Source organism: Parviterribacter multiflagellatus, assembly GCF_056863265.1.
Genome location: NZ_JBXPIZ010000002.1, coordinates 333062 through 388290, shown reverse-complemented (window position 1 = coordinate 388290; position 55229 = coordinate 333062). Strand labels below are relative to the sequence as shown.

Here is a 55229-nt window from a genome sequence, read left to right as displayed (position 1 = left end):
GTCGCCCGCGCGCAGACCGAGGCCGGCGGCGGGCCGCACGCGCTCAAGCGCCTCAGCGTCCAGTTCCGCGGCATGGGCCTGCCCGAGCAGGAGATCACCGTCACCTCCACCGTCCGCGACGTCCACGACGGCGTGGCGACGGTCGACACGGTGGCCGAGCAAGGCGGCAACCAGATCATCCGCAACGCCGTCGCCGAGCTGGACGTCACGTGACCTCCCTTGCACGTGTAGGTTGCCGCGCGCGATGACCAACCCGCTGACCCGCTTCGAGCACCGCGTCGAGCGCACGATCGCGCGCGCCTTCGCCGCGGTCGCCGCCAACCCGATCCGCTACGCGCTCGCGACCGTGCTCGGCGGCCTGCTGCTGGGCGGCTCGATCTTCTCGTTCGTCGAGGCCGACACGACGATCCTCGACGGCATCTGGTGGGCGTTCGTCTCGATGACGACCGTCGGCTACGGCGACATCGCCCCCAAGTCGGCGGGCATCCGCGTGCTCGCGGCGTTCGTCATCGCCAGCGGCATCGCGGCCACCGCGATCCTCACCGCCGCGCTCGCGGGCCGCATCGCCGAGGCCCGTCTGGCGTCGGCCGGCCTGACGCTCGACCTCGACAACGAGTTCGACGACCTGGCCGCGCGGATCTCCTCGCTGAAGGAGCGCTACCAGCACGACGAGCGCTACGACGACATGCTCGTCGAGCGCGCGACGATCGTGGCCGCAGCCTGGCGCGGCGGCGACACGGCCGGCATGGAGCCCGCCCTGCGCGAGCTGTGCGCCTGCCTGGACGACCACCCCGAGCTCCTGGAGCGCCGTCGTGGCTAGGCACAGCAGCCGCACCGTCAAGCTCAGCGTCGTCCCGCTGCTGGCCGCGTCGTTCCTGGCCGGCTGCGGCGACGAGGAGGAGCAGGCGTACTGCGTCGACGAGGACGACCAGGTCGTCGAGAACCGCTACTGCGACGACGACACCCACACGGCGGCAGGCGGCGCGTTCTTCTGGTACTTCACCGGCGCCGGCACGAAGTACGGCGTGGGCCAGAAGGTCACGGGCGGCACGAAGATCGCGTCGACGGACCGGGCCGCGCTCGCCCAGCGGGGCGGCTTCGGCTCGTCGTCCAGCGGCGAGGGCGTCGGGCGCTCGTTCACCCGCTCGGGCGGTGGCTGAGTGGATCGCCACACCATCGAGCCGCGCCCCGGGTGGGAGCGCACGATCGAGGAGCAGGGCCTGGTCTACTGGCGGACCGACATGCCCGACGGCAGCCAGATCTCGTACTGGGACGAGCGCCACCACTACTCGGTGACCGGCGCCGAGGTCTATGAGATGGAGGCCGCCGCGCGCGTGCTCATGGAGCAGCTCGTCGAGGCCGGCGACCACGTCATCGAGCACCACCTCTTCGACAAGCTCGGCATCCCGGCCTGGGCGGTCCCGAAGATCAAGGAGACGTGGGAGTCCGAGCCGCCGATGCTCTACGGCCGGTTCGACTTCGCGTACGGCGCCGACGGCCACCTCAAGCTGCTCGAGTACAACGCGGACACCCCGACGTGCCTGCTGGAGACTGCGATCCAGTGGCACTGGATGCGCGACGTCTACGGCGAGGGCGGCGACCAGTGGAACCGCGTCCACGAGGCGCTGGTCGAGCGCTGGGAGGAGCTGCGCGAGGCGTTCCGGCTGCCGGACGGCCACGTGCACTTCCTGCACACGTCGTCCGAGCGCTCGGGCGAGGACTTCATGACGCTCGGCTACCTCGTGGAGACCGCCCGCCAGGCCGGCCTGAAGGCGACGATCCTGCCGATCGAGCAGCTCGGCCTGCTGGAGGACGAGGGGTTCGTCGACCTCGACGGGGAGCTCGTGCGCACCGCGTTCAAGCTCTACCCGTGGGAGTGGATGGCGAGCGAGCGCTTCTTCGGCGAGACGGTCGCGCGGATGGGCGACCAGCGCGGCCAGACGCAGTGGATCGAGCCGATCTGGAAGATGCTGTGGTCGAACAAGGGGATCCTGCCGATCCTCTGGGAGCTGTTCCCCGACCACCCGAACCTCCTGCCGACCTGGTTCGAGGACGAGGTCCCGGACGGCGTGCGGGACTACGTCCGCAAGCCGCTGCTGGCGCGTGAGGGCGCGAACACGCAGGTCGTCCTCGCGGGCAGGCTCGCGGCGCAGGGGCCGGATCAGGAGTACGGCGGCGAGGGCTTCGTCGTCCAGCAGTACGTGGATCTCGGCGAGTACGACGGGGCCCGTCCCGTGCTCGGCGTGTGGACGGTGGACATGGAGCCCGTCGGGCTCGGCATCCGCGAATCGGACGGGCTCATCACGGACAACCTCTCGCGGTTCGTGCCGCACGTGCTGGTCGGTTAGGAGAACGCAGAACACATGTTGGAGCTCGTCGCGCAGGTGCTGGCCTACTCCGGGGTGGGGCTCGCCATCCTCCTGGTCGGCTTCATGGTCATGGACTTCCTCACGCCCGGGCGGCTGGGGCACCTCGTCATGGAGGGCAACCCGAACGCCGGGCTGCTCGCCTCGACGACGCTCGTGGCGCTCGGCCTCGTGATGTGGTTCGCGATCTACTTCACGGGCGCGGGGTGGAGCGGCCTGGACGACGCCGCGGTGTTCGGCGCGGTCGGCGTCGCGACGCAGGCGGCGGGCTTCGGGATCGTCGAGATGCTGACCCCCGGAAGCATCCGCCACGGGGTGCTGGAGCAGCGGCTGACGCCCGGCGCGTTCGTGCTCGCCGGTGCGCAGATCGCGATCGCGCTGGTGGTCTGCGCCTCGCTCACCTGAGCGCTCCTAGACTCGGGAGGGTGCCGACGCCGCGCCAGGAGCTGATCCTCCGCAAGGTCGTCGAGGGCTACCTCGACTCCGGCCAGCCGGTCGGGTCGAAGACCCTCGCGGCCGACCCGGAGCTGGGCTGCGGGCCGTCGACGATCCGCAACGAGCTGGCGCTCCTGGAGGAGACCGGGCTGCTCGCGCACCCGCACACCTCCGCCGGCCGCATCCCGACCGACGCGGGCTACCGCTTCTTCGTCGACCGGCTGCTCACGGCACCCCGGCCGGCGACCACACCGGCCACGCGCCCGAAGCTCGAGCTGGACCTCGTCCGGCGCGAGGTCGACGAGGCGATGCGCGCGACGACCGAGGCGCTGAGCCAGGTCACGAACCTGCTCGCGGTCGTCACCGCGCCGCCGATCGAGACCGCGGAGATCCGCCACATCGAGGTGCTCACGCTCCAGCCGCAGGTGCTGATGGTCGTGATCATCACGTCGACCGGCGGCGTCTCGAAGCGGATCTTCACGTTCGAGCGCGCGGTCGACCCCGGCCTGACGGCGTGGGCGAGCGCGTACCTCAACGAGCGGCTCACCGGGATGGGCCTGGGCGCGCGGATGCTCGCGTCCAAGCTCAACGACCCGAGCCTGGGCCAGAGCGAGCGCGGGTTCCTGGCCCAGCTGCTCCCCGCGTTCACCGAGCTGGCCGCGACCGCCGAGGACACGCTCTACCTCGACGGCACGAGCCGGCTGCTCAGCGAGCACCGGGTCACCGACCTGCAGCAGATCAACGAGCTGATGAACGCGCTGGAGCGGCGCGTGGAGCTCCTCGCCGTCCTGCGGCAGGCGCTCGGCGCCCGCGACGTCCTCGTCCGCATCGGCGGCGAGCACGACCAGCCCGAGCTGCGCTCGTTCTCCCTCGTGGCCTCCTCCTACGGGCTGCCACAGCGCAAGCTCGGCACCGTCTCGCTCATGGGCCCCGTGCGCATGGACTACGGCGAGGCGATCATCGCCGTCCGCGAGGCAGCGCACCAGCTGTCGCGCTACATCGAGACCGTCTACGACGAAGGCTGACCCCCACTTTGCCGACTGACGCGTACGAGCTGCTCGGGGTGCCCCGAGACGCCGACGACACGCAGATCAAGAAGGCCTTCCGCCGCCTCGCGCGGGAGCTGCACCCCGACGTCAACAAGGAGCCGGACGCCGAGTCGCGCTTCAAGGAGGTCGCGGAGGCGTACGAGATCCTCTCCGACAAGGAGCGGCGCGCCACCTACGACCGCTACGGCTACGACGGCCTGAAGGGCGGCGGCTACCAGCCGACCGACTTCGGCGCGTTCGGCGGCCTGGGCGACATCCTCGACGCGTTCTTCGGCGGCGGCGGCGCCGGCGGCGGAGGCGGGTTCTTCGGCGGCGGCGGGCGCGGGCCCGCGCAGGGCGGCGACGTCGGCGCGCAGGTCGAGATCACCCTCAACGACGTGCGGGTCGGCACGCAGGCCGAGGTCCGCTACGAGGCCGTCCAGCGCTGCGAGACCTGCCACGGCAACGGCGCGGAGCCGGGCACGCCGATCCGCACGTGCGAGCGCTGCGGCGGCCAGGGCCGGCTGCAGGGCGTCACGCGCACGCCGTTCGGCCAGGTCGTCCGCACCGTCGAGTGCGACGTCTGCCACGGCGACGGCAAGATCCCCGAGCAGCCGTGCCACACGTGCGGCGGCCGCGGGCGGACGATCGGCGAGACGACGCTCTCGATCGACATCCCCGCGGGCATCGAGGACGGCCAGCGCGTGCGGCTCGGCGGCCGCGGACATGCCGGCGAGGCGGGCGCCCCGAACGGCGACCTCTACGTGCAGGTGCGCGTCCGGCCCGACGCGCGGTTCGTGCGCGACGGGGCGGATCTCGTGACCGTGCTCGACGTGCCGGCGCCGCTGGCGGCGCTCGGCGCGACGTTCCCGGTCGAGACGCTCGAGGGAACGGAGGAGCTGGAGGTCCCGGCCGGCACGCAGCCGGGCGAGATCCTCGCGGTGAAGGGCGCCGGCCTGCCGACGTTGCGCCGCCCGCGCCCGGGCGACCTGCGCGTCGTGGTCAACGTCGTGATCCCGCGCAAGCTCGACAAGGAGCAGAAGGAGCTGCTGCGCCAGCTCGCGGACTCGCTCACAGGCGAGCACCTCGACACCGGCGACGAGTCGATGATCGGGAAGCTCAAGCGGCTGCTGAAGACGTGATCCGGCTCGCGCTGCGCGTCCGCCGGGAGGACGCCGAGATCGCGCTCGCCGAGCTGCTCCCGCTCGCGCCGTCCGGGGTGGAGGAGGTCGACCTGGGGGACCGCGTCGAATACGCGATCTACGGCCCGCCCGGCGAGCTGCCCGAGCTGCCCGACCTGGAGGCCGCCGCGGGCGACGCGCTCGTCGAGGTCGTCACCACCGAGGTCGCCGACGACTGGCAGGACCGCTGGAAGCAGTTCCACCAGCCGGTCGAGCTGCCCGGCCTTCGCGTGCGCCCGCCGTGGGAGTCGGCCGCGCCTGACGCGACCGACCGGGCCGGCGCGGGCGGAACCCTTGAGATCGTCATCGACCCCGGCCAGGCGTTCGGCACCGGCGGCCACCACACGACGCGCCTGTGCCTGGAGCTCCTGCTCGACCTCGAGCCGCAAGGCGCGTTCATGGACCTCGGCTGCGGCTCCGGCGTCCTCGCGATCGCGGCGGCGAAGCTGGGCTGGGGCCCGGTCGCCGGCGTCGACTTCGACCCGCTCGCCGTCGAGGCGACCGCCGACAACGCGCGCGTCAACGGGGTCGAGGTGGCGGTGGACCGGGTCGACGTCAAGCTCCAGGCGGCACCGAGCGCGCCGACCGTCGCCGCCAACCTGCTCCGCCCGCTCCTGCTCGCGCTCGAGTTCGAGCCCGGCACGGTCCCGCAGACGCTGATCGCGTCCGGCCTGCTCACCACCGAGGCCGACGAGATCGCCCAGCACTTCGCCGACCGGTACGGCCTGCAGGAGCGCCGGCGGGTCGAGGGCGGCGAGTGGTCTGCCCTGTTGCTGACCGGGGTAGGGTCGTAGGCCATGGCCTGGAACGTCGTCATCGCAGGGGGCGGGTTCGGAGGCTTCTACGCCGCCCGCACGCTGGAGAAGGTCCTGCCGCCGCAGGCGGCCCGCATCACGCTCGTCAACGACGTGAACTTCATGCTCTACGCGCCGCTCTTGCCGGGCGCGGCGGGCGGGACGCTGGAGCCGCGGCACGTCACGGTCCCGCTGCGCGAGGCGTTGGAGCACACTGACCTGCGCCTCGGGCAGGTCTGCGGCGCGAACCCCGACGAGCGCTGCCTGAAGGTCGTCACGCTGGAGGGCCACGAGGAGCGCATCCAGTACGACCACCTCATCGTGGCCTTGGGCTCGGTCTCGCGCACGCTCCCGATCCCCGGCCTGGCCGAGCACGCGATCGGCTTCAAGTCGCTCTCGGAGGCGATCGCGCTGCGCAACTCGCTCGTCCGGACGCTGGAGATGGCCGAGACGATCGAGGATCCCAAGCTGCGCGAGCAGTACCTCACGTACGTCTTCGTGGGCGGCGGGTACGCGGGCGTCGAGGGCCTCGCCGAGCTGCAGGACTTCGCCGCCGACGCGATCGAGGAGTACCCGCGCTGCCGCACCGTCGGCATGCGGTTCGTGCTGATCGAGGCGGCCGAGCGGATCATGCGCGAGACCGCGCCGGACCTCGCCGAGTACTGCATGCGCGAGCTGCGCGGACGCGGCATCGAGATCCGCACGCGCACGCAGGTCAAGGAGGTCACCGACACCGACGTCCTGATCTCGACCGGCGAGCGCATCCCGACCCGCACCGTGGTGTGGACCGCGGGCGTCAAGCCCCACCCGGTGGTCGAGCACCTGGGGCTGCCGCTGGAGAAGGGCCGGATCAAGACCGACCAGTACCTCCAGGTCGAGGGCTTCGGGAACGTCTGGGCGCTGGGCGACGCCGCCGCGGTGCCCGATCCCGCCAAGAACTACAAGGAGCCCTGCCCGCCGACCGCGCAGCACTCGATCCGCCAGGGCCGCCTGGTGGCGCGCAACGTCGCCGCGGCGATGGGCTCGGGCGGGCGGAAGAAGCCGTTCACCTACAAGACCAAGGGCGCGTTCGTCGACCTCGGCCGCCGCCAGGCCGTCGCGTCGACGATGGGCATCAAGTGGCGCGGCACGGCGGCGTGGGTGCTCGCACGCACGTACCACCTGGCGATGATGCCGGGCGTCGGGCGCCGCGCGCGGCTGCTCGTGGACTGGAACATCGGCCTGCTCTTCGGCCGCGACATCGCCGAGCTCGGCCAGCTCGGCCACCCGCCGGCGCTCCCGGGGGCCCGCGGCGGCGGCACGCACGGGCATCTGGAGGGGCAGTCGCAGGGCGGCACGGGCGTGCAGGACGGGGCGGCCGCCACGGTCCCGACGCAGCCGACGCCGGCCGCCGAGTAGCCGGCTCGAACCCGCCCCGGGGTCCGTCCCGGGGCGGCGTAGACTGGAACCAGTGACTTTGGCCGACAAGGTGAAGGCGGACCTGACCGACGCCATGCGCGCCGGCGACAAGGACCGCGTCGGCCGCCTCCGTCTCGTGCTCTCCGAGCTGCAGAAGGCAGCCAAGGAGGGCTCGGGCGACGAGCTGGCCGTCCTGCGGCGCGAGCGCAAGCGCCGCCTGGATGCGGCTGCCCAGTTCACGGAGGCCGGCCGCGACGAGCTGGCCGCCAACGAGCAGGCCGAGGCCGAGCTGATCGGCGCGTACCTCCCGGCGGAGCTGTCGGAGGACGACCTGGCGGCGCTGGTCGCCGATGCGGTCGCCGAGACCGGCGCGAGCTCCCCGAAGGACATGGGCGCCGTGATGAAGGCGACGATGGCGAAGGTCGACGGGCGCGCGGACGGCAAGCGCGTGTCGGCGCTGGTGAAGGCGAAGCTGACGGGTTGATGCGGCGGCAGATCGAGCTCTCCAACGAGGTCGCGGCCGAGCTGGCCGGCGCGGAGGACACGGTCCTGCGCGAGATCGAGCAGCACGTGCAGTGCGAGGTCTTCCTGCGCGGCAACGTCGTCACGCTCGACGGCGACGAGCAGGCGGTCGAGGCTGCGGCCGAGGTGATCAACGAGATCGCCGAGCTGGTCGACGGTGGTCACCAGATCTCGCCGGGCACGATCAGCGCGGTGACCGGCGCGCTCGACAAGGGCACGTCGGCCGCGGAGGTGCTGGAGGACGTCGTCTGGCGCCACCGCTCCACGAAGGTCGCCCCCAAGAGCGTCAACCAGAAGCGCTACGTCGACTCGATCCGCCGCAACACGATCACGTTCGGCATCGGCCCGGCCGGCACCGGCAAGACGTGGCTGGCGGTGGCGAGCGCGGCGGCCGCGCTGTCGCGCCGCGAGGTCAACCGCATCATCCTCACGCGCCCGGCCGTCGAGGCGGGGGAGCGGCTGGGCTTCCTGCCCGGCGACCTCATGGCGAAGGTCGACCCGTACCTGCGGCCGCTGTTCGACGCGCTGCAGGACATGCTCGACCCGGACAAGGTCCAGGGCCACCTCGAGCGCGGGACGATCGAGGTCGCGCCGCTGGCCTTCATGCGCGGCCGGACGCTGAACGACTCGTTCATCATCCTCGACGAGGCGCAGAACACCTCGCCCGAGCAGATGAAGATGTTCCTCACGCGCCTGGGGTTCAACTCCAAGATGGTCATCACCGGCGACGTGACGCAGGTGGACCTGCCGCGCGACCAGAAGTCGGGGCTCGTCGTCGTCAAGGACATCCTCCGCGACGTCGAGGGCATCGGCTTCACCACCTTCGGCCGCGAGGACGTCGTCCGTCACCGCCTGGTGCAGCGGATCGTCGACGCCTACGCGGACGCCGAGCAGCAGGGCGCCACCGAGCTGCGCCCGGCAGATCGCAAGCGGGCGTGAGCCTCGAGGTCGAGGTGATCGGCACGGCGGCCATCCCGGCGGTCGAGGTCGAGCGCCTGGCCGCGCTGGCGGCCGCGAGCGCGGGCATCGAGCACGGGCACGTGGCGATCGAGTTCGTCGACGCCGAGCGCATCCAGGACCTCAACCGCGAGCACCGCGGCAAGGACAAGCCGACCGACGTGCTCTCGTTCCCCATCGACGAGCTCGACGACATCGGCGTCCCGGACGAGGCCGAGCGGGAGCTGGGGGACGTGGTCATCAACCCGGAGCACACGGTCGACCTGCGCGAGGCGGTCGTCCACGGCGTGCTGCACCTGACGGGGATGGACCACGAGACCGACGACGGCGAGATGCTCGCCCTGCAGCGGGAGATCCTGACGTGGTGAACACGCGCTCTGGCTTCGTCGCCCTGGCCGGCCGCCCGAACGTGGGCAAGTCGACCCTGACCAACGCCCTCGTCGGCCGCAAGGTCGCGATCGTCTCCGACAAGCCGCAGACGACGCGGCGGGCGATCCGCGGCGTGGCGACGGGGGAGAACACGCAGCTCGTCCTCGTCGACCTGCCGGGCGTCCAGCGCCCCCGCGACGCGCTGACCGCGCGGATGCAGGCGCGGGTCGAGCGCGAGGTCGCCGAGGACGACGCCGTGCTCTTCGTGCTCAACGGCGAGGAGGGCGTCGGACCGGGCGACCGCTGGATCGCGGGCGTGCTGGAGAAGCTCTCCGTGCCCGTGGTGATCGCGGTCAACAAGATGGACCGGCTGGACCGCGCGCGCACGATCGAGGTGCTGAGCGAGGCCGCGGAGCTGGGCGTGGGGGACGAGATCTTCCCGATCAGCGCGCGGACGGCGAAGGGCGTCGGGCCGCTGCTCGAGCACCTGCGCGGGCTGCTGCCCGAGGGGCCGTACTTCTATCCCGAGGAGTCGCCGACCGACCAGACGCAGGAGGTCCTGCTGGCGGAGCTGATCCGCGAGCAGATCCTGCGCCGCACCTTCCAGGAGGTGCCGCACTCGGTGGAGGTCGTCGTCGAGGACATCGAGGAGCGCGACGAGGACACGATCGTCCGCGCCCGCGCGTGGACCGAGACGGACTCGCAGAAGGGCATCCTCATCGGGAAGGGCGGCGCGATGATCCGCACCATCGGCACCGCCGCGCGGCACGCGCTCCAGCAGGAGCTGGGGACGAAGGTCCACCTGGACCTGCGGGTCGACGTGCGCCGCAAGTGGCGGGCCGACGAGCGCATGCTCGACCGCCTCGGCATCGATTGACAGTCCGTCACCCCTTCCATCCGGCACACCGATGTGCTGGACTGCCGCGCCGTGCGCTCTCTTCTCTCGCGCCGGCCGTCGCCGGCGCTCATCGTCTCGATCATCGCCCTCGTCGTCGCAACCAGCGGCGTGACGTTCGCCGCCACCGTGGGCGCCGACAAGGTCCTCTACGCCTGCGTCAACCAGAACGACCTCGCCGGCGATGGCATCTCGACGCTGGCCGTGTCCGAAGCCGGCGTGCCCGTCGTCGATGCCCCCGAGAAGTGCGGCGTGGCGACGCAGAACGACTTCCCGGACGCGATCCCGCTCAACGCGCCCGGACCGCAGGGCGCCGTCGGCGAGAAGGGCGAGAAGGGCGACGCGGGTGCCGCCGGTGCTCCCGGTGCCACGGGCGCGCAGGGGCCCTCGGGCCAGACGTCGCCCGCGCCGCAGCAGCTCGTGCCGCCGGCCGTGGCCACGAAGCTCGGGTCGTCGGTGACCGACGCCACCAAGGAGATCGAGGAGAGCCAGCGGAAGCTCAAGGACTCGATCGAGAAGGTCAAGGAGGCGCAGAAGGAGCAGCAGCGACAGACGCTGCTCACCAAGCAGTTCCTCCAGCAGATGTCGGCGATCCGCGCGATGATCGACAACGCGGTCCGCGTCCAGCAGGCGCTGGTCGACACGATGTCGGCGGTCCTGCCGGAGGTCGCGCTGTCGTCGGCGCGCGCGAAGCTCAAGGAGGCCCAGGAGGCGCAGCGCAAGCTCGAGCGCCTCGCCGAGCTGCTCGCCGACGCGAAGACCGCGAAGGCCCAGCAGGCGACGATCTCGAAGTTGATGGAGGAGATCTCCGCGTTCATGACGTCGCTCAACGGCTCGCAGCGTGACGTCGCGAAGGTGATGACGGCGAAGTAACCCGCCTATCTGATTGATATCGAAATGATATCATCGGGCGCATGAGCGAGCGCCCCCTGTACGTCCGCCTCCCCGAGTCCGAGGCCGACCTGATCGACCGCGCCGCCTCGGAGGGCGGCGTCAGCAAGCGCCAGGTGGTGAGCCGCCTCGTCCGCGAGGGGCTCGCCCCGGGCCGCGACCTCACCGTCGGGCGGCTGGAGCTGCGCGCGGCGGACACCGAGGTCCTCACCGTCGATCAGGCGGCCGTCCTGTTGCAGACCGACGTCGAGGTCGTGGCAGAGATGGCGCAGTCCGGCGAGCTTCCGGCACGGAAGGTCGGGGGCGAATGGCGGTTCGCGCGCGCCGCGATCTTGAGCTGGCTCGGACACACGTCCACCTAGCTGAAAACCGGAGCGTCGCCGCCGAGTACTCCAACTGCAAGGCGAACGCGACTCAAGGAGAGTCGCCCGGCCCCTCCGGGGGAGCCGGGAACGCCAAGGATGACCAGCGCTCGCCCACCCGGTTCGGGTGGACCGACGATCCTCGAAGGCAGAGAAAAGCCTCCGAGCGAGGGACATCTGGACCGGGCCGGGTCGGGGGACGCCGGCCCGGTCTCGTTAAGCGGCGGTGGGCGTCGCCTCGTCGCCGAACAGCCGCGCGAGCTGCGTGCGGGAGCGCACGCCGAGCTTGCGGTAGATCGCCGACAGGTGGTGCTCGATCGTCTTCGGGGAGAGGAAGAGCGAGCCGGCGACCTCGCGGTTCGTCAGCCCCTGGGCCACGAGCTGCGCGACGCGCCACTCCTGCGCCGTCAGCGCCTCCGACGGCGACTTCGCGCGGTCGGCTGCGGAGGTCTGGCGCGCGCCGGCGAGCCGCAGCTCCTCCCGCGCCCGCGCCTCCCACGGCGCCGCGCCGAGCCGGTCGAACGTGCCGAGCGCGGCCTGGAGCAGCTCGCGTGCCTCGTCGGCGCGCCCCGCGCGGCGGCGGCGCGCGCCCAGCAGCAGCTCCGTCCGCGCGCGCTCGTGCACCAGCGGCACCCGCTCGAGCAGCGCGAACGCGCGCGCGAAGTGCTCCTCGAACTCATCGTCTCCGGCCAGCGTCCCGAGCGTCCGCGCCGCGGCGATCTGCGGGAACCAACGCCCGAGCGCCTCGCCCTCGCGCTGCATCCGCTCCGCCTCGGCCCGCGCCTCGTCGAGCCGCCCCGCGCCGATCAGCGCCTCGCCGATGTCGCCGTCGACGAGCACGATGTTCGTCTCGACCCACTTCACCTCGTGGCGGATCTTCGGCACCTTCAGCAGCTGCTCGCACGCGACGTCCCACTCGCCGCGCAGCATCGCGACGCGGCCGAGCATCCAGTACGCCCACAGCTTCAGCGTGTGCGCCTCCGTGCGCTCGGACAGCTCCGCGACGACGCGGGCGCGCGCCTCGCCGGCGTCCAGCTCCCCGCTGTCGATGTCGAGCAGCGCCTTGACGAGCTGCGCGTAGGCGACGAGGAGGAACTCGTTGCCGGTCTCGTCGACCAGCCGCATCGACTCGGCGATGTCCGCGCGCGCGGCCTGCCAGCGGCCGGTGCGGTGGTTGAGCTCGGCCCGCAGCGCCAGCGGGTAGATCAGCCGCACGGCGGCGCCGGCCGCGCGGGCCTCCGCGACGTGGTCGTCGACGCGCTCGCGCGTGCGCTCGTACTGCTCGATGAACAGCAGCCCGTGCGTCGCGCCGAGCATGATCTCCATCGGCTGGTTGCGCGCGCTCGGGTCGATCACCGGCGAGTCGAACATCCGCACGTTCTCGTCGTCGATCGTCCCCAGCGCCGAGCACGCCATCGTGTAGACGACGTCGGCCAGCTCGCGCACGCGCGGGTCGCGGTCCCCGACGATCTCCTGGGCGCGCTTGGCGAACGCGAACATCCGCTCGTTGTCGCCGTGGTACATGTGCGCGGGCGTCGCTACGAGGAGCGTCTCGGCGGCGCGGCCCGGCTCGCTGTCCGCCAGCCGCTCGGCCTCGTCCTCGAGGATCTTCATCCCGCCGTGGATGTCGCCCATCCGCAGCGTCAGCAGCCCGCGGAGCTTGCGCGCGTCGTTGAGCCGCGACGACGACAGCGCGCCCTTCTCGGCCGCCTCGAGCAGCGTCACCGCCTGGTCGAGGTTGCCGGCCTGGTGCGCGCACGAGGCGCCGTCGAGCATCAGCTCGGCCGCGGTGGCCGGGAACGGGGTCAGCTCGGCCGCGCGCGCGTACGTGAGCGCCGCCTCGTGGAAGCCGCCGCGCCGGCACGCGTCGTCCGCCGCGTCGGCCAGCGCCGCCGCGACGCTCGGGTCCTGCCCCGTCGCCGCCTGCGCCTGGTGCCACGCGCGCTGGCGCACGTCGGCCGCGACGTCCCCCAGCGCTGCGTGGGCCGCGCGTCGCTCGGCCAGCGTCTGGGCGTGGTAGGCGGCGGAGCGGATGAGCGGGTGGCGGAACACGAGCCGCGTGCCGCGCACGGTGACGACGCCCGCGGACTCGGCGGGCGCGAGGTCGCTCTCGCTCAGCTCGAGCTGCTGCAGCGCGGCGAACAGCTGGTCGAGCGCGCCGCCGTCCAGCGCCGCCGCGACGCCCAGCGCGCGCCGGGCCCGCTCGGGCAGGTCCGCCAGCCGTCGGGAGAACAGCTCCTCGACCTTGTCGCCGGTGGGGAGCGGCGTGCTGATCGGCCGGACGCCGCTGCGTTCCTCCTCGGTCAGGACGGGTGGGAGCTCGAGCAGCGCCAGCGGGTTGCCGCCCGTCGCCTCGGCCAGCGCGTCGGCGACCGACGGGGCGACCTGGCCGGCCAGCAGCGAGCGCGCGCCGCCGGCGTCGAGCCCGCTCAGCGTCACGAGCTCCAGCCCCGCGACGTCCACCAGCGGCACGCCGTCGGCGCTGCGCACGGTCAGCAGCACGCCGACGCCCTCGGCCTCCAGCCGGCGCGCGGCGAACAGCAGCGCCTCGCGCGTGGCGGGATCGAGCCAGTGCGCGTCGTCCACGGCGACGAGCAGCGGCTGCTCCTCCGCCGCGGCGGCCAGCAGCGCGAGCAGCGCGACGGGTACCGCGAACCGGTCGTGCGGCGTGGGGGGCCCGAGCGCCAGCGCGGACCGCAGCGCGGCGGCCTGCTGCTCGGGCAGCCGCTCGGCGAGGTCGAGCAGCGGCCGCACGATCGCCAGCAGCCCCGCGTACGGGATCTCGGCCTCGGATTCGAACCCGCGGCCGCGCAGGACGCGGAAGCCCTCCGCCTCGCCGATGAGCGTCCTGAGCAGGGCCGTCTTGCCGATGCCGGCCTCGCCCGTGAGCACGACCGCGAAGCTCCGCGCCTTCCGGGCTTCGGCCAGGCGGGCACGCAGCATCTCGAGCTCAGCATCGCGTCCGTGCAGCACGTCGCCGATGCTATGCGACCCGGCGGCGCTCCGGGAGGAAATCCGGGCCGTCGCGGCGCTGCGCATACCATCCAGGCCCGTGGAGATCCGCTACGACGAGCACGGATACGTCCCGGTCGTCATCCAGGACTGGAACACCGGCGAGGTGTTGACCCTCGCGTACGCCAACGAGGAGGCGGTCGCGCGCACGCGTGAGACCGGGGAGCTGCACCTCTGGAGCCGGTCCCGGAACGAGCTGTGGCGCAAGGGCGCGACGAGCGGCAACACGCAGAGGGTCCACGCGCTGCGGCTCGACTGCGACGGCGACGCGCTGCTGGCGCTGGTCGAGCCGGCCGGGCCCGCCTGCCACACGGGCGCGCGGACGTGCTTCCACAACGGCGACACCTCCACGCGCGCGCCCCACGAGGTGCTGCCCGGCCTGGAGCGGACCCTGCGCCAGCGGCAGGCGGAGCGCCCTGAGGGCTCGTACACCGTCGAGCTGCTCGACGACCCCAAGCTGATCGGGGAGAAGGTCGAGGAGGAGGCCGAGGAGGTCGCCCGCGCCGCGCGCGAGGAGACCGACGACCGCGTCGACAACGAGGCCGCCGACGTCCTCTACCACCTGCTCGTCCTGCTGCGCTCCCGCGGCCGGTCGCTCACCGACGCCGCGAGGGTGCTCGATGCCCGCAGTCGCTGACGCGCCGCCCTTCGAGGTCGCGCCCGGGATCGACGAGGTCCGGGAGCTCGCCAAGACCTACAACGTCGTCCCGCTGCGCACGACGTTCATCGACGACGTCGAGACGCCCGTCTCCGCGTTCCTCAAGCTCCGTGGTCGCAACCCCGAGACCCCGGCCTTCCTGCTGGAGTCGGCCGAGCGCGGCCAGGTCGTCGGCCGCTACAGCTTCATCGGCGTCCGCCCCAGCAAGGTGATCCGCTGGAAGCTCGGCGACCCCGGCGACCCGTACGCGATCGCCGCCGAGGAGGTCGGCCGCCACCGCCAGGCGCCGCTGGAGGACCTGCCGCCGTTCAGCGGGGGCGCGGTCGGGCTGTTCGGCTACGACCTCGTGCGGACGGTCGAGACCACGCTGGGGGAGCCGAACCCGGATCCGGTCGGCCTGCCCGACATGGCGCTGATGCTCTCCGACGTGCTGGTCGTGTTCGACCACCTCAAGCACACGGTGACGATCCTCGTGAACGTCTACGCCGAGTCGCCCGACGAGGTGGACGCCGCCTACGAGGACGCGCTCGCGACGATGCGCAAGGCGCGCGCGCTGCTCGCCGGGCCGGTCCCGAGCTTCGGCGTCCGCGACAAGGGCGAGCGCCCCAAGTTCACCTCGAACCTCACGCGCGAGCAGTTCGAGGCGAACGTGAGCCGCATCGTCGAGTACGTCCACGCGGGCGACGCCTTCCAGGTCGTCCCGTCGCAGCGCTGGAGCGCGGAGCTGACGCTCGACCCGTTCAGCGTCTACCGCGGCCTGCGCGTGGTCAACCCGAGCCCGTACATGTACTTCCTGGACTTCCAGGACTTCCAGATCGCGGGCGCGTCGCCGGAGCCGCTGCTCACCGTCACCGGCCGCCGCGCCTCCACGCGCCCCATCGCAGGCACGCGCCCGCGCGGCGCCAACGCGGCGGAGGACGCGGTCATCGCCGAGGAGCTGCTGGCCGACGAGAAGGAGCGCGCCGAGCACGTCATGCTCGTCGATCTCGGCCGCAACGACCTCGGCCGGGTCTGCGAGTACGGCTCCGTGCAGGTCGACGACTTCATGGCCGTCGAGACCTACAGCCACGTGATGCACATCGTGTCCAGCGCGTCCGGCCGGCTGCGCGACGGCGTGGGCCCGCTCGACGCGCTGCGCTCGATCCTCCCGGCGGGCACGCTCTCCGGCGCGCCCAAGGTCCGCGCGATGGAGATCATCGACGAGCTGGAGCCGGTCAAGCGCGGCGGATACGGCGGCGCGATCGGCTACCTGGGCTACGGCGGCGACCTCGACACCTGCATCCACATCCGCACGGTCGTGATGAAGGACGGCAAGGCGCACGTCCAGGCCGGCGGCGGGACGGTCGCCGACGCCAAGCCCGAGTACGAGTTCGAGGAGTCCCAGAACAAGGCGCGCGCGGTGCTCCAGGCGTTCGAGCTCGCCGCGAGCCAGCCGGAGTGGCCATGAGCGGAGACGAGAAGCCCGTGCGCGTCCTGATGGTCGACAACTACGACTCGTTCACCTACAACCTCGTCCAGTACCTGGGCGAGCTTGGGGCCGAGCTGGAGGTCGTGCGCAACGACGTCGCGTCGGTCGACGAGCTGCTGGAGAAGCAGCCCGACCGCGTGGTCGTCTCGCCCGGCCCGTGCACGCCGAACGAGGCCGGCATCAGCGTCGAGGCGATGCGCCGGTTCCCCGAGGCGGGCATCCCGACGCTCGGCGTCTGCCTCGGCCACCAGTCGCTCGCGCAGGCGTTCGGCGGCACCGTCATCCGCCACCGGCCGATCCACGGCAAGACGACGACGATCGAGCACGACGGCGAGGCGATCTACGCGGGCCTCCCGCAGCCGATGGTCGTCGGCCGCTACCACTCGCTGGTGGTCGCCGAGGAGGGCCTGCCCGACTGCTTCACCACCACGTCGACCGGTGGAGGCGTGATCATGGGCATCCGCCACAAGGAGCTGCCCGTCGAGGGCGTCCAGTTCCACCCGGAGTCCGTCCTCACGCCGCACGGCCAGACCCTCTTGCAGAACTTCCTCGCCTAGATGCCGAACCCCGTCCTGACCAAGGCGATCGACCGCCTGGCCCAGCGCGCGGACCTGACGCTCGACGAGACGAGCGCGGTCCTCGCGGAGATCATGCGCGGCGAGGCGACCGACGTCGAGATCGCCGGCTTCCTGATCGCGCTGCGCACCAAGGGGGAGACCCCGGACGAGCTCGCGGGCCTGGCCGCCACGATGCGCGCGATGGCCACGCCGGTCAGCGTCGGCCGCGACGACCTCCTCGACACCGCGGGCACCGGCGGGGGGCGGCGGACGTTCAACGTCTCCACCACCGCGGCGCTGATCGCGGCGGGCGCGGGGTGCGCGGTGGCCAAGCACGGCAACCGCTCCGCCACCGGCCTGAGCGGCTCCGCCGACGTGCTGGAGGCGCTCGGGGCGCAGCTGGAGAACACGCCCGCGCAGGTCGCCACCTGCATCCGCGAGGCGGGCTTCGGCTTCATGTTCGCGCCCGCGCACCACAGCGCCACGCGCTACGTCGTGCCCGTCCGGCGCGACCTCGCCGTGCGGACGATCTTCAACTTCCTGGGGCCGCTCACCAACCCGGCGGGCGCCACGCGGCAGCTCATCGGCGTGTCCGATCAGGGGATGCTGGAGACGATGGCGCTCGCGCTCTCCCGCCTTGGCGTCACGCGCGCGTTGGTAGTGTCCAGCGAGGATGGGCTTGACGAGCTGTCGACGTCGGCGCCGACGCGGGTCGTGGAAGTGAACGGCGAGGAGATCGAGCGCTACTCGGTCACCCCGGCCGGCTGCGGCCTGGCGGAGGCGCCCCCGGAGGCGATCCCCGGCGGCGACCCGGCCGAGAACGCCCGCATCGCGCGGGCCATCCTCGCGGGGGAGCAGGGCCCCGCGCGCGACATCGCCGTGCTGAACGCCGGTGCCGCGATCTACGCCGGCGGCAGGGCCGACTCGGTCGCCGACGGCGTCCGGGCGGCCCAGGAGTCGATCGACTCCGGCGCCGCGCACCGCACCCTCGAGCGCTACCTGGAGCTCAGCCGCACCTGATGAACACCCTCGAGCAGATCGTCGACGCGACCCGCCACGACCTGCGCAGCCGCCGCAAGACCGTCCCGCTGAAGGAGCTCGAGCAGCGCCTCGCCTCGCGCGGGCACGACCGCCCGTTCTCGGAAGCGCTCACCCGGCCCGGCGTGTCGGTCATCGCCGAGCACAAGCGGCGCTCCCCGTCGGTCGGCGACATCCGCCCCGGCAGCAGCGTCACCGAGATCGTCCAGGCCTACGAGCGCGGCGGCGCGACCGCGCTGAGCGTCCTCACCGAGCCCGGCTTCTTCGGCGGCTCGCTGGACGACCTCGTCGAGGCTCGCTCCGCCTGCGCCCTGCCGATCCTGCGCAAGGACTTCATCGTCGACCAGTACCAGGTGTACGAGTCGGCGGCGATCGGCGCGGACGCGATCCTGCTCATCGTCGCCGCGCTGGCGCCGAAGGAGCTGGCGGCGCTGCACGCCGAGGCGCTCGGGCTCGACCTCGACGTCCTGGTCGAGGTGCACTCGGCCGAGGAGCTGGACACCGCGCTCGAGACGATCGATCCTGACGTGATCGGGATCAACAACCGCAACCTGGAGACGTTCGAGGTCGACACGGAGACGACGTTCGAGCTGCTGGCCGACGTGCCGGCGGGCAAGACGGTCGTGTCCGAGTCCGGGTTCCACTCCCGCGAGCAGCTCGACGAGCTGGAGCGGCGCGGCGTGGACGCGGTCCTGATCGGCGAGTCGCTCATGCGCGCCCCGGATCCCGAGGCGGCCGCGCGGGCGCTCACGGGCACCGAGTTCGACGACGGGGTCTAGCTTGCGGACCGCGGTGATCGCCCTCGTCTCGGCGCTGCTGGGCGGTGCGGTGGCGGCGGGCGGTGTCGTGCTGCTCGACGACGACGAGGGCGGCGGGACGCGGACGGTCGTGCAGCAGGCGCCGATCGGGGCCGGCGACGCGGGGGAGCGCGACGGCGACGGCGGCCTGACCGCGGCCGAGATCTACGACCGCGACGCGCCCGGCGTCGTGTTCATCACCGCCACCGTCGTGCAGCAGACCAGCTCGCCGTTCGACGTCTTCCCGGAGGAGCAGCAGGGCGAGTCGACCGGCACCGGCTTCGTCATCGACGAGGACGGCTCGATCCTCACGAACAACCACGTCGTCGAGAACGCGACGAAGCTCACCGTGCGGTTCCAGAACGGGCGCACGGTCGCCGCGAAGCTCACCGGCAACGACCCGTCGACCGACCTCGCGCTGCTGAAGGTCAACCCGCGCGGCCTGGACCTGCGCGTGCTGGAGCTGGGCACGTCGAAGGACGTCAAGGTGGGGGACCCGACGGTCGCGATCGGCAACCCGTTCGGGCTCGACCTCACGCTCACGACCGGCGTCATCTCGGCCAAGCAACGGCGGATCGACGCGCCCAACGGCTTCACGATCGACGACGTGCTGCAGACCGACGCCGCGATCAACCCGGGCAACTCGGGCGGGCCGCTGATCGACGCGTCCGGCCGCGTGATCGGGATCAACTCGCAGATCAAGACCGGCGCGCAGGGCGGCGGCAGCGTCGGCCTCGGGTTCGCCGTCCCGATCGACACCGCCAAGCGCCTGCTGCCCGAGCTGCGGAAGGGCGGCGAGCTGCAGCGCGCGTACATCGGCGTCTCCACCGTCACGGTCACGCCCGACCTCAACCTGCGCGCGGACAAGGGCGCGGCGGTCGCCGAGGTCGTGCCCGGCGGGCCCGGCGCGGCGGCCGGGCTGCAGCCCGGCGACGTCATCACGAAGATCGACGGCAAGGCGGTCGAGGGCAACGAGGACGTCGGCTCGGCGGTCGACGCCAAGAAGCCCGGCGACACGCTCCGCGTCGAGGTCGACCGGGACGGCGAGACGGCCACGGTCGAGGTCCGCCTCCAGCAGCGTCCGGCGACCACGGGCTCGTAGGGTGGAGGGCGTGAGAATCAAGTTCTGCGGCATCACGCGCCTGGAGGACGCCGAGCTGTGCGTCGAGCACGGCGCCTGGGCGCTGGGGATGATCTTCGTGCCCTCCTCGCCGCGGAAGGCGCAGCAGACCGAGGCCGCGCGCATCGCCGCGACCTACCGCCGGAAGGTGGAGCTCGTCGGCGTCTTCGTGAACGCCAAGCTCGACCACATCGCCCACACGGCGGACAACGTCGGCCTGACGATGATCCAGCTGCACGGCGACGAGGGCCCGTCCTTCGCGTCGGAGGTCGCGCGCCGCACCGGCGCGAAGGTCATCAAGGCCGCGCGCGTCAAGACGCGCGCCGACGTCGTCGCGCTCGAGCCGTTCCACACCGACTTCCACCTGTTCGACGGGCAGGGCGGCACGACGTTCGAGTGGCGCCTCACGCAGCTGCGCCGCACGCAGACGCCGCTCATCACCGCCGGCGGACTCACGCACGAGAACGTCGCCGACGCGATTCGCGCCACCGACCCGTACGCGGTCGACGTCGCGACGGGCACCGAGTCCGAGCCCGGCATCAAGGACCCGGAGAAGGTGCGCCTGTTCGCGGAGGCGGCGGGCGTCAAGGTGGGCACGTGACGAAGGTCGAGTCGGGGGTCGAGCACCGCTTCGGCCCGTACGGGGGCCAGTACGTCCCCGAGACGCTCATGCCCGCGCTGGCGGAGCTGGAAGAGGCGTGGGTCGCCGCGCGCGAGTCCACCTCGTTCAACAACGAGCTCGAGCGGCTGCTGCGCGACTACGTCGGCCGGCCGTCGCCGCTCTACCTCGCCGAGCGGCTGAGCGAGGCCGCGGGCCGCGAGGTGTGGCTCAAGCGCGAGGACCTCAACCACACCGGCGCGCACAAGATCAACAACGCGCTCGGCCAGGGCCTGCTCGCCAAGCGGATGGGCAAGCGGCGGATCATCGCCGAGACGGGCGCGGGCTCCCACGGCGTCGCGACCGCCACCGCCTGCGCGCTGCTCGACCTCGACTGCCACATCTACATGGGCTCGGTCGACATCGAGCGCCAGCAGCCCAACGTCCAGCGGATGAAGCTCCTCGGCGCCGAGGTGATCGCGGTCGAGTCGGGCGCGCGGACGCTGAAGGAGGCCGTGTCCGAGGCGATCCGCGACTGGGTCACGAACGTCGGGACGACGCACTACATCCTCGGCACCGCGGCCGGGCCGGCGCCGTTCCCCGCGCTCGTGCGCGACCTGCAGCGGCGCATCGGCGACGAGGCGCGCGCGCAGCTCTTGGAGCGGCGCGACCGGCTGCCCGACCGCGTGCTCGCGTGCGTCGGCGGCGGCTCCAACGCGATCGGCATCTTCGCGGCGTTCACGAACGACCCCGACGTGCAGCTCGTCGGCGTCGAGGCCGCGGGGGAGGGGCTGGACAGCGGCCGTCACGGCGCGCCGCTGACGCAGGGCGGCCCGCCCGGCGTCCTGCACGGCACGCTGAGCGCGCTGCTCCAGGACGAGGACGGCCAGATCCTCGAGGCGCACTCGATCTCGGCCGGGCTCGACTACCCCGGCTCGGGCCCCGAGCACGCGTGGCTGCGCGACAGCGGCCGCGCCACGTACGTGGCGGTGACCGACGACGAGGCCGTCGAGGCGTTCCGCCGCGTGACGCGGCTGGAGGGCATCATCCCGGCGCTCGAGACGTCGCACGCGCTCGCGTACGTGCTCGACGCGCCGTCGGACTCGACGCTCGACGTCGTGTGCCTGAGCGGCCGCGGCGACAAGGACCTCACGCAGGTCCTCGCGCGGCTCGGCATCGCCTGACGCGGGCTTGACGGACCGCGGCGCTCCGGAGAGGATCGCCGCGGTGCCAGAACGGCTGGAGGACCTCGACCCGCTCGACCGGCAGATCGTCGAGCGGCTGATGGCGGACGGCCGCATGTCGTTCCGCGCGCTGGGCGACGGCATCGGGCTGAGCCCGACCGCGACCGCCGACCGCGTGCGCGCGCTGGTCGACCGGGGCGTCATCCGCGGCTTCAGCGCCGTGCTCGCCGACGGCGTCGACGGGCGCTCGCTGGAGGCGGTGGTGGACCTGCGCCTGCGCTCCAACGCCGACCGGGATCGGTTCGAGACGCAGGTCCGCGCGCTGCCCGCGATCGCCGACGCCGTCCACCTGACCGGCCCGTTCGACTACCAGCTGACGCTCGCGTGCGCGGGCGCGCACGAGATCGACGCGACGATCGCGGCGCTGAAGGACCACGGCGGGGTCACGGAGACGCGCACCCGCGTGATCCTCCGCCACGTCTAGCGGCGCACGCTGATCCGCTTCGTCCGGACGGCCGAGGCGTTGCCGGCTGCGTCCGTGGCGCGCACCTCCAGCACCAGCGCACCTGAGCGGGGGAGCGGGAGGCGCACCGTCGCGACGCCCGCCTTCGTCGTCGCCGTGCGCGTGACCAGGACCTTCCGCACGGCCTTCCGCCCGCGCCGTGCGGGCGTGACGCGCACGAGCGCGACCGTGACCTTCGCCTGCTCGCCCACCTTGACGTTCACCGTCGCGCGCCCGCCCTTGCGCGGCCGGCGCGGGCCGACGGTGAGGGACGCGATCCGCGGGGCCGTGCGGTCGCGCGTGTCCGGGCCGCTGCCACCACCCGCGCGGCCCGCTCCTCCCGCGTCGCCCGGGCCCACGCCGCTCGCGCCACCATCGGCGCCACCGCCACCGCCACCGCCACCACCCGAGGGCGGCGCGGCCGCCACGACCGCCGTCGGCAGGCTCTCGGTGCCCGCGACCCCGAACGCGTTGGTCGCCTCTTCCCGCGCCCGCACGGTGTGGCCCACGTCCTCCGGCCCGAGCAGGTAGGCCACGCCGTCCGCACCCGGGATCGGGGCGCAGCCGCCGCCATCCGGCCCGCACCGCTGCCAGCCGGCCTCGCGCACCAGCGCGGGGCCGAGGATCGACGCGGTGGTGCGGGTGAGCGTCTGGCCGGCCTGCGCCACGCCGCTCACGGCGGGTCGAGACGGCGTGTACGTCACGCTCCCGCCGTCGACGGCCGCGGCCTCGTTGCAGCCGTGCTGCAGGACGTACGCCGGGCCGGCGCGGAGCTGCACGCCGATCGTCGCGCCCTCGTCGCCCGCGAACGCGCCGCCGCCCGCGCCGACCTCCAGGTGGCGCAGGACGATCCGGCCGTCGCGGTGGAGCGTCGCCGCGAAGCGCACCGGCGTGTTGAGCGCGACCTTCCGGGCCGTCGTCCACCGCACGGTGACCGCGTCCGCGCCGGCGCTGACGGTGATGCCCTGGCCGGGCTGCCCGGTCGTCGCAAGGTCGTCCCAGAACGGTGCCACGACGGGGCCGGTCGGCAGCCGCCCGCCAGGCAGGCAGGCGTTCATGGGCTCCGCGTGCGACGCGGAGCTCGGCCCGCTCCCGAGCGCGAGGTAGCCCTCCGTCGACACCACCATCTCGTCGTGCTCCGTGCCGTCGATCGGGAACGCGAACGGCAGCTCCACCTTCCAGGCCTCCGAGTTGTCGTTGGCCGAGCCGGGCAGCGGCACCGCCACCTCGCCCGGCTCCGTCGGCGCGGGCGACCCCGTCGCGACGTCATAGCCGGTGACCGGCGCGGGCAGCACGACCGGCGCGGTCTGGTACGCGGGGACGGTCGACGGCGCGGCCGCCCCCGCGGTCGTGACCGTGACGCGGGCCATCAGGCGCTTGCCGGCGTCCTGGACGGTCGGCACGTACGTCGCGCCGGTCGCACCGGGGATGACGCCGCAGCCCTGGTCGTCCATGCAGCGGTACCACGTGCGCGAGAGGACCGTGACGGGCGTCGTCCACGCGCCGTCGTCCACGGTCACCGGGGCGCCGACCTCGAACGTCCCCGTGATCTGCGCGGGCGCGGTCGCCCAGGCGCGATCGGCGCTCAGCGTGACCGTGACGTCGTCGCACGTGGCGTCCGCGGCGGTCACGCCGACCACGATCGTGTGCCCCTCGGTCGACGCGTACGTGAACGGGGGCGGGTCGCCGGACTGCGTGCCCGGGCGCCCGCGCAGCGACGAGACCGGGCTCCCCGGGTCGAACGGGTCGTAGGCGCCCGTCCAGAGCGAGCAGCCCGGGCCGCTGACGTCCGCGGTCAGGCACGCGGAGTCGAGGATCACGTGCCGGACGTAGACCTCCTCGAAGCGCCGCGCGCCCGCGGTGGTGGTCGTCGGCGGGTTCGGGCCGACGCACGTCCAGCCGCCGCCGTTGGCCAGCCGGGACGCGGACGTGGGGCTCTGGACGTCGATCTGCGTGTGCAGCACACCGGCGTCGACGGCGTGCGCGGGCGGGGCCGCGACGAGGAGGGCGGCGGTGCAGATGAGGAGCGGGAGGAGGCGGGGGAGGCGCATGTCGCGGGCGATCCTCCTCATCTGCGCAAGGGCCGTGACGCGTGTGCCGGGCGATCCACGGCGGATGCCGGGCAATCCACGGCGCGGCGACCCGCTAGCTTCCGGGTCATGCCTCCGGCCGAGCAGATCACGGGCGCTCAGCGCATCGCCGACGCGTTCGCGCACGCGCCCGGGCGCGCGGCGCTCATGCCGTACCTGATGGGCGGCTTCCCCGACCTGGAGACGTCGAGGGCGATCGGCCACGCGTACGCCGACGGCGGCGCGGACCTGATCGAGCTCGGCGTCCCGTTCTCCGACCCGCTCGCGGATGGGCCCGTCATCCACGCGGCCGCGACGAAGGCGCTCGCCGCGGGCACGACGTTCGACGGCGTGCTGGACGTCTGCCGCTCGCTCTCCGAGCGCGTGCCGGTGATCGTCATGTGCTACGCGAACCTCGTCGTCGTGCGCACCCCTGAGCGGTTCGTCGAGGCGATCGCCGACGCGGGCGCCAGCGGCCTGATCGTGCCCGACATCCCACTGGAGGAGAACGAGGAGCTGCGCGCGGTCTGCGAGGCACGAGGCATCGCGTTCGTCCCGCTCGTCGCGCCGACCTCGCCCGAGGAGCGGCTGCGCGCGATCGGCGAGCAGGCGCGCGGGTTCCTCTACACCGTCTCCGTCACCGGCACGACGGGGGAGCGCGCGGCGAGCGACTTCGGCCCGCTGGTGCAGCGCGCCAAGGCGCACACCGACGCGCCCGTCGCGATCGGCTTCGGCATCTCCACGCCCGAGCAGGCCGTCGCGGCGGCGGACGCCGGCGCGGACGGCGTCATCGTCGGCAGCCGGCTCGTCCGCGCGGCGGCCGAGCACGACGACCCCGCGGGCGCCGTGCGGGACATCGTGAAGTCGATGTCCGACGCGCTCCGCTAATCTCGGGCGCGCTCATGGCACTGACTCTTTGGACCACTCTCGCCGCCGTCGTCTGGATCGTCCTCTGGGCGCTCGGGTGGAAGGGCTTCGACGCCGCGCTGCTCGGCGGCTTCATCGTCCTCATCGGGGCGACGATCCAGATCCTCGGCAAGTACAAGCCGGGCCGCCCCACCTCGTCGTAGGACGGCCCGACCCTCGCTGCCCGGCGTTCTCTAGTAGAAGAACGTCCGGGCCAGCTCGAGGTACTTCGTGTCGATGGTCTTGACGCCGTCGACGTCCGCGAGGTCGACCGAGGTCATCTCCGTGCCGTGCAGCGCGGCCATGCGGCCGTACTCGCCGTCGATGACCATCTGCGCCGCCTGGATGCCGTAGCGGGTCGCCAGCACGCGGTCGTAGGCGGTCGGCGTGCCGCCGCGCTGGATGTGGCCAAGCGTCGTCACGCGGACGTCGTAGCCCGTCCGCTGCTCGAGCTCCTGCCCGAGCGCCGCGCCGATGCCGCCGAGCCGCTCGTAGCCGTACTCGTCGCGCACGTCGGACGCGCGGATCGTCTTCGTCTCGCCCGAGGCGAACGCGAGCTTCGCGCCCTCGGACACGACGATGATCGAGAAGTGCTTGCCGCGCGCGTGGCGCCGCGCGATCGCCTCGCACATCTCCTCGACGGTGAGCTCGAGCTCGGGGATCACGATCCCGTCCGCGCCGCCGGCGAGGCCCGCGAACGTCGCGATCCAGCCGACGTTGCGGCCCATGACCTCGACGACCATGATCCGGTCGTGCGACTGCGCGGTGGTGCGCAGGCGGTCGATGCAGTCCGTCGCGGTCTGCACCGCGGTGTCGAAGCCGAAGGTGTAGTCCGTCCCGACGACGTCGTTGTCGATCGTCTTGGGGACGCCGACGACCGGGATGCCGAGCTCCTCGTGGATGCGCTTGGTGATCCACATCGTGTGCTCGCCGCCGATGGCGATGACCGCGTCCAGCGGGTCGCTCTCCTGGGCGGCCTTCACCCGGTCGACGCCCTCGGGCTCCATCCACGGGTCGAACGAGGAGGTGGACAGGATGGTCCCGCCCTCCTGGAGGATGCCGATGACCGCCTGCTGGTCGAGCTCGACCCGCATCGAGGGCTCGGCGAGGCCCTGGTACCCACGCCTCAGACCGATCGGCTCGTGGCCGTGCTCGATGAGACGTCGTGTGGCCGCCCGGATGACGGCGTTGAGGCCGGGGCAGTCGCCCCCGGCAGTGAGGATGCCGACTCGCAAGAGGCGAAGATTAGACTCGGTCGTTCATGTCCCGCAGGATCGCCTTCAGCTTCTTCACGATCATCCTGGTTGCCGGGACCCTCCTCGCGTGCGGGGAGGACGACGGCGTCAAGGAGAGCGAGATCCTCGGGACCTCGCTGACTGTCTACTCCAGCCTTCCTCTCCAGGGGCCGCTAGCGCCGGTCGCGCAGGACATCGTGCGCGCCGAGAAGCTCGCCCTCAAGGACGCCGGCGGCCGCGCCGGCGCGTACGACATCGGCTTCGTCTCGCTCGACTCGTCCGACCCGGAGACCGGGCGGTGGAGCCCGAGCCAGGTCGCGGCCAACGCCCGCAAGGCGGTCCAGGACCGCCAGGCCATCGCCTACCTCGGCGAGATGGACTCCGGCGCGAGCGCGGTCTCGCTTCCGATCCTCAACGAGGGCGGCATCCTGCAGGTCAGCCCGCGCGACACGTTCGCCGGGCTCACCGAGGCCGGCGGCCGCGGCGAGCCCGAGAAGTACTACCCCTCCGGCCGCGAGACCTTCGCGCGCGTCGTCCCCGCCGACGACCAGCAGGCGGCCGACCTGGTCGCCGCGATGCAGAGCGAGGGGGTCGAGCGCCTCATCCTCGCCGACGACCGCGAGCTGTCGGGCGTCTCGATCGGCGACCGCGTCGCCCGCGCGGCGCGCGACGCCGGCATCGAGGTCGTCGACCGCAAGCGGCTGGATCCGGGCGACGACGTGCCCGAGGACCTGGGGGAGGAGATCCGCGACGAGCGCGCGGACGCCTTCTTCTACGGCGGCACGTTCAGCGACTTCGCGGTCGGCGTCCTGCAGGAGGTCCACGACGGCGCGCCCGCGATGCGCCTCTACGGCTCCGACGACCTCGCGATCGCGCCGGAGCTCCCCGCGCGCGCCGGCGAGGCCGCGAACCGGCTGATGGTCACGGGCGTCGATCCGGCGCCCAGCGCCGACGAGCAGTTCGAGCGCCGGTTCCGGGAGGAGTACGGCGAGAAGCCGGAGCGTCAGGCGATCCTCGGTTACCGTGCGATGAAGCTCGTGCTAAGCGCGATCGAACGTGCCGGGGAGAACGCGAAGAGCCGCCGGCAGGTCATAGACCTGACGCTGCGGCTCGCAGGAGAGCCCCGCGCCCGCTTCACCAAGTACCGCATCTCCGGAGACAGGCTGGTCAGGGTCCGCGACGCGCTGTAAGCTGGCGCCGCTTCTGGTCTTAGGACCTGACCTATAGGAGGAGGACCTTTGCGGTTCCCGAAGTTCATCACGCTGTTGTTCGTCCTCGTCATCGCCGCTTTCGGCGTCGCGGCCTGCGGTGACGACGATGAGGACGCCGGCGGCGGCGGCGGATCGGCCGAGACCACCGGGGGCGGTGGCGAGGGCGGTACCGTCAACATCTACTCGAGCCTCCCGCTGCAGGGCGCCCAGCGCCTGCAGACGACGGCGCTCGTGAAGGGCATCGAGCTTGCCCTCAAGCAGGCCAACAACAAGGCCGGCAACATCACCGTCAAGTACCAGTCGCTTGACGACTCCACGGCCCAGGCCGGCAACTGGACGCCGGAGGCCACGTCGGCCAACGCGCGCAAGGTCGCGCAGGACGACAAGGCCGTCGGCTACATCGGGGAGTTCAACTCCGGTGCGTCCGCGATCTCGATGCCGATCCTCAACGAGGCCGGCGTCCCGCAGATCTCTCCCGCCAACACCGCCGTCGGCCTGACGACCGACGAGCCGGGCGCGGAGCCGGGCGAGCCGGACAAGTACTACCCGGCCGGGACGCGCCACTACGCCCGCATCGTGCCCAAGGACACGATCCAGGGTGCGGCGCTGGCCACGATCATGAAGGAGGACGGCTGCACCAACCTGGCCATCGCGAACGACAAGGAGGTGTACGGCGCCGGTCTGGGCCGGAACATCGAGTCGTCGGCGAAGGCTCAGGGGATCAAGCTCGCGTTCAACGAGGGCATCGATCCGAAGGCCTCGAACTTCCGCTCCCTCGCCGGGCGCGCGAAGTCGGCCGGTGTGGACTGCTTCGCCTTCTCGGGCACCACGCCGAACGGCGCGGTGCAGATCATGAAGGACTTCTCGGCTGCCGTGCCGGACGCCAAGCTGTACGGCCCGGACGGCGTCTCGAACGCCGAGTTCTTCGATCCCAAGGAGGGCGGCGTGCCGGCCTCCGTGGCGAGCAAGGTGAAGATCACGGTCGCCACGCTGGATCCGGAGAGCTACCCGCCTGAGGGCCAGGAGTTCTTCGAGACGTACAAGTCCGAGTACAACGTCGACGCGGTCGACGTGTACGCCATCTACGGCTACGAGGCGGCGCGTCTGCTGCTCGACGCGATCCAGCGGGCCGGCTCGACGAACCGCGAGGACATCCTCAAGGCGGTCTTCGAGACGAAGGACCGCGAGTCGGTCCTCGGCACGTACTCGATCGACGAGAACGGCGACACGACGATCACCGACTACGGCGCGTACACCATCGAGGACGGTGCGCTGAAGTTCGACAAGACGGTGAAGGCCGCCGGCTGAGCCGGGGCTGAGACGACCGGACGGAGTGGGGGCGCCACCGCCCCCGCTCCGCTCCGGCGTTCCCTTGGACAACTGAGTTCATGGAAGCTGCAAGCCTTCCCGCCGCACGCTCGTCGCGAAGTGGCGTCGCGCGTGCCCTCTTCGACCGCTTCGGCCTGATCGCGGTCCTTCTCATCCTCCCGGTCGCGTTCGCCATCGACGACCTGAAGACCGAGGGTGATCTGTCCCGGCTTGGCAACAATGTCGTCGACGGCCTCTCCAACGGCGCCATCTGGGCGCTGGTGGCCATCGGCTACACCCTCGTCTACGGCATCATCGAGCTGATCAACTTCGCCCACGGCGAGGTCTTCATGATCGGCTCGTTCGTCACCGCCGGCTTCTTCGGCACGCTCGGCCTGACCGCCGCCACCGGCATCCCGGGGCTGATCGTCGGCCTGGCCGTGACGCTGCTCGTCGCGATGCTCGTGCCGGGGATCATGAACGTGATGATCGAGAAGGTGGCCTACCGGCCGTTGCGGAGCGCTCCGAAGCTCGCGCCGCTCATCACGGCCGTCGGCTTCTCGTTCATCCTGCAGAACGTCGGCCTGCTGTGGCGCGGCGGCTCCCCGCAGAGCATCGGCGAGGACCTGATCAACTCGCAGCACGGGCTGATCCACCTCGGGGACATCACGATCACCAACGGCGACGTGCTCGCCGTCGGCGTGACGATCCCGCTCGTGATCCTGATGAGCGCGTTCATCTCGCAGAGCCGTCTCGGCAAGGCGATGCGCGCCACCGCGCAGGACCCCGAGGCCGCCCGCCTGATGGGCGTCAACGTCGACACGACGATCTCGGCGACGTTCATGCTCGGCGGGATGCTCGCCGGCGCGGCCGGTCTGATCTACGCCCTCTACCAGACGACCATCTGGTACTTCCAGGGCTTCCAGGCGGGCCTGATCGCGTTCACCGCCGCCGTCATGGGCGGCATCGGCAACATCAAGGGCGCCGTGCTCGGCGGCTTCATCATCGGCTTGATCCAGCAGATGATCGAGGGCCGCGACGACCTCGGGCCGTTCCAGATGGGCCCGTCGTGGTCGCCGGTGTACGTGTTCGCGTACCTGATCCTGATCATGGTCTTCAAGCCGTCGGGCCTGCTCGGCGAGCAGACGAGGGAGGCCGGATGAGCGCCACCGTCGCCGCGCCCGCCGCCGACAAGCCGCGCACGCGGTTCAAGGCGCCGGAGCTCACGCCGCGGCAGAACCTCCTGGTCGCCGTCGTGGTGATCGGCATCGCGATCGTGCTGCCGCTCTTCCTCGACACCGGCGGCCGGTTCATGGACAACCTGGTGCTCGCGGCGGCGTACGTCGTGATGGCGCTGGGCCTGAACATCATCGTCGGCTTCGCCGGCCTGCTCGACCTGGGCTACGTGGCGTTCTTCGCCATCGGCGCCTACGTCATGGGCTACTTCGGCTCGGGCTTCTGGGACAACGCCGGCGGGGGAGAGGGCGTTCACTTCCTCGTCTCCGAACCGGCGTCGAACCTGCCGGGCATCCACCTCAACTTCATCGTCGTGCTCGTCCTCGCCGTGGTGGCGACGACGATCGCGGGGATGATCATCGGCCTGCCGACGCTGCGTCTGCGGGGCGACTACATCGCGATCGTGACGCTCGCGTTCGGCGAGATCATCGGCCGCATCGCGATCAACGGCGACGAGATCAAGCTCTTCGGCGGGACGCTCACCGCGGGCCGCCAGGGCATCACGCCGATCGACAAGGTGGACCTGCCGCTGCTCGAGCGCTTCACGGCGCTCAACCTGCGGCCCTGGTACTACCTCGCGCTCGCGCTGGTCGTGCTCGTCCTGTTCGTCAACTTCCGCCTGCGCGACTCCCGCCTGGGGCGCGCGTGGGTGGCGCTGCGCGAGGACGAGGTCGCGGCCGCGTCGATGGGCGTGCCGCTCGTCAAGACGAAGCTGCTCGCCTACGGCACGGGCGCCGCGTTCGGCGGCATGTCCGGCGCCTTCCTGGCGTCGTACCTGAACACGGTCAACGCGGACCAGTTCCAGTTCGCCTTCTCGATCTTCATCCTCGCGATGGTGATCCTGGGCGGCCTGGGCTCGATCTGGGGCGTCGTGCTCGGGGCCGTCGTGCTCTCGGCGATCAACAACTACCTGATCCCCGAGGTGTTCAACAACGTCCCCAGCAAGATCGGCCTGGACTTCGACCTGACCGAGCTGAACTACGGCATCTTCGGGTTCCTGCTGGTGATCATGATGGTGCTCAGGCCCGAGGGCCTGCTTCCCGAGCGACGGCGCAAGCTGGAGCTCGAGGAGGGCGTCGGCGCCGAGGACTCGATCGAGGCGAAGCTCTGATGGCCGAGACGACGAAGATCCTCGAGGCGGCGAGCGTCACGAAGCAGTTCGGCGGCCTGACGGCCGTCAACGACGTCTCGTTCTCGATCCCGCAGAAGTCGATCGTGTCGATCATCGGCCCGAACGGCGCGGGGAAGACGACGTTCTTCAACATGCTCACCGGGCTGTACAAGCCGACGACGGGGACGATCGCCTTCGACGGCAAGAACGTCACGGGCGGCCGGCCGGACAAGATCATGGCGCTGGGCATGGCCCGGACGTTCCAGAACATCCGGCTGTTCGGCACGATGTCCGCGCTGGAGAACGCGATGGTCGGCCAGCACGCCCGGATGAAGGCGGGCCTGTTCGGCTCGATCATCCGCACGCCGGGTGTGCGCAAGGAGGAGCGGGCGGTCCGCGAGAAGGCGGCTGAGGAGCTGGAGTACGTGGGGATCCCGCGCCGGCTCCACGACCACCTCGCGATCAACCTCTCCTACGGCGACCAGCGGCGGGTGGAGATCGCCCGCGCGCTCGCGTCGAACCCGTCGCTGCTGCTGCTGGACGAGCCGACCGCGGGCATGAACCCGCAGGAGTCCGACCAGCTGACGCAGTTCATGCGCAGGCTGCGCGACGAGCGGGGCATCTCGATCCTGCTCATCGAGCACGACATGAAGGTGATCATGGGCGTGTCCGAGTACATCACCGTGCTCGACCACGGCGAGAAGATCGCCGAGGGCGGGCCGGACGAGATCCGCAAGAACCCGCGGGTGATCGAGGCGTACCTCGGCAAGCAGGCGTCAGAGGAGATCAACGGCTGATGGCTGCGCTGCTCGAAGTCGACGACATCCACACCTTCTACGGCAACATCGAGGCCCTGAAGGGCGTCTCGCTGTCGGTCGAGGAGGGGGAGTGCGTGACGCTGATCGGCTCCAACGGGGCCGGCAAGTCGACCACGCTGCGCTCGATCTCCGGCCTCACGCCGGCGCGGACCGGGCAGATCCGGTACCGCGGCAAGGACATCGCCCGCATGCAGCCGCAGGACATCGTCCAGCTGGGCATCTCGCAGTCGCCGGAGGGACGCAAGTGCTTCCAGCGGATGACCGTGCGGGAGAACCTGGACATGGGCGCCTACCTGCGGCGCGACAAGGAGATCGGCCAGGACCTGGAGCGGGTCTACGACCTGTTCCCGCGGCTGAAGGAGCGTGAGCGCCAGAAGGCGGGCACGATGTCCGGCGGCGAGCAGCAGATGCTCGCCATCGGGCGCGCGCTGATGGCGCGGCCCACGCTCCTGCTGCTCGACGAGCCGTCGATGGGCATCGCCCCGATCCTCGTCGAGCGGATCTACGAGACGATCGCGGAGATCAACCAGCAGGGCACGACGATCCTGCTGGTCGAGCAGAACGCGAACTTCGCGCTCGGCGTGTCCAAGCGCGCGTACGTGCTGGAGACCGGCAAGGTCGCGCTCTCCAACGACTCGGCCAAGCTGCGTGAGGACCCCGAGGTCCAGCGCGCGTACCTGGGGACGTGAGGCTCATGCCGATCCTTGCCGTCATCGGGGTGGAAGCCCTGTACCTGCTGTTCATCTGGATGGCCTCGGCCATCGCCGCGTCGTACCTGTCGGGCCGCAAGGGCTACGGCGAGCGGCCGGGGCTGGCCGCCGGGCTCATCCTGCCCGTCGTCAGCATCGTCGCGTGGCTGTTCGTCCCGGCCAAGCCGGAGTCGGACTGGAAGGTCCTCGGCCCGTGGGGGCGTCAGAACCCCGCGGCGGACCTGGACCTGGACCGGCCCGGGAGCTAGTCCAGCGTCGCGCGGAGCGCCTCGCCGACCTCGGTGTGCCGGAAGCGGTAGCCGAGGTCGGCGGCGCGCCGCGGGACCATGTTCACGCCCGTGGTCACGATCTGGCTCATCTCGCCGAAGAGGAGCCGGATCGCGGGCGCCGGCACGGGCGCGAGCGCGGGGCGGTGGAGCGCCTTGCCGAGCGCCTTGGAGAACTCCCGGTTGGTGACCGGGTTCGGCGCCGACGCGTTGATCGCGCCCGTGTAGGCCTCGTTCGCCGCGGCCTCCAGGTAGAGCCCGACGACGTCGTCGAGATGGATCCAGGGCAGGTACTGCCTGCCGCCCGCGACCGGCCCGCCGACGCCGAGCCGGAACGGGAGCAGCATCTTCGCCAGCGCGCCGCCGTGCTTGTCGAGCACGACGCCGGTGCGGAGCTTGACGACGCGCAGGCCCAGCGCCGCCGCGGCGTCGGCCTCGCGCTCCCACACGACGACGACGTCGGCCAGCCAGTCCTCGCCGGCCGGCTCGGACTCGTCGACGGGCTCGCCGCCGCGCGGGCCGTAGTAGCCGGACGCCGAGGCCGAGACGAGCGCCTGCGGGCGCTCTGCGGCGTCGAGCGCGGCGATGCCGGCGACGAGGTTGCGCGTCCCGAGCTCGCGGCTCTGCTCGATCTCCACCTTGACGTCGGCCGTCCACCGCTGGCCGACGTCCTCGCCGGCGAGGTGCAGCACGGCGTCGCGGCCGGCCAGCGCCGCGGCAGGCGCGTGCTCGGCCTTGGCGTCCCAGCGGTGCGCCTCGACCTGCGGGCCGAGCGTCGCGCGGGCGCGGTCGGGGTCGCGCGTCAGGACGGTCACGTGCTCGCCGCGCCGCTGGAGCGCCTGCACGAGCGAGCGGCCGATGCGGCCGGTGGCTCCGGTCAGGGTGATCCCCATGTCGCAGGACCCTACGGGCGGGTGCGGGCGGGCGGATCACCGGCCGGATCTTCGGGTGGTCCCCCGATGTGCCCCGGGGCGCCCGGGGCCAGGATCGGCGCATGCCTCGCACCAAGACCTTCGCGGCCGCCGCGCTCTCCGCCCTCGCCCTCACCGGAGCAGCCGCGCAGGCGGCCTCCGCCGACTCGATCGCCTACCTGAAGGGCGGCGACGTGTGGCTCTCGACCGGTGACGGCTCGCGCCAGTTCCAGGTCACGTCCACCGGCGGGTACACGTCCGTCACGCAGGCCGACAACGGCGCGCTCGCGGCGCTGAAGGGGGAGAAGATCCACCGGCTCGACCGGTACGGCAACGTCCTCGCCGAGTTCGGGACCGCGGTCAGCGACGGCTACACCGGCGGGCCGATGTACGGCGCGAGCCACTTCGAGGGGCCGTTCGACCTGGACTTCTCGCCCGACGGCACGAAGCTGGCCTACAACTTCTACTGGCAGCAGTGGACCTGGTACGGGACGTCGTACTCGCACTCGCTGCGCCAGGGCGTCGGCGTCTCGCACGCGGACCGCAACACGAGCTGGGAGGAGCTCGGCTACCAGACCGGCTGGGTCGACTCGGACTGGTACGACAACGACACCCTGCTGCTCAGCAGCGAGGCCAGCGACGGCATGATGGACACCGCGACCGTCGACATCGGCCAGCAGAACAAGGGCTCGCAGGACTGGTTCTGGTACGACCAGCTCAAGACCATGCGGCGCGCGGCGGTCAACCGCCAGCACACGCTGGTCGCCGAGGTCGCCGACTACCAGGGCGCCGCGCACCTGGATGTGTGGACGATGACCGGCGAGGCGCCGGCGCTCCCGCAGTACTGCCTGGGCATCGGCAACGCCGGCGGCGGCAAGTTCGAGCACATCGCTTTCTCGCCCGACGGCAAGAAGATGCTCTACGAGGACGGCAACGGCGTGCACCTCGTCGTCCCCGAGTGCGAGAGCACGAAGGAGCCGACGCTCCTGATCCCGGGCGCCACCGACCCGGACTGGGGCGCCGCGGACGTGCCGACCTCGCGCCCGGCCGCGCCGCAGTCCGTCCAGCCGGCGCCGCAGCCACAGCCCAAGCCGACCCCGCGCACCGACCGCACCCCCGGCGCCGTCAAGACCGTCGCGTCGATCGCCTGCCGCCGGAAGTGCATGGTGAGCGGCAAGGTCGTCGTCCCGAAGAAGCTGGCCAAGAAGCTCGGCCTCAAGGCGGGCGCGACGCTCGCGACCGGCACCGCGCGCGGGTCGAAGAAGGGCAAGGTCACGCTGAAGGTGACCCCGAACGCCGCCGGCCGCAGGGCGCTCGCCAAGCTCGCCGGGGTCAAGCTCCAGCTCCGCGTGACGGTCAAGGAGGGCGGCAAGACCCGCCGCATCACGAAGACGGTGACGCTGGCCTAGCGCGGGCAGTCGCGACCGAGCGCGAACGTCCAGCGGCGCGCTCGGCGCTCGCCGTCGACGTGCACCGTGAGCGGCAGGCAGATGGGGAGGCGGGCGATCTCGAGCCCACCCGACCAGAACGTGACGGGGCGGGTGCCGAGGGTGCTCCCGCGCTTGCCGGGCGGGCACGCCGTGAGCGTGACCCGCTCCACCGTCCCCTCCGGCCCGGGGCCGCGCGACCCGGGCCGGTGGCCGTAGACCCAGCCGGCGATGCGCCGGTGTGAGCGTGCGACGGTGAGCGTCACGGTGCGCCCGGGCTCGAGCAGCGCGGGCATCTTGAACCACGGGATCGCCCGCAGCTGAGGCAGCGAGAGGCGCATGTAGTCGCCGGCGCCGACGAGCGTGAGCGGCCCGAACACGCCCGACCGGCGTGGGGAGGCGTTGTCGGGGTGGAAGTCGGCCGACGACGCGTCGTCGCAGCCGACCTGCCGGGTGCCGCCTTCGGCCGCCGCGGTCGGGCTCGCCGCGATGCACGCGGCGGCGGCTGCGACCACCGCTGAGCGCGCGAGCCGGCCCACACGCTGAGCGTCGCAGCTGTCCGCCCTGCCCGCAAGTCAGGGCCGGCGTGCGCAGCGCATCTCCTGATCGACGTACCAGCTCGCGCCGCCGTCGGGGGAGACCCGCGAGCGCCACACGAACGCGTCGTCGGTGATGTCGTTGAACGACCACTCCTCGAGCCCGTCCTGGCTCTCGCCCCGGAGGACGACCCGATCGCCTTCCGGGCGGGCGACCAGCGCGAGCACGTACGGCGACGCGGCCGAGTTCCACGTCACGTTCCAGCTCCGGCTCTCCGGGTGGAACGTGCGGGTCGTCAGGCCGTGGCCGACCTCGCCGTCGAGCACGTCGACCACTGCTCGCCCGCGGAGCGCCCAGCCGAAGGTCCACGTGCCGGAGGCGCCCTCCTGGAAGGCGGTGCCGTCCGGGTGCCAGCGGGTCGAGACGAGGTCCCACACGCCGGCGAAGCGCCCGAACAGCGCGAGGTCGTCCGCGTGCCGGGGGTCGGGTCCGGCGGCGAGGAGGGCGGCGGCGAGCGGGTCGGTCATGCGCGCGATCCTCCACCGCGGCGGCGCCCGCCGCTGTCACGATCGTGCGGCGGCGCGCGCTGCGCTGGGCGTCACGCCGAACGCCCGCCGGAAGCGGGCGGTGAGGTGGGAGTGGTGCGCGAAGCCGCAGTCCACCGCCAGGCGCGCGAGGTCGTCCTCGCCGTCGGCGACCCGGTCCAGGGCCATGCCGAGCCGCAGCCGCTCGAGGTGGCGGCCGACCGACTCGCCTGTCGCGGCGCGGAACTGGCGCGCGAGGTGGAAGGACGACCACCCGACGACCCGGGCCACCTCCTCCAGCCGCCAGGGCGCGGCGGGGGATGCCGCCAGCAGCGCGCGCACCTCGCCGGCGCGGCGCAGGGCGGCGGGCGCGGGGCGCCGGTCGGCAAGGGGCGCACTGCGCCCCAGGTCCTGCGCCACCGCGCCGACGAGCAGCAGCGCCTCCTCCTCGGCGGCGAGCGCGTCGAGCTGGCCGCGCGCGAGCGCGCCCGCGAGCACCGCCGCGCGCAGCTGCACCGCCGCCCGGACGCGGCCGGCGCCGCCCGTCTCCCCGCCGAGCGCCTCCTCGACCAGGGCGGGGGCGGGGTCGAACGTCGTGCACCGGTCGCCGTGGGCACCGGGGTGGCTCACGCGGTACTCGTCGTCCGCGCCGAGGACGACCGCGCTCGCGGCGTCCGCGATGGCGGGCTCGGCCGCCGCTCGGCCGCGGTGGACGGCGAAGACGCCGCGTCGCGGCACGAGGACCTGGGCGACGCGCGCGTGCTCCACCGCGCCGCAGCCGCCGGCCGGCGCCGTGCAGACCACGTCGAACACCCGGACCGACGCGCCGGCGAGCAGGAGGCGCGAGTGGACGTGCCGTGCCACCCGCGCCCCCGCCGCTCAGTCGTGCGCGTGGATGCGCTCGGCGTCGATCGCCGCGAAGCCGACCGTGTTGCCGCGCTCGCCGCCCGCGCCCGTCGACTTGGCCACCCGCGCGACCGCGTCGGCCACCGCCGGCGCGACGTCGCGGTTGAAGACCGACGGGATGATGTAGTCCTCGCGCAGCTCGTGGTCGGGGATGATCTCCGCGATCGCGTGTGCCGCCGCGACCTTCATCTCCTCGGTGATCTGCGGGGCGCGGACGTCCATCGCGCCGCGGAAGATCCCGGGGAACGCGAGGACGTTGTTGATCTGGTTCGGGTAGTCGCTGCGGCCGGTGGCCATGATCCGGACGTACGGCGCCGCCTCCTCGGGCGTCACCTCCGGGTTCGGGTTGGCCATCGCGAACACCATCGCGTCGCCGTTCATCCGCGCCAGCGCCTCGGCCGGCATCACGCGCGCGCCCGAGAGCCCGACGAGCAGGTCGGCGCCGTCGATGACGTCCGCGGGCGCGCCGGTGCGGCCCTCCGGGTTCGACGCCTCGGTGTACCAGCGCTTGATGGCGGGCATCGACCCGTCGAGGTAGTCCGCGCGGCCCCGGTGCAGCGCCCCGCGCGAGTCGCACCCGACGATGTTGCGCAGGCCCGCCTCCATCATGATCTTCGACACCGCGACGCCGCTCGCGCCGAGGCCGATCACGACGACGCGCAGGTCCTCGATCCGCTTGCCGGTCAGCTTGAGCGCGTTGAACAGCGCCGCCAGCACCACGACCGCGGTGCCGTGCTGGTCGTCGTGGAAGACGGGGATGTCGAGCTCGGCCTTCAGCCGGTCCTCGATCTCGAAGCAGCGCGGCGCGCTGATGTCCTCGAGGTTGATCCCGCCGAACGCCGGCGCGATCCGCTTCACCGTCTCGACGATCTCGTCGGTGTCCTTGGTGTCGAGGCAGATCGGGAAGCCGTCGACGCCGGCGAACTCCTTGAAGAGCATGCACTTGCCCTCCATCACCGGCATCGCCGCCTCGGGGCCGATGTCGCCCAGGCCGAGCACCGCGGTGCCGTCGCTCACCACCGCGACCGTGTTGCGCTTGATCGTGAACTGGAAGGCCTTGTCGCGGTCCTCGGCGATCGCGGTGCAGACGCGCGCCACGCCCGGCGTGTAGGCCATCGAGAGGTCGTCGCGCGTGCGCACGGGGACCTTGTTGTGCTGCTCGATCTTGCCGCCGAGGTGGATGAGGAACGTGCGGTCGGTCGCGTCCACGATCCGCGCGCCCGCGTTCCCGATCGCCCCGAGGATCGCGTCCCAGTGCGACTGGTCGAGCGCGTCTACGGTGATGTCGCGTACGGTGCGGTCCTCCTCGGCCGAGATGAGATCGACTGCGCCGATCATGCCGCCTGCGTGGCTGATCGCCGCCACGACTTCGCCGAGCAGACCGGGCTTGCGCCCGAGCTCGACGCGGATGGTGAGGGAGTACTGCGCCTGCGTGGGAAGGGACACGAGGTGGCGCATCCTAACCGGCAGCTAGGGTCTTGAAGGCTTTGGCCCGAGAGCTGTTCCTCATCGACGGCAACTCGCTCGTCTACCGCGCGTTCTTCGCCCTGCCCGAGTCCATCGCGACCTCGGACGGCCGGCCCACGAACGCGATCTTCGGCTTCGCGTCGATGCTCGTGAAGCTCCTCACCGACCACGGCGTGCAGCCGACGGTCGTGGTCTGGGACCGCGGGTCCTCGGGCCGCAAGGAGGTCTACTCCGAGTACAAGGGGCACCGGCCCAAGAAGCCCGACCTCCTGGCGGAGCAGTACCCGCACATGGAGCCGCTGGTGGAGGCGTTCGGCTACACCAACTACGGGGTCGAGGGCTTCGAGGCCGACGACGTCATCGCCACGTTGGCCGAGCAGGCCCGTGCGCAGGACATCCCGGTCACGATCGTCACCGGCGACCGCGACGCGCTGCAGCTCGTCGGCGACGGCATCAAGGTCATGGCGACCGCGCGCGGCATCACCGACACGAAGGTGTACGACCGCCAGGACGTCATCGACCGGTACGACATCCCGCCGGAGAAGATCCCCGACTTCTACGGGCTGAAGGGCGACACGTCGGACAACATCCCGGGCGTCCCCGGCATCGGCGACAAGACGGCCGCGCAGCTGCTCAACGCGTGGGGCGACCTCGAGGGCGTGCTGTCGAACATCGACAGCATCTCCGGCGCCAAGCGCAAGGAGAACCTCACGAACCACGCCGAGGACGCGCGCATCTCCAAGATCCTCGCGACGGCCAAGCGCGACGTGCCGGTGGAGCTGGACCTGGGGGAGGAGCTGGCGAAGGAGCCCGACCGCGGGCGCCTGCGTGAGGTCTTCCGCGACTTCGAGCTGCGCGCGCCGCTGGAGCGGCTGGAGGAGGCGCTGGGGGAGGACGCGACGTTCGCCGCTCCCTCCGCCAACGAGCGCGTGGTGAGCGGCGCGGTCCGCGAGGCCACGCTGGACGACCTGCGCGCGCTGCCGGAGTCGACCGAGCTGGCGATCGCCGTGCGCGCGCCCGAGACGCCGGAGGGGGAGCTCGTCCCGGTCGACGACTCGTGGCGCTGGGCCGCCGCGACGCCGGGCGGCGCGGTGCTGGTCGGGCCGTGCGAGCGGCCGGAGGACGTCGTGCTCGCGGCGGGCAAACGGCCCGTGACGGCGCACGACGCCAAGCGGCTCGGCGTGGTCCCGCCGACGCTCGCCCACGACACGATGCTCGGCGCGTACCTGCTGGAGCCCGCGCGGCGGGCGTTCCCCCTGCGCGAGCTGGTCGAGGAGCGCTCGATCGTCACGAAGGTCGAGGACCCGGTGGCGGCCGAGGCGCTGCTCCTGCGCGAGCTGGCCGCCTGGCAGCGGGAGAAGATCGAGGAGCGGGGCCTGACGCACCTGCTGACCGACATCGAGCTGCCGCTGGTCGAGGTGCTCCGCGCGATGGAGCTCGCGGGCGTGAAGCTCAACGTCGAGCGGCTCGGCGAGGTCGCCACGCGCGTGCGCGAGGAGGTCCACGGGCTCGAGCAGGAGATCTGGGAGCTGGCCGGCGACGAGTTCGTGATCGGCTCGCCGCAGCAGCTCGGGCAGATCCTGTTCGAGAAGCTCGGGCTGTCGAAGAAGCGGCGCGGCAAGACCGGGTTCTCCACCGACGCGCGCGTGCTGCAGGCGATCCGCGACGAGCACCCGATCGTCCCCAAGATCGAGCGCTGGCGCGAGCTCAACCAGCTGACCAAGACGTACCTCGACGTGCTGCCGCAGCAGGTCGACGCCGGCTCGCGCATCCACACGACGTTCGAGCAGGCGATCGCGGCGACCGGCCGGCTGTCGTCGACGAACCCGAACATGCAGAACGTGCCGGTGCGGACGGCGCTCGGGCGCGAGGTGCGCGGGTGCTTCGAGGCCGAGCCCGGCCACGTCCTGGTGAGCGCCGACTACTCGCAGGTCGAGCTGCGCATCCTCGCGTTCGTCGCCGACGAGCCGGTCCTGAAGGAGATCTTCGTGCGCGGCGAGGACGTCCACACGGCGACCGCGGCGCAGGTGTTCGAGAAGGCGCCCGAGGACCTCACGCCGATGGACCGCTCGAAGGCCAAGATGATCAACTACGGGATCGTCTACGGCCTGAGCGACTACGGCCTGGCGGACCGCCTGAACATCCCGCGCGAGGAGGCCAAGGCGTTCATCGACGCGTACCTGGCCCGCTTCACGAAGGTCCACGAGTTCATGACCTCGACGATCGCGCAGGCCAAGGAGGACGGGTACGTCACGACGCTCTACGGGCGCCGGCGGCAGATCCCCGAGATCCGCGCGCGCAACTTCCAGGTCCGCTCGCTGGGTGAGCGCCTGGCGGTCAATACGGTCATCCAGGGCACGGCGGCGGACGTCCTCAAGCTCGCGATGATCGGCTGCCACCGTGCGCTCGCCGAACGCCCCGAGATGAAGACCCGCCAGCTCCTGACCGTCCACGACGAGCTCCTCTTCGAGGTGCCCGAGGACGAGGTCGACGCGGTCTTCGAGATCGTCCAGCGCGAGATGCTCGCCCCCTGGGAGCCCCGCGAACCCCCGCTGGCGATCGACGCCGGCATGGGTCGCACCTGGCTCGACGCGAAGTAGCCCGCGGGCAGGGTCGCCCGACCGCGCGCCCGCCCGACCCGGTGCGCCTTTTCGACCGCATGGGTCGACAAGGCGCACCACCCCTCACCCACCAGGCACAAGTGCGTTACGATCCGCACATGCGCAACGCGTTCTGGGTCTTCGCGCTCGGGATCATCGGCGCGTACCTGTTCTTCTTCGCGCTGGGGGCGTTCGGCTTCGCCGAGGTGCTCCCGCTGAGCCTCGTGGTGGTCGCGCTCTGCTTGATGTGGGCGATCCACGCGTGGCTCGGGCGCAACGAGCAGGGCAGGGATCCGCGGATGGTCCACGCGCGCGAGCGCCGCGGCTTCTAGGGAGCGGGCTCCCGGAGTCGGCAGGGGTGGCGGGGCGGGATAGCCTCGCCACCATGACCGATCGCGACAAGCGCATCACCCTCCTCGCCGCGATCATGGGGTCGTTCGTGGCGCTGCTCGACGGCAGCGTCGTGAACGTCGCGCTGCCCGCGATCACCGACGACCTCGGCGGCGGGCTGGCCGGGCAGCAGTGGGTCGTCAACGCGTACCTGCTCTTCCTCGGCTCGCTGATCCTCATCGGCGGCTCGCTCGGCGACCTCTACGGGGAGCGGCGCGTGTTCACCCTCGGCGTCGCCGGCTTCGGCGCCGCGTCCGTCCTGTGCGCCGCCGCGCCGACGATCGAGCTGCTCGTCGCCGGCCGCGCGCTGCAGGGGATCGCGGGCGCGCTGCTCACGCCCGCGTCGCTCGCGGTCATCGTCGCCGTGTTCCCGCCCGAGGAGCGCGGCAAGGCGATCGGCACCTGGACCGCGTACACGGGCATCGCGATGCTCGTCGGGCCGCTCGTCGGCGGCCAGCTCGTCGACGCGTTCGACTGGCGCTGGGTCTTCGGCATCAACGTCCCGTTCGTCCTCCTCACGCTCGCGCTCGCGACGCGCATGCCGCCCGCGCACGGGATGCCGGAGGGCCGTCAGGTCGACGTGCTCGGCGCGACGCTGTGCGCGGTCGGACTCGCCGGCCCGACGATCGGCCTCATCCGCCAGCCCGAGGTCGGCTGGGGCGCCCCCGACGTCGTCCTCCCGATCGTGCTCGGCCTGCTGGTCTTCGCCGCGTTCATCGGGTGGGAGCGCCGTGCACCCGACCCGATGCTCCCGCTCGGCCTGGTCCGCCGCGGCAACTTCGCGTGGGGCAACGTCGAGACGCTCCTGATGTACGGCGGCCTCGGCGTCCAGTTCTTCCTGCTCGTCGTCTTCCTCCAGCAGGTCGGCGGCTACAACGCGCTGGAGGCGGGGCTCGCGACGATCCCGTCCACGATCGTGATGTTCCTGCTCGCGCGGAGGTTCGGCGCGCTCGCCGACCGCCACGGCCCGCGCGCGTTCATGGGCTTCGGCCCGCTGATCTCGGCCGCCGGGACGCTGCTGATGCTCGCGCTGATCGACGACGACCCGGCGTTCGCCACCGAGGTGCTCCCGGGCGTCCTCGTCTTCAGCCTCGGCCTCGCGATCACCGTCGCGCCGCTCACCGCCGCGATCCTCGCGGACGCCGACGAGCAGAACGCGGGCATCGCGTCCGGCATCAACAACGCGGTCGCGCGGGTCGCCTCGCTCCTGGCCACGGCGTCGATCGGCGCGATCATCGGCGGCACGCTCGACCTCGACGGCTTCCGCATGGGCCTCGGCTTCGCTGCGGCGCTGGTGGCCGCCGCGGGCGTGGTGGGGCTGATGGGGATCCGCAACGCCTCGCGCCGCGACGTCCCGTGCGAGGCGTGCCCGGGCGGCGCGCTCGTGGGCGCGCCGGCGGACGCGGGCGACTACGCGGCGGCGCGCTGAGCGGCGGCGCGGCGCGCCGGCGGGGGAGACGCGAGCGCGAACTCCGGCGGCGCGATGTTCAGGTAGTGGTTGAAGGCCCAGTGCGAGAGCCGGCGCGAGGCGAACGCGCGCGAGGTCAGCGCCATCAGCGGCGTCTTGTTGACCGGCCCGACGATGTTCTGCACGCGCTTCATCCACAGGTACGGGCGCACGTGCGAGTCGTTGAACTCGCCGTACCGCGCCAGCGCCTGCGAGCGGGTCTGGCGGCCCTCGACGACGCCGCGCAGCTCCCGCCCCAGCGCGAGGCCGAAGTAGAACGCAGGGCGGATGCCCTCGGCGGTGACCGGCAGGCAGTGGCCGGCGGAGTCGCCGACGAAGAAGACGTCGCGGTCGGTCGCCTTGCGCAGCTTGTGGGGGATCCAGTTGCCCTGGTAGCCGTCCGGCTCGACGCCGACGTCGCTCACGAGGTCGAGCGTCGGCTGCTTGACCGGGATGTGCGGGTCGAACGAGCCGACGCCGACGCGCACCTCGTCCTTCGCCGGGAACGACCAGCCGTAGCCGGGGACGATGTACTTGGGATCGAGCCACAGCTCGAGGTCCTCGTCCGAGCCGGCGGGGTGGACCTCCAGGCCGCGCGACAGGAACGCCTCGGGCGGCTGCACGTTCGCGCCGCTGCCCAGCACCCGGCGCCAGCCGAGCGCGTCGACGACCAGCGGGGCGCGCAGGTCGCCGCGGTCGGTGTGGACGACATGAGGCGTACCCGCGGGCGCGCCCGCGGGCGCGCGCGTGATCCCGTTCACCTTCGCCGTGTCGAACTCGGCGTCGCCCTGCTCGAACAGCAGCCGGCAGATGAGCCGGTAGTCGAACGTCGAGAACGACCACGGCAGCGGCCAGAACGTGTCGCTGGTGGGCGTGTGCACGCGGAGCCGCGAGAACGTCTGCAGCACCGACTCCTCGAGCCCGAGGTTCTCCAGCCAGGCCGTCGGCGCGGCGCAGGCGGAGGTCTGCTTCTCGCCGATCTCGTAGCGGTCGATGACGAGCACCTTCGCGCCGCTGCCGGCGAGCTCCCGGGCGACGGTGAGGCCGGCGAAGCTCGCACCGCAGATCAGCACATCGACATCGCGGTCCAGCGGGGTGCGCTCTTCCCCGCGCTTCGTGGCTCTCACAGGCATGGCGCGGGAAGGGTACTGCGCTACCCTTCGTCGACTCATGGCAACCGACACAACGTCCGACGCACGCGTGGTTGAGGGGTCCGACGGTCTTCTCCTGGAGATCGACGGGCAGATCGTCCCGAACTACGACGCCACGCTGCGCCACTTCGATGAAGGCGATGTCGTCACCGGTCGCGTCGTCCGGATCGACAACGACGAGGTTCTCGTCGACATCGGCTACAAGAGCGAGGGGGTCATCCCCTCCAACGAGCTTTCGATCAGGAAGTCCGTCGACCCGCATGACGAGGTCGAGATGGGCGAGGAGGTCGACGCGCTGGTCCTCACCAAGGAGGACCAGGACGGCCGCCTGATCATGTCCAAGAAGCGCGCCCGCTTCGAGAAGGCGTGGCGGCGCATCGAGGCAGCCCAGGAGTCGGGGGATCCGATCCAGGGCACCGTCATCGAGGTGGTCAAGGGCGGTCTGATCATCGACCTCGGCGTGCGCGGCTTCCTGCCCGCGTCGCTGGTCGACATCCGCCGGGTGCCGAACCTCGACGAGTTCATGAGCCAGACCCTTGAGTGCAAGGTTATAGAGCTCAACCGTTCGCGGAACAACGTGGTCCTCTCACGCCGTGCGGTGCTCGAAGAGGAGCGCAAGGAGCAGCGCCAGGAGATCCTGGACCGCCTGCAGCCGGGCCTGGTCGTCGAGGGCGTCATCTCGAACATCGTCGACTTCGGCGCGTTCGTGGACCTCAACGGCATCGACGGCCTCATCCACATCTCCGAGCTCTCGTGGTCGCACGTCAACCACCCGAGCGAGGTCGTGTCGATCGGCGACGAGGTCCAGGTCAAGGTCCTCGACATCGACCGCGACCGCCAGCGCATCTCGCTGGGTCTCAAGCAGACCCAGGAGGACCCGTGGCAGCGCGTCGTCTCGATGTACAACGTCGGCGACGAGCTCGAGGGCCAGGTCACCAAGGTCGTGACGTTCGGCGCCTTCGTCGAGATCCTCGACGGCGTCGAGGGCCTCGTCCACATCTCCGAGCTGGCGCCGTACCACGTCGAGAACCCGCGTGAGATCGTCAACCCGGGCGACGAGATCAAGGTCAAGATCCTCGAGATCGACTCCGAGCGCCGCCGTCTCTCCCTGTCCGCCAAGCGCGTCGAGGACCAGATCCTCGAGATGAAGCAGCCGCCGGAGGGTGGCTACGGCGAGGGCGAGGGTGCCGGCGACCTGGACGACGTGCCGGAGCTGGGCCTGAGCGAGGACGTCTTCGCCGGTGGCGGCGACGTCGCGGTCGGCGAGGCCGACGCGGAGGAGGCCCCCGCGGCCGAGGCCGCCGTAGAGACGGCCGAGGAGGCGCCCGAGGGCGTCGACGCGCCGGCCGACGAGGGCGAGCCGCCCGTCCGTGCCGCCGAGGAGGAGGTCGCGCCCGAGGCGACGGCCGAGCCCGAGGCCGCCGCAGAGGACGACGCCGAGAAGAGCTGAACGGAGGGACCGTTGTGACGACGGTCCCCTTCGTCGGTCTGACCGGGGGGATGGGCGCGGGGAAGTCGACCGCGCTCGCCGCCCTGGAGCGCCTCGGCGCACGCACGATCTCGACGGACGCGGTCGTGCACGAGCTGTACGGCGACCCCGCCGTCGTCTCCGCGGTCACCGGCCGCTGGGGCGACGCGGTTGCCCCCGGCGGGGTCGTCGATCGCTCCGCGGTCGCGCAGCACGCGTTCGCGGGGCCGGACGAGCGCGCCTGGCTCGAGCAGCTGCTGTGGCCGCTCGTCGGGCAGCGCGTCGCGGCGTTCCGCGAGGAGGCGCTGGCCGCCCAGCCCGCGCCGCGGGCGGCGGTGGTGGAGACCCCGCTGCTGTTCGAGGCCGGGATGGACGCCATGTACGACGCGACGATCGCGGTGATCGCCGACGACGCGCTGCGCGCCGAGCGCACCGCCGATCGCGGCCACCACGGCGTCGACGAGCGCAACTCCCGCCAGCTGACGCAGGATCAGAAGGCGCAAAGAGCGACCTTCGTGGTCCGCAACGACGGGTCGATTTCCGACCTGGAGGAGGAGCTGTCGTCCGTGCTTGCGAAGCTTCAGTCGTGAGCACGATGGCCCGCAGCCGATCGACGGGGTCCGCCCGGCGGGGCTCGGCCCGTGCGCGCCAGCGGCGCCGGCAGGTCGCGCGGCGGCGCATCGCCGCGCTGCTCGCCGCGTTCGCGGTGCTCGTCCTCGGCGCCACGACGCTGCTGCCGAAGGTCGAGGACACGGTGCGGGAGGTGACGCTCCCGCTCAAGCACGAGGACATCATCCGCCAGCAGGCCGCCGACAAGGACCTCGATCCAGCGCTGGTGGCGGCCGTCATCTACGCGGAGTCGCGCTTCCGCGACGCGACGTCGCACGCCGGTGCGCGCGGCCTGATGCAGATCACCCCGCAGACGGCGCAGGAGATCGCGCGGCGCTCCGGCGGGACGCAGTTCGTGCAGGAGGATCTCGCGACGCCGCAGGTCAACATCTCCTACGGCACGTGGTACCTGCGCTGGCTCAGCGAGCGCTACGGCGGCAACGACGCGCTGACGCTCGCCGCCTACAACGCCGGCACCGGCAACGTCGACAAGTGGATCGCGCGCGACCCCGGGCTGCGGACGGACGAGATCCCGTTCCCCGAGACGCGCCACTACGTCGACAAGGTCCTGTCCGCGCGCGAGGACTACCGCTCCACCTATCGCTCCGAGCTCGGGCTCTAGCGCCCGGCGATAAGGGAAGCTGATCGCCGGGTAGGGGCCGCCAGCAATGGCGACCGTGCTCGGCCCCAAGAAGACGATCGAGGAGACCCTCGAAGCCACCGAGGTCGAGGGCGCGCGGCTCAGGCGCGATCTCGGCTCGCTCGACGTGCTGGTGATCGGCGTCGGCGTGATCATCGGCGCCGGCATCTTCACGCTCGTCGGCGTCGGCGCAGGCACCGCCGGCCCGGCGGTGACGCTGTCGTTCGTGCTCGCCGGCGTCGTCTGCGCGCTGGCGGCGTTCTGCTACGCCGAGCTGGCCGCGATGGTGCCGGCGGCGGGGAGCGCCTACACCTACGCGTACGCGACGCTCGGGCAGCTGATCGCGTTCATCATCGGGTGGGACCTCGTCCTGGAGTTCACGATCGGCGCGTCCGCCGTGGCGGTGAGCTTCGCCGGCTACCTGAACTCGCTGCTGGACCAGGTCTTCGGCGTCACGCTCCCGGACGCGATCACGGCGCCGCCCGGCGACGGCGGGACGGTGAACCTGTTCGCGGTCGCGATCGTCCTCGTCGTCGGGTTCGTCCTCGTGCGCGGCGTGCGCATCACCGCGCGGCTGAACATCTGGCTCGTCGGCCTGACGATCACCGTGCTGCTCGTCGTGATCGGCGTCGGCGCGACCGAGGTCGACACGAGCAACTGGGAGCCGTACTTCCCGTCCGGCTGGGAGGGCGTCCACGAGGGGGCGGCGCTGCTCTTCTTCGCCTACATCGGGTTCGACATCGTGGCGACGACCGCGGAGGAGTCCAAGGACCCGAAGCGGTCGATGCCGATCGGCATCATCGGCTCGCTGGCGATCGTGACCGTCCTCTACATCGCGGTCGCTGCGGTCATCACCGGCATGAAGCCGTTCGACCAGCTCACCGGCGACGCGCCGGTGGCCGACGCGTTCAAGGGCGAGGGGATGGACTGGGTCGCCGCGTTCATCTACGCGGGCGCGCTGGTGGCGGTGCTGAAGACCGTGATGCTGCTGATGCTCGGCCAGTCGCGCGTGGCGTTCGCGATGGCGCGCGACCGGCTCCTGCCCGGCTGGTTCGGCGTCTCCCACCCGTCGTGGGCGACGCCCTACCGCATCACGCTCGCGACGATGGTCGCCGTCGCGTTCCTCGCGGGCGTGGTGCCGCTGTCGACGCTCGCGGAGCTCGTCAACATCGGCACCCTGTTCGCGTTCGTCGTCGTCTCGATCGGCGTGCTGCTGCTGCGCTACACCGCGCCCGAGCGCGAGCGCCCGTTCCGCGTGCCCGGCCTGATCGTCATCGCCCCGCTGTCGGTCGCCGGCTGCATCTACCTGATGGCGAAGCTGCCGTGGGAGACGTGGGAGCGCTTCCTGATCTGGATGGCGCTCGGCCTGATCGTCTACTTCGCGTACTCGGTGCGCAACTCGCGCGTGGGCTCCGCGCGCAGGAACCCGCCCGAGCGCACGGACGGGTAGGCCGGCACCCAGTCGAGCTGCTCGCGCGCCCGCGCGTTGGAGACCGCCGGGAGCGTCGTCGAGTAGTGCACCGCCATCGGGCCCGCGACGCGCCGCGCGATCCACGCCGGCACCCGCATCGGCTTCTTGGCGCCGAGCTCGCGTGCGAACGCGGGCAGCCAGTCGCGCGTGGCGATCGGGTCGTCGTCGACGACCTGGACGATGCCGCGCACGTCCGGGCGCTCGACCGCGGCGAGCGTCGCGCGCGCGGCGTCCCCGACGTGGCAGAAGCTGAAGTGCCCGTCGCCGCTGCCGACGAGCGGGAACTTGCGCGCCGCGACGTCGTCGTGGATCTGCCCGCCCGACGCGAGGTGGGTGCCCGGGCCGTAGAAGAAGCCGTAGCGGAGCACCAGCCCGCCGCGCTGCACGACGCGCTGCTCCAGCCCGGCGATGATCGGCAGCGCGACGTCCCACGGCGGCGGCGTGCCGTCGAGGTAGACCGGGTCGTCCTCCGTCCGGGCCCGCGCCGGCGCACCGTCCGGCTGGTGGAGGAACGCGATCGACTGGAAGACGTGGCGCGCGCCGGTGAGCAGCGACGCGTCGAGGAGGTTGGGGGAGCCGAGCAGCCGCAGCGGCGCCATCGCGGCGTAGAAGCCGCGCATGTCGCGCGGGTCGTAGCGCTGGGGCAGGTCGGTGGTCTCGTCGAGCACGACGTCGGGCTGCAGCTCGTGCGCGAGGTCGAGCAGCTCGTCGCGCTGGGTCGACACTTCGCAGACGACGCCGCGCGCGCCGGCCGCCTCGATCTGCGCGACCCGGTCGGGCCGGCGCGTGAGGCCGACGACCTCGTGGCCGGCGCCGGTGAGCAGCGGGACGAGCTGGCGGCCGATGGCGCCGGTCGCTCCGGCGAGGAGGATCTTCACGTGCGGCGCTCCTTCACGAGCAGGGCGAGCAGGACGAGGGTGACGAGCGCCTCCAGCGCCAGCGAGACGGGGCCGTTCCACGCCGGGTCGGTGCCGTTGACGTCGATCGCGTGGCTGATGGTGTGGAGGGCGTACTGGAGCGCGAGGATCGCGAGCATCGGCACGCGCCAGTCGGCGCGCCGGGCGCCCAGCAGCGCGGCGGCGCCGAGCGCGATCTGCCAGCTGCCGAGGTCCTTGATGAAGTGGTCGTTCTGCGGCGGGTACGGGCCGAGCAGGTCGTAGAACGCGCCCGGCGCGACGAGCGCCAGGACGCCGGGGAGGATCTGGACCGCGGCGACGGCGTAGAGGACGGCCTCGGTGAGGTCGACGGCGTGCGCGCGCGGTGCGGGGGTCGCGGCCATGACCGGCACGTTGACAACCGCTGGCCCTTCCGTTGAGGTCCAGTTCGCCATGGGACGCGAGGGCCAGTTGCTCGACCTGCTGCTGCCGCTGGGCGGCGACGGGCCCCTGCACACGCAGCTCGAACGGGCGCTGCGCGACGCGATCCGGGCGGGGACGCTCGTGCCGGGCGCGGCGCTGCCGTCCACGCGCGCGCTCGCGCGCGACCTCGGCCTCTCGCGCGGGGTCGTCTTCGAGGCGTACGGCCAGCTCGCCGCGGAGGGCTACCTCGTCGCGCGGCAGGGCGCGGCGACGCGCGTGGCCGACCGGGCCGCGCCCGCCGTCGCCCCGCGGCCCGCGCGGCCGTCCGCCGTCCTGCGCTCGTTCCCGCACGACCTGCGCCCGGGGCGTCCCGACCTCGCGTCGTTCCCGCGCGAGGCGTGGTCGCGCTCCTGGCGCCACGCGCTGCAGACGGTCCCGGACGCGGCGCTCGGCTACGCCGACCCGCGCGGGGCGGCGGCGCTGCGCGGGGCGCTCTCGGCGTTCCTCGGCCGCTCCCGCGCCGTCCTGCCCGACCCGGAGCGCACCGTGATCGTCAACGGCGTCACGCACGCGATCACGCTCGCCGTCCGCGTGCTGCTCGCGCGCGGCCACACGACGCTCGCGGTGGAGGACCCGGGCTTCTGGCTCCACCGCTGGACGGTCGAGCGGGCCGGCATCGGCGTCGCCGGCGTGCCGGTGGACGAGGAGGGGCTCGACGTGGCGGCGCTCGCGCGCACGGGCGCGCGGGCCGTGCTCGTCACCCCCGCGCACCAGATGCCGACCGGCGTCGTGCTGTCCGCGGCGCGGCGGGCCGAGCTGCTCGCGTGGGCCGAGGAGGTCGACGGGCTCGTGATCGAGGACGACTACGACGCCGAGTACCGGTTCGACCGCGAGCCGGTCGGCGCGCTGCAGGGCGTCGCGCCGGAGCGCGTCATCTACGCGGGCTCCGCCTCGAAGGCGCTGGCCAACGCGCTGCGGCTCGGCTGGCTCGTCGCGCCCGAGGCGCTCGCGCGGGACCTCGCGCTCGAGCGCCACGCGACCGATGGGGGAGGGGCCGTGATCGAGCAGCTCGCGCTCGCGGGCCTGATCGAGCGTGGCGAGCTGGACCGGCACCTGCGCCGCACGCGCCGGCGCTACCGCGCGCGCCGCGACGCGTTCGTGGCGGCGCTCGCCGAGCACGTGCCCGAGGCGCGCGTGCCCGGCGTGGCGGCGGGGCTGCACCTGCTGGCGCGGCTGCCGCGCGAGGTGGACGAGGAGCGGCTGGGCCGCGAGCTGCGCGCCCGCGGCGTGGCGGTCGAGCTGCTGAGCCTGGCACGCGTCGCCCGCGACGACGAACAGGAGCCCGGTGTCGTCGCGGGCTACGCGCATCTCCCCGAAGCCGCCCTGTCCCGTGCGGCCGCGGAGATCGGGGAAGCAGTGCGCGCCACCCTCCACCCGTGACCGGCTTTGCGATCCGTCCGCAGGTGGGCCCGTTGGGTGGCGCGGACCTGGCTAGTTCAGCCGCGCCTCCACCTGCTTGAGCCGCGTGTCGGGGCCGGACGGCGCCCCTTCCTCCAGCGGCAGTTCTGCGGCGAGCTTGGCGGCGTGCAGCGCGCGGGTGATGTCGCCCGTGCGCTCCGCCCGCTCGATCACGTGGGCGAGGCTCATCTGCGCGAGCTCGTGCGCGCACCGCCACATCAGGTCGATGCCGAGGAGTCGCCCGTCGACGAGCGCGCCGTCGGTGACGTCGACCAGCAGCGGGGAGGCGCCCGGGTGGGCGAGCCAGACCACCGGCCCGTGGCCGACGAGGTCGACCTCGTAGCCGCGGCGCGCGGCGGCGGCGACCGCGGCGCCGGCGACGATGAGCGGGTGGCCGCCGCCGATCTCCAGCACCTCGGGGAGCGTGAGCGGGCCGCTCGGGTCGGCCGTCAGCTCCTCGCGGATCATGTGGGCGACCGCGCGGAGGTCGGCCTCCGGGCTGCCCGACGGATCGGGGAGCTGCGCGGCGAGGGCGTCCAGCCAGGCCTCGGCGCCGAGCAGGTCGACCGGGCCGAGCTCCGCCGCCGTCGCGAGGAGCATCTCCTCGTGCGGCGGGCACGTCCCCGCTGCGAGCGTGGTGAACGACCGCATGGCGCTACCGCCGGGCGTAGAACTCGACGATGAGCTGCTCGTCGACCGGGACCGAGATCTCGTTGCGCTCGGGCAGCCGCAGGACGCGGGCGCCGAGCTGGTCGAAGTCGGCCTCGACCCACGACGGGACGCTCGTGACCATCTCGGTGGCGTTGCGGGCCAGCGGCTCCACCGGGGCCTCCGGCTTGAGCTTGACCTGGTGGCCGACCTTGACGAGGAAGGAGGGGATGTCGACGCGCTCGCCGTCGACCAGCACGTGGCCGTGGTTGACGAACTGCCGCGCCTGCGCGCGGGTCGACGCCAGGCCGGCGCGGTAGACGACGTTGTCGAGCCGGCGCTCCAGCAGCCGCAGCAGCTCGTCGCCGACGCGGCCCTGGCGGCGCGTCGCCTTGTCGACGTAGCGGCGGAACTGCTTCTCGCGCACGCCGTAGTAGCGCTTGGCGCGCTGCTTCTCCCGGAGCTGGATCGAGAACGTCGACTCGCGCCCGCGGCGCCGGGTGTGCCCGTGCTGGCCGGGAGGCGCGTCGCCGCGGCGCTCGAGCCCCGACTTGCCGGCGAGCAGGCGCTCGCCCTTCAGGAACAGCTCGACGCCCTCGCGGCGCGAGAGCTTCTCGGTCGGTCCGGTGTAGCGGCCCACGTGTGCTTCGTCCTTCGTTCGTTAGGTCGTCCTAAGGCTTAGGTCAACCTAACAGATCACGACCGCCGCAGTCGGAATTGCGAGCCTCAGCGCAGCACGCGCGCGATCACCGCCGCGTGGACGAGCTCCTCCACGTGCGCGCGCGGGGGAACCGTCGTGCACGGCAGGTACCGCGTCTGCACGCCGTCGCCGCGGAGCAGGCCGCGCGGGTCCGGCAGCGAGGCGCCACGCTCGAACAGCATCTGCACCACGTCGCCGCGCGGGAAGAGGCCGACGAGGTAGCCGGCGTCGGGGTGGTGGTAGTTGATCGCCCGCCAGCCGCGCTGGAGGCGCTCGGTGAGGTCGGGCTCGATGTCCAGCAGCAGCGCTCGCAGCTGCAGGGTCAGGTCGGCGAGGGCCGGGTGGTGCTCGCGCAGGTAGGTGCGAAGCTCGTCGCTCGGGGGTACCGTCACGCCCCGAAGCCAAGCGCCGAATGCGGACGAAAAGCGACCGCATCGCGCCGTACCCTGGAACTCGTGCCCGCCTTCCGCCTCGACTCCGCCTACAGCCCGACCGCTGACCAGCCCAAGGCGATCGACCAGATCGCGGAATCGCTCGACAGCGGCAACAAGTTCACGACGCTGCTCGGCGCCACCGGCACCGGCAAGACGATGACGATGGCGAGCGTGATCGAGCGCGTGCAGCGCCCGACGCTCGTCATGGCCCACAACAAGACGCTGGCCGCGCAGCTGTGCAACGAGTTCCGCACGTACTTCCCGGACAACGCCGTCGAGTACTTCGTCTCGTACTACGACTACTACCAGCCCGAGGCGTACGTCCCGAGCCGCGACCTCTACATCGAGAAGGACAGCGCGATCAACCAGGAGGTCGACCGCCTCCGTCACGCCGCGACGGCCGCGCTGTTCGCGCGTCGCGACGTGATCATCGTCGCGTCCGTCTCCTCGATCTTCGGCCTCGGCTCACCGCAGACGTACTCGGACAACATGCAGATCCTCAAGCGCGGCGAGTTCACCGACCGCGACGCGCTGCTGTCCAAGCTGGTCTCGCTCCAGTACACGCGCAACGACGTCGCGCTCGGCCGCTCGAACTTCCGCGTCCGCGGCGAGACGCTCGAGATCTTCCCCGCCTACGCCGAGTCGGCCTACCGCGCGACGTTCTTCGGCGACGAGGTCGAGCGGCTCCAGAACTTCGACCCGCTCACCGGCGAGCTGATCGAGGACGACATGGAGCACATCGCGATCTGGCCGGCCTCGCACTACAACGTGCGCGAGGGGACGATCGAGCGCGCGGTGGAGGAGATCGGCAAGGAGCTCAACGAGCGCTGCGCCGAGCTGGAGGCGCAGGGCAAGCTCCTGGAGTCGCACCGGCTGCGCCAGCGCACGCAGTACGACATGGAGATGCTGCGGGAGATGGGCTTCTGCAACGGCATCGAGAACTACTCGCGCATCCTCGACGGCCGCGCGCCCGGCTCGCGCCCGTACTGCCTGCTCGACTACTACCCCGACGACTTCCTCTGCTTCATCGACGAGTCGCACCAGACGGTCCCGCAGATCGGCGCGATGTACCACGGCGACCGCTCGCGCAAGGAGACGCTCGTCGACTACGGCTTCCGCCTGCCGAGCGCGATGGACAACCGGCCGCAGACGTTCGACGAGTGGCTGTCGATCACGCCGCAGATCCTGTTCGTCTCCGCCACGCCGGGCGACTTCGAGAAGGACCACAGCACGAAGGTCGTCGAGCAGATCGTCCGCCCGACCGGCATCGTCGACCCCGAGGTCGAGGTCCGCGAGACGAAGAACCAGATCGACGACCTCATGAACGAGGTCCGCAAGATCACCGAGAAGGACGAGCGCGTCCTGGTCACCACGCTCACCAAGAAGATGAGCGAGGACCTGACGGACTACCTGCTCGAGATGGGCTTCAAGGTCCGCTACCTGCACTCGGAGATCGACACGCTGGAGCGCATCCAGATCATCCGCGACCTGCGGCTCGGCGAGTACGACGTGCTCGTCGGCGTCAACCTCCTGCGCGAGGGCCTCGACCTCCCCGAGGTCGGGCTGGTCGCGATCCTCGACGCCGACAAGGAGGGCTTCCTCCGCGGCGAGACGTCGCTCATCCAGACGATCGGCCGCGCGGCGCGCAACGCCGAGGGCCGCGTGCTGATGTACGCCGACAAGGAGACCGCGGCGATGAAGGCGGCGCTGGAGGAGACCAACCGCCGCCGTGAGATCCAGCTCGCGTACAACAAGGAGCACGGCATCACGCCGCAGTCGATCGTCAAGGGCATCAGCGACATCGGCGAGTTCCTCCAGGCCGAGTCGAAGGTCCCGAAGAAGAACCGCCGGGCGAAGAAGAAGTCCGAGGGCCCGACGACGCCGGCCGAGCTGGAGAAGACGATCGTGGACCTGGAGGAGGAGATGCTCGCGGCCGCCGACGACCTGCGGTTCGAGTACGCCGCGCGCCTGCGCGACGAGATCCGCGACCTGCGGGCCGAGCTGCGCGACCTGCAGGAGGCGAAGGCCTGAGCGGCGACTCGCTCTGGGCCCGGCGCGACCCCGCGCTGGACCGGCAGGCCGCGCCGCCGCCGAGCGCGCCGTGGACGGCCCCGGAGTCGCCGGCCTCTCGCGACTGGCCC

The 55229-nt window shown here is 72.2% G+C and carries 57 protein-coding genes (1 of these 57 cut by a window edge); 43 read left to right on the top strand and 14 right to left on the bottom strand.

Annotated features, from left to right (window positions below):
* The 15 genes in view from AC1UE5_RS05395 to AC1UE5_RS05325 are tightly spaced (at most 52 nt apart) and all read left to right on the top strand, a layout consistent with a single transcriptional unit that may run on beyond the window.
* Window positions 1-213, top strand: partial view of a MaoC/PaaZ C-terminal domain-containing protein gene (locus AC1UE5_RS05395; RefSeq protein ID WP_482921055.1) — the 3' portion only. Its footprint begins 180 nt before the window's first position; the window shows 213 of its 393 coding nt (coding positions 181-393); its start codon lies off the left edge, out of view; the stop codon is at window positions 211-213.
* A 31-nt stretch (window positions 214-244) separates the two neighbouring features.
* Window positions 245-820 carry a potassium channel family protein gene (locus AC1UE5_RS05390; RefSeq protein ID WP_482921054.1) on the top strand — a complete coding sequence of 192 codons (576 nt, stop codon included), beginning with the start codon at window positions 245-247 and terminating at the stop codon, window positions 818-820.
* A complete protein-coding gene (locus AC1UE5_RS05385) occupies window positions 813-1160 on the top strand; it encodes a hypothetical protein (protein WP_482921053.1) in 348 nt (115 codons plus the stop codon). Before AC1UE5_RS05390 ends, AC1UE5_RS05385 begins: the two co-directional genes overlap by 8 nt.
* The gene (locus tag AC1UE5_RS05380) at window positions 1161-2348 is read left to right on the top strand and encodes a glutathionylspermidine synthase family protein (protein WP_482921052.1); all 1188 of its coding nucleotides are present in this window, start codon (window positions 1161-1163) and stop codon (window positions 2346-2348) included.
* A gap of 15 nt (window positions 2349-2363) precedes the next feature.
* Window positions 2364-2771, top strand: coding sequence for a DUF350 domain-containing protein (locus tag AC1UE5_RS05375; protein WP_482921051.1), 408 nt, complete (start codon window positions 2364-2366; stop codon window positions 2769-2771).
* 20 nt (window positions 2772-2791) lie between these two features.
* A complete protein-coding gene (hrcA, locus tag AC1UE5_RS05370; RefSeq protein ID WP_482921050.1) occupies window positions 2792-3826 on the top strand; it encodes a heat-inducible transcriptional repressor HrcA in 1035 nt (344 codons plus the stop codon).
* 8 nt (window positions 3827-3834) lie between these two features.
* The gene (dnaJ, locus tag AC1UE5_RS05365; protein ID WP_482921049.1) at window positions 3835-4971 is read left to right on the top strand and encodes a molecular chaperone DnaJ; all 1137 of its coding nucleotides are present in this window, start codon (window positions 3835-3837) and stop codon (window positions 4969-4971) included.
* Window positions 4968-5804: a 50S ribosomal protein L11 methyltransferase gene (locus AC1UE5_RS05360; RefSeq protein WP_482921048.1), complete on the top strand. Its 837-nt coding sequence runs from the start codon at window positions 4968-4970 to the stop codon at window positions 5802-5804. The genes dnaJ and AC1UE5_RS05360 overlap by 4 nt, the downstream gene beginning before the upstream one ends.
* 3 nt (window positions 5805-5807) lie before the next feature.
* Window positions 5808-7202, top strand: a complete 1395-nt coding sequence (locus tag AC1UE5_RS05355; protein ID WP_482921047.1) for an NAD(P)/FAD-dependent oxidoreductase — start codon at window positions 5808-5810, stop codon at window positions 7200-7202.
* 52 nt (window positions 7203-7254) lie between these two features.
* Window positions 7255-7686 (top strand): GatB/YqeY domain-containing protein, encoded by a 432-nt coding sequence (locus AC1UE5_RS05350; protein ID WP_482921046.1) that lies wholly within the window; start codon window positions 7255-7257, stop codon window positions 7684-7686.
* Window positions 7686-8663 carry a PhoH family protein gene (locus AC1UE5_RS05345; RefSeq protein ID WP_482921045.1) on the top strand — a complete coding sequence of 326 codons (978 nt, stop codon included), beginning with the start codon at window positions 7686-7688 and terminating at the stop codon, window positions 8661-8663. The genes AC1UE5_RS05350 and AC1UE5_RS05345 overlap by 1 nt, the downstream gene beginning before the upstream one ends.
* Entirely contained in the window at window positions 8660-9049 is a 390-nt protein-coding gene (ybeY, locus tag AC1UE5_RS05340) for an rRNA maturation RNase YbeY (RefSeq protein ID WP_482921044.1), read from the top strand. The genes AC1UE5_RS05345 and ybeY overlap by 4 nt, the downstream gene beginning before the upstream one ends.
* Window positions 9046-9927, top strand: a complete 882-nt coding sequence (era, locus tag AC1UE5_RS05335; RefSeq protein WP_482921043.1) for a GTPase Era — start codon at window positions 9046-9048, stop codon at window positions 9925-9927. The genes ybeY and era overlap by 4 nt, the downstream gene beginning before the upstream one ends.
* Window positions 9928-9978: 51 nt before the next feature.
* The gene (locus tag AC1UE5_RS05330; RefSeq protein WP_482921042.1) at window positions 9979-10818 is read left to right on the top strand and encodes a hypothetical protein; all 840 of its coding nucleotides are present in this window, start codon (window positions 9979-9981) and stop codon (window positions 10816-10818) included.
* Window positions 10819-10859: 41 nt separating this feature from the next.
* Entirely contained in the window at window positions 10860-11198 is a 339-nt protein-coding gene (locus tag AC1UE5_RS05325; protein ID WP_482921041.1) for a helix-turn-helix domain-containing protein, read from the top strand.
* A 216-nt stretch (window positions 11199-11414) separates the two neighbouring features.
* Here the strand turns inward: AC1UE5_RS05325 and AC1UE5_RS05320 are convergent, their stop codons facing one another.
* Window positions 11415-14171, bottom strand: a complete 2757-nt coding sequence (locus AC1UE5_RS05320) for a helix-turn-helix transcriptional regulator (RefSeq protein ID WP_482921040.1) — start codon at window positions 14169-14171, stop codon at window positions 11415-11417.
* 79 nt (window positions 14172-14250) lie between these two features.
* Here AC1UE5_RS05320 and hisIE point away from each other — a divergent pair, with 79 nt between their 5' ends.
* From hisIE to AC1UE5_RS05275, 9 genes are read left to right on the top strand one after another with little or no spacing between them, the layout of a single operon-like run.
* Window positions 14251-14847: a bifunctional phosphoribosyl-AMP cyclohydrolase/phosphoribosyl-ATP diphosphatase HisIE gene (gene hisIE / locus AC1UE5_RS05315; RefSeq protein ID WP_482921039.1), complete on the top strand. Its 597-nt coding sequence runs from the start codon at window positions 14251-14253 to the stop codon at window positions 14845-14847.
* A complete protein-coding gene (gene trpE / locus AC1UE5_RS05310; RefSeq protein ID WP_482921038.1) occupies window positions 14831-16315 on the top strand; it encodes an anthranilate synthase component I in 1485 nt (494 codons plus the stop codon). The genes hisIE and trpE overlap by 17 nt, the downstream gene beginning before the upstream one ends.
* Window positions 16312-16893 (top strand): anthranilate synthase component II, encoded by a 582-nt coding sequence (locus AC1UE5_RS05305; protein ID WP_482921037.1) that lies wholly within the window; start codon window positions 16312-16314, stop codon window positions 16891-16893. The genes trpE and AC1UE5_RS05305 overlap by 4 nt, the downstream gene beginning before the upstream one ends.
* Complete coding sequence (gene trpD / locus AC1UE5_RS05300) at window positions 16894-17913, top strand: anthranilate phosphoribosyltransferase (protein ID WP_482921036.1); 1020 nt, start codon at window positions 16894-16896, stop codon at window positions 17911-17913.
* Window positions 17913-18710: an indole-3-glycerol phosphate synthase TrpC gene (gene trpC, locus AC1UE5_RS05295; protein ID WP_482921035.1), complete on the top strand. Its 798-nt coding sequence runs from the start codon at window positions 17913-17915 to the stop codon at window positions 18708-18710. Before trpD ends, trpC begins: the two co-directional genes overlap by 1 nt.
* A 13-nt stretch (window positions 18711-18723) precedes the next feature.
* Window positions 18724-19830, top strand: coding sequence for a S1C family serine protease (locus tag AC1UE5_RS05290; RefSeq protein ID WP_482921034.1), 1107 nt, complete (start codon window positions 18724-18726; stop codon window positions 19828-19830).
* A gap of 10 nt (window positions 19831-19840) precedes the next feature.
* A complete protein-coding gene (locus AC1UE5_RS05285) occupies window positions 19841-20449 on the top strand; it encodes a phosphoribosylanthranilate isomerase (protein ID WP_482921033.1) in 609 nt (202 codons plus the stop codon).
* A complete protein-coding gene (trpB, locus tag AC1UE5_RS05280) occupies window positions 20446-21630 on the top strand; it encodes a tryptophan synthase subunit beta (RefSeq protein WP_482921032.1) in 1185 nt (394 codons plus the stop codon). Before AC1UE5_RS05285 ends, trpB begins: the two co-directional genes overlap by 4 nt.
* A 43-nt stretch (window positions 21631-21673) precedes the next feature.
* Window positions 21674-22114: an Lrp/AsnC family transcriptional regulator gene (locus AC1UE5_RS05275; protein ID WP_482921031.1), complete on the top strand. Its 441-nt coding sequence runs from the start codon at window positions 21674-21676 to the stop codon at window positions 22112-22114.
* Here AC1UE5_RS05275 and AC1UE5_RS05270 read toward each other — a convergent pair.
* Window positions 22111-24183 (bottom strand): NIDO-like domain-containing protein, encoded by a 2073-nt coding sequence (locus AC1UE5_RS05270; protein WP_482921030.1) that lies wholly within the window; start codon window positions 24181-24183, stop codon window positions 22111-22113. The genes AC1UE5_RS05275 and AC1UE5_RS05270 overlap by 4 nt on opposite strands.
* 108 nt (window positions 24184-24291) lie before the next feature.
* On the opposite strand from AC1UE5_RS05270, the gene trpA reads away from it, so the two are divergent.
* Window positions 24292-25089, top strand: a complete 798-nt coding sequence (gene trpA / locus AC1UE5_RS05265) for a tryptophan synthase subunit alpha (protein WP_482921029.1) — start codon at window positions 24292-24294, stop codon at window positions 25087-25089.
* A 14-nt stretch (window positions 25090-25103) separates the two neighbouring features.
* A complete protein-coding gene (locus AC1UE5_RS05260) occupies window positions 25104-25271 on the top strand; it encodes a hypothetical protein (protein WP_482921028.1) in 168 nt (55 codons plus the stop codon).
* Window positions 25272-25301: 30 nt separating this feature from the next.
* On the opposite strand, the gene AC1UE5_RS05255 is transcribed toward AC1UE5_RS05260, so the two are convergent.
* Complete coding sequence (locus AC1UE5_RS05255; protein WP_482921027.1) at window positions 25302-26342, bottom strand: 6-phosphofructokinase; 1041 nt, start codon at window positions 26340-26342, stop codon at window positions 25302-25304.
* A gap of 26 nt (window positions 26343-26368) precedes the next feature.
* On the opposite strand from AC1UE5_RS05255, the gene AC1UE5_RS05250 reads away from it, so the two are divergent.
* The 7 genes from AC1UE5_RS05250 (at window position 26369) to AC1UE5_RS05220 (ending at window position 32984) form a co-directional block, all read left to right on the top strand.
* Entirely contained in the window at window positions 26369-27532 is a 1164-nt protein-coding gene (locus AC1UE5_RS05250) for a branched-chain amino acid ABC transporter substrate-binding protein (protein ID WP_482921026.1), read from the top strand.
* A 48-nt stretch (window positions 27533-27580) separates the two neighbouring features.
* Window positions 27581-28861, top strand: coding sequence for a branched-chain amino acid ABC transporter substrate-binding protein (locus AC1UE5_RS05245; RefSeq protein ID WP_482921025.1), 1281 nt, complete (start codon window positions 27581-27583; stop codon window positions 28859-28861).
* A gap of 80 nt (window positions 28862-28941) precedes the next feature.
* Window positions 28942-30024, top strand: coding sequence for a branched-chain amino acid ABC transporter permease (locus AC1UE5_RS05240; protein ID WP_482921024.1), 1083 nt, complete (start codon window positions 28942-28944; stop codon window positions 30022-30024).
* Window positions 30021-31208 (top strand): branched-chain amino acid ABC transporter permease, encoded by a 1188-nt coding sequence (locus AC1UE5_RS05235; protein ID WP_482921023.1) that lies wholly within the window; start codon window positions 30021-30023, stop codon window positions 31206-31208. Before AC1UE5_RS05240 ends, AC1UE5_RS05235 begins: the two co-directional genes overlap by 4 nt.
* The gene (locus tag AC1UE5_RS05230) at window positions 31208-32005 is read left to right on the top strand and encodes an ABC transporter ATP-binding protein (protein WP_482921022.1); all 798 of its coding nucleotides are present in this window, start codon (window positions 31208-31210) and stop codon (window positions 32003-32005) included. Before AC1UE5_RS05235 ends, AC1UE5_RS05230 begins: the two co-directional genes overlap by 1 nt.
* Window positions 32005-32715 carry an ABC transporter ATP-binding protein gene (locus tag AC1UE5_RS05225; protein ID WP_482921021.1) on the top strand — a complete coding sequence of 237 codons (711 nt, stop codon included), beginning with the start codon at window positions 32005-32007 and terminating at the stop codon, window positions 32713-32715. The genes AC1UE5_RS05230 and AC1UE5_RS05225 overlap by 1 nt, the downstream gene beginning before the upstream one ends.
* Window positions 32716-32720: 5 nt before the next feature.
* Complete coding sequence (locus AC1UE5_RS05220) at window positions 32721-32984, top strand: hypothetical protein (protein ID WP_482921020.1); 264 nt, start codon at window positions 32721-32723, stop codon at window positions 32982-32984.
* Here the strand turns inward: AC1UE5_RS05220 and AC1UE5_RS05215 are convergent.
* Window positions 32981-33895 (bottom strand): TIGR01777 family oxidoreductase, encoded by a 915-nt coding sequence (locus tag AC1UE5_RS05215; protein ID WP_482921019.1) that lies wholly within the window; start codon window positions 33893-33895, stop codon window positions 32981-32983. The genes AC1UE5_RS05220 and AC1UE5_RS05215 overlap by 4 nt on opposite strands.
* Before the next feature lie 101 nt (window positions 33896-33996).
* Here AC1UE5_RS05215 and AC1UE5_RS05210 point away from each other — a divergent pair, with 101 nt between their 5' ends.
* Window positions 33997-35322: a hypothetical protein gene (locus AC1UE5_RS05210; protein ID WP_482921018.1), complete on the top strand. Its 1326-nt coding sequence runs from the start codon at window positions 33997-33999 to the stop codon at window positions 35320-35322.
* Here the strand turns inward: AC1UE5_RS05210 and AC1UE5_RS05205 are convergent.
* Genes AC1UE5_RS05205 through AC1UE5_RS05190 form a run of 4 tightly spaced genes read right to left on the bottom strand, consistent with a single transcriptional unit; the run spans window position 35319 to window position 38753 of the window.
* Window positions 35319-35879: a hypothetical protein gene (locus AC1UE5_RS05205; RefSeq protein ID WP_482921017.1), complete on the bottom strand. Its 561-nt coding sequence runs from the start codon at window positions 35877-35879 to the stop codon at window positions 35319-35321. The two genes, AC1UE5_RS05210 and AC1UE5_RS05205, sit on opposite strands and share 4 nt — an antisense overlap.
* Before the next feature lie 36 nt (window positions 35880-35915).
* Window positions 35916-36404, bottom strand: coding sequence for a hypothetical protein (locus AC1UE5_RS05200; RefSeq protein WP_482921016.1), 489 nt, complete (start codon window positions 36402-36404; stop codon window positions 35916-35918).
* A gap of 36 nt (window positions 36405-36440) precedes the next feature.
* A complete protein-coding gene (locus tag AC1UE5_RS05195; protein WP_482921015.1) occupies window positions 36441-37265 on the bottom strand; it encodes a helix-turn-helix transcriptional regulator in 825 nt (274 codons plus the stop codon).
* Window positions 37266-37280: 15 nt separating this feature from the next.
* Window positions 37281-38753, bottom strand: coding sequence for an NAD-dependent malic enzyme (locus AC1UE5_RS05190; RefSeq protein WP_482921014.1), 1473 nt, complete (start codon window positions 38751-38753; stop codon window positions 37281-37283).
* A gap of 41 nt (window positions 38754-38794) precedes the next feature.
* Here AC1UE5_RS05190 and polA point away from each other — a divergent pair, with 41 nt between their 5' ends.
* From polA to AC1UE5_RS05175, 3 genes are all read left to right on the top strand, one after another.
* Entirely contained in the window at window positions 38795-41374 is a 2580-nt protein-coding gene (gene polA / locus AC1UE5_RS05185; protein WP_482921013.1) for a DNA polymerase I, read from the top strand.
* A gap of 119 nt (window positions 41375-41493) precedes the next feature.
* Window positions 41494-41706, top strand: a complete 213-nt coding sequence (locus AC1UE5_RS05180) for a hypothetical protein (RefSeq protein WP_482921012.1) — start codon at window positions 41494-41496, stop codon at window positions 41704-41706.
* Between the two features lie 53 nt (window positions 41707-41759).
* On the top strand, window positions 41760-43193 hold the full coding sequence (locus AC1UE5_RS05175) for an MFS transporter (RefSeq protein ID WP_482921011.1): 1434 nt from the start codon (window positions 41760-41762) through the stop codon (window positions 43191-43193).
* On the opposite strand, the gene AC1UE5_RS05170 is transcribed toward AC1UE5_RS05175, so the two are convergent.
* The gene (locus AC1UE5_RS05170; RefSeq protein WP_482921010.1) at window positions 43175-44344 is read right to left on the bottom strand and encodes an NAD(P)/FAD-dependent oxidoreductase; all 1170 of its coding nucleotides are present in this window, start codon (window positions 44342-44344) and stop codon (window positions 43175-43177) included. The genes AC1UE5_RS05175 and AC1UE5_RS05170 overlap by 19 nt on opposite strands.
* Before the next feature lie 37 nt (window positions 44345-44381).
* On the opposite strand from AC1UE5_RS05170, the gene rpsA reads away from it, so the two are divergent.
* Genes rpsA through AC1UE5_RS05150 form a run of 4 tightly spaced genes read left to right on the top strand, consistent with a single transcriptional unit; the run spans window position 44382 to window position 48529 of the window.
* Window positions 44382-45812, top strand: a complete 1431-nt coding sequence (rpsA, locus tag AC1UE5_RS05165) for a 30S ribosomal protein S1 (RefSeq protein WP_482921009.1) — start codon at window positions 44382-44384, stop codon at window positions 45810-45812.
* A gap of 14 nt (window positions 45813-45826) precedes the next feature.
* Window positions 45827-46420, top strand: a complete 594-nt coding sequence (gene coaE, locus AC1UE5_RS05160) for a dephospho-CoA kinase (RefSeq protein ID WP_482921008.1) — start codon at window positions 45827-45829, stop codon at window positions 46418-46420.
* A gap of 5 nt (window positions 46421-46425) precedes the next feature.
* Window positions 46426-47061: a lytic transglycosylase domain-containing protein gene (locus tag AC1UE5_RS05155; protein ID WP_482921007.1), complete on the top strand. Its 636-nt coding sequence runs from the start codon at window positions 46426-46428 to the stop codon at window positions 47059-47061.
* Window positions 47062-47107: 46 nt separating this feature from the next.
* A complete protein-coding gene (locus AC1UE5_RS05150; protein ID WP_482921006.1) occupies window positions 47108-48529 on the top strand; it encodes an amino acid permease in 1422 nt (473 codons plus the stop codon).
* On the opposite strand, the gene AC1UE5_RS05145 is transcribed toward AC1UE5_RS05150, so the two are convergent.
* On the bottom strand, window positions 48454-49428 hold the full coding sequence (locus tag AC1UE5_RS05145) for an NAD-dependent epimerase/dehydratase family protein (RefSeq protein WP_482921005.1): 975 nt from the start codon (window positions 49426-49428) through the stop codon (window positions 48454-48456). The two genes, AC1UE5_RS05150 and AC1UE5_RS05145, sit on opposite strands and share 76 nt — an antisense overlap.
* Window positions 49425-49829 carry a DUF4345 family protein gene (locus tag AC1UE5_RS05140; protein WP_482921004.1) on the bottom strand — a complete coding sequence of 135 codons (405 nt, stop codon included), beginning with the start codon at window positions 49827-49829 and terminating at the stop codon, window positions 49425-49427. Before AC1UE5_RS05140 ends, AC1UE5_RS05145 begins: the two co-directional genes overlap by 4 nt.
* Window positions 49830-49878: 49 nt before the next feature.
* On the opposite strand from AC1UE5_RS05140, the gene pdxR reads away from it, so the two are divergent.
* Complete coding sequence (gene pdxR / locus AC1UE5_RS05135) at window positions 49879-51288, top strand: MocR-like pyridoxine biosynthesis transcription factor PdxR (protein WP_482921003.1); 1410 nt, start codon at window positions 49879-49881, stop codon at window positions 51286-51288.
* Between the two features lie 51 nt (window positions 51289-51339).
* Here the strand turns inward: pdxR and AC1UE5_RS05130 are convergent, their stop codons facing one another.
* The 3 genes from AC1UE5_RS05130 to AC1UE5_RS05120 form a co-directional block, all read right to left on the bottom strand.
* Entirely contained in the window at window positions 51340-51957 is a 618-nt protein-coding gene (locus tag AC1UE5_RS05130) for a hypothetical protein (protein WP_482921002.1), read from the bottom strand.
* Between the two features lie 4 nt (window positions 51958-51961).
* Window positions 51962-52594, bottom strand: coding sequence for a 30S ribosomal protein S4 (gene rpsD, locus AC1UE5_RS05125; protein WP_482921001.1), 633 nt, complete (start codon window positions 52592-52594; stop codon window positions 51962-51964).
* 86 nt (window positions 52595-52680) lie between these two features.
* Window positions 52681-53046 (bottom strand): DUF1801 domain-containing protein, encoded by a 366-nt coding sequence (locus tag AC1UE5_RS05120; protein WP_482921000.1) that lies wholly within the window; start codon window positions 53044-53046, stop codon window positions 52681-52683.
* Between the two features lie 63 nt (window positions 53047-53109).
* Between AC1UE5_RS05120 and uvrB the strand changes: the two genes are divergently transcribed.
* Window positions 53110-55119, top strand: coding sequence for an excinuclease ABC subunit UvrB (gene uvrB / locus AC1UE5_RS05115; RefSeq protein ID WP_482920999.1), 2010 nt, complete (start codon window positions 53110-53112; stop codon window positions 55117-55119).
* Window positions 55120-55229: the final 110 nt, after the last annotated feature.

Excerpts from the sequence above, each read along its gene's own strand:
- AC1UE5_RS05390 (WP_482921054.1), top strand. The coding sequence starts at position 245 with ATGACCAACCCGCTGACCCGCTTCGAGCACCGCGTCGAGCGCACGATC.
- AC1UE5_RS05375 (WP_482921051.1), top strand. The coding sequence starts at position 2,364 with ATGTTGGAGCTCGTCGCGCAGGTGCTGGCCTACTCCGGGGTGGGGCTC.
- AC1UE5_RS05355 (WP_482921047.1), top strand. The coding sequence starts at position 5,808 with ATGGCCTGGAACGTCGTCATCGCAGGGGGCGGGTTCGGAGGCTTCTAC.
- AC1UE5_RS05345 (WP_482921045.1), top strand. The coding sequence starts at position 7,686 with ATGCGGCGGCAGATCGAGCTCTCCAACGAGGTCGCGGCCGAGCTGGCC.
- AC1UE5_RS05325 (WP_482921041.1), top strand. The coding sequence starts at position 10,860 with ATGAGCGAGCGCCCCCTGTACGTCCGCCTCCCCGAGTCCGAGGCCGAC.
- trpE (WP_482921038.1), top strand. The coding sequence starts at position 14,831 with ATGCCCGCAGTCGCTGACGCGCCGCCCTTCGAGGTCGCGCCCGGGATC.
- AC1UE5_RS05305 (WP_482921037.1), top strand. The coding sequence starts at position 16,312 with ATGAGCGGAGACGAGAAGCCCGTGCGCGTCCTGATGGTCGACAACTAC.
- trpD (WP_482921036.1), top strand. The coding sequence starts at position 16,894 with ATGCCGAACCCCGTCCTGACCAAGGCGATCGACCGCCTGGCCCAGCGC.
- trpC (WP_482921035.1), top strand. The coding sequence starts at position 17,913 with ATGAACACCCTCGAGCAGATCGTCGACGCGACCCGCCACGACCTGCGC.
- AC1UE5_RS05270 (WP_482921030.1), bottom strand. The coding sequence starts at position 24,183 with ATGCGCCTCCCCCGCCTCCTCCCGCTCCTCATCTGCACCGCCGCCCTC.
- trpA (WP_482921029.1), top strand. The coding sequence starts at position 24,292 with ATGCCTCCGGCCGAGCAGATCACGGGCGCTCAGCGCATCGCCGACGCG.
- AC1UE5_RS05260 (WP_482921028.1), top strand. The coding sequence starts at position 25,104 with ATGGCACTGACTCTTTGGACCACTCTCGCCGCCGTCGTCTGGATCGTC.
- AC1UE5_RS05250 (WP_482921026.1), top strand. The coding sequence starts at position 26,369 with ATGTCCCGCAGGATCGCCTTCAGCTTCTTCACGATCATCCTGGTTGCC.
- AC1UE5_RS05240 (WP_482921024.1), top strand. The coding sequence starts at position 28,942 with ATGGAAGCTGCAAGCCTTCCCGCCGCACGCTCGTCGCGAAGTGGCGTC.
- AC1UE5_RS05235 (WP_482921023.1), top strand. The coding sequence starts at position 30,021 with ATGAGCGCCACCGTCGCCGCGCCCGCCGCCGACAAGCCGCGCACGCGG.
- AC1UE5_RS05230 (WP_482921022.1), top strand. The coding sequence starts at position 31,208 with ATGGCCGAGACGACGAAGATCCTCGAGGCGGCGAGCGTCACGAAGCAG.
- AC1UE5_RS05225 (WP_482921021.1), top strand. The coding sequence starts at position 32,005 with ATGGCTGCGCTGCTCGAAGTCGACGACATCCACACCTTCTACGGCAAC.
- AC1UE5_RS05220 (WP_482921020.1), top strand. The coding sequence starts at position 32,721 with ATGCCGATCCTTGCCGTCATCGGGGTGGAAGCCCTGTACCTGCTGTTC.
- AC1UE5_RS05215 (WP_482921019.1), bottom strand. The coding sequence starts at position 33,895 with ATGGGGATCACCCTGACCGGAGCCACCGGCCGCATCGGCCGCTCGCTC.
- AC1UE5_RS05210 (WP_482921018.1), top strand. The coding sequence starts at position 33,997 with ATGCCTCGCACCAAGACCTTCGCGGCCGCCGCGCTCTCCGCCCTCGCC.
- AC1UE5_RS05200 (WP_482921016.1), bottom strand. The coding sequence starts at position 36,404 with ATGACCGACCCGCTCGCCGCCGCCCTCCTCGCCGCCGGACCCGACCCC.
- AC1UE5_RS05180 (WP_482921012.1), top strand. The coding sequence starts at position 41,494 with ATGCGCAACGCGTTCTGGGTCTTCGCGCTCGGGATCATCGGCGCGTAC.
- AC1UE5_RS05175 (WP_482921011.1), top strand. The coding sequence starts at position 41,760 with ATGACCGATCGCGACAAGCGCATCACCCTCCTCGCCGCGATCATGGGG.
- AC1UE5_RS05170 (WP_482921010.1), bottom strand. The coding sequence starts at position 44,344 with ATGCCTGTGAGAGCCACGAAGCGCGGGGAAGAGCGCACCCCGCTGGAC.
- rpsA (WP_482921009.1), top strand. The coding sequence starts at position 44,382 with ATGGCAACCGACACAACGTCCGACGCACGCGTGGTTGAGGGGTCCGAC.
- AC1UE5_RS05155 (WP_482921007.1), top strand. The coding sequence starts at position 46,426 with ATGGCCCGCAGCCGATCGACGGGGTCCGCCCGGCGGGGCTCGGCCCGT.
- AC1UE5_RS05150 (WP_482921006.1), top strand. The coding sequence starts at position 47,108 with ATGGCGACCGTGCTCGGCCCCAAGAAGACGATCGAGGAGACCCTCGAA.
- AC1UE5_RS05140 (WP_482921004.1), bottom strand. The coding sequence starts at position 49,829 with ATGGCCGCGACCCCCGCACCGCGCGCGCACGCCGTCGACCTCACCGAG.
- pdxR (WP_482921003.1), top strand. The coding sequence starts at position 49,879 with ATGGGACGCGAGGGCCAGTTGCTCGACCTGCTGCTGCCGCTGGGCGGC.
- AC1UE5_RS05130 (WP_482921002.1), bottom strand. The coding sequence starts at position 51,957 with ATGCGGTCGTTCACCACGCTCGCAGCGGGGACGTGCCCGCCGCACGAG.